This is a genomic window from Pseudomonas sp. ASL9, assembly GCF_056680335.1.
Genome location: NZ_CM155277.1, coordinates 5,501,322 through 5,558,992 on the forward strand (window position 1 = coordinate 5,501,322; position 57,671 = coordinate 5,558,992).

General features: G+C 57.4%; 36 protein-coding genes and 1 pseudogene (2 of these 37 cut by a window edge). 21 read left to right on the forward strand and 16 right to left on the reverse strand.

Translation table 11 applies throughout. The annotated features are described in order from the left end of the window. From AC1ME2_RS25350 to AC1ME2_RS25370, 5 genes are all read right to left on the reverse strand, one after another. Positions 1-1,511, reverse strand: partial view of an HAD family hydrolase gene (locus AC1ME2_RS25350; protein WP_480437812.1) — the 5' end (the start) only. It extends 1,927 nt beyond the left edge of the window; the window shows 1,511 of its 3,438 coding nt (coding positions 1-1,511); it begins with the start codon at positions 1,509-1,511; its stop codon lies off the left edge, out of view. 215 nt (positions 1,512-1,726) lie between these two features. Beyond that, positions 1,727-2,803: a polysaccharide biosynthesis/export family protein gene (locus AC1ME2_RS25355; RefSeq protein ID WP_480437815.1), complete on the reverse strand. Its 1,077-nt coding sequence runs from the start codon at positions 2,801-2,803 to the stop codon at positions 1,727-1,729. A 40-nt stretch (positions 2,804-2,843) separates the two neighbouring features. Next, positions 2,844-3,950, reverse strand: coding sequence for a KpsE/RkpR family capsule polysaccharide export protein (locus AC1ME2_RS25360; RefSeq protein ID WP_480437817.1), 1,107 nt, complete (start codon positions 3,948-3,950; stop codon positions 2,844-2,846). 48 nt (positions 3,951-3,998) lie between these two features. Then, positions 3,999-4,652 carry an ABC transporter ATP-binding protein gene (locus tag AC1ME2_RS25365; RefSeq protein ID WP_480437819.1) on the reverse strand — a complete coding sequence of 218 codons (654 nt, stop codon included), beginning with the start codon at positions 4,650-4,652 and terminating at the stop codon, positions 3,999-4,001. Between the two features lie 13 nt (positions 4,653-4,665). After that, positions 4,666-5,457, reverse strand: coding sequence for an ABC transporter permease (locus tag AC1ME2_RS25370; protein WP_480437821.1), 792 nt, complete (start codon positions 5,455-5,457; stop codon positions 4,666-4,668). Positions 5,458-5,754: 297 nt separating this feature from the next. Between AC1ME2_RS25370 and AC1ME2_RS25375 the strand changes: the two genes are divergently transcribed. Next, positions 5,755-6,645, forward strand: a complete 891-nt coding sequence (locus AC1ME2_RS25375) for a pseudouridine synthase (RefSeq protein ID WP_480437825.1) — start codon at positions 5,755-5,757, stop codon at positions 6,643-6,645. A gap of 89 nt (positions 6,646-6,734) precedes the next feature. Here AC1ME2_RS25375 and AC1ME2_RS25380 read toward each other — a convergent pair whose 3' ends face one another. Then, positions 6,735-6,959, reverse strand: coding sequence for a YgdI/YgdR family lipoprotein (locus tag AC1ME2_RS25380; protein WP_480437827.1), 225 nt, complete (start codon positions 6,957-6,959; stop codon positions 6,735-6,737). A 175-nt stretch (positions 6,960-7,134) separates the two neighbouring features. On the opposite strand from AC1ME2_RS25380, the gene moaB reads away from it, so the two are divergent. Continuing rightward, positions 7,135-7,674, forward strand: a complete 540-nt coding sequence (moaB, locus tag AC1ME2_RS25385) for a molybdenum cofactor biosynthesis protein B (RefSeq protein ID WP_480437828.1) — start codon at positions 7,135-7,137, stop codon at positions 7,672-7,674. Between the two features lie 6 nt (positions 7,675-7,680). Further along, positions 7,681-8,895, forward strand: a complete 1,215-nt coding sequence (locus AC1ME2_RS25390) for a molybdopterin molybdotransferase MoeA (RefSeq protein ID WP_480437830.1) — start codon at positions 7,681-7,683, stop codon at positions 8,893-8,895. 41 nt (positions 8,896-8,936) lie between these two features. On the opposite strand, the gene AC1ME2_RS25395 is transcribed toward AC1ME2_RS25390, so the two are convergent. Beyond that, positions 8,937-9,179, reverse strand: coding sequence for a cbb3-type cytochrome c oxidase subunit 3 (locus tag AC1ME2_RS25395; protein WP_480437832.1), 243 nt, complete (start codon positions 9,177-9,179; stop codon positions 8,937-8,939). A gap of 53 nt (positions 9,180-9,232) precedes the next feature. Then, on the reverse strand, positions 9,233-10,660 hold the full coding sequence (gene ccoN / locus AC1ME2_RS25400) for a cytochrome-c oxidase, cbb3-type subunit I (RefSeq protein WP_480437834.1): 1,428 nt from the start codon (positions 10,658-10,660) through the stop codon (positions 9,233-9,235). A gap of 267 nt (positions 10,661-10,927) precedes the next feature. Between ccoN and AC1ME2_RS25405 the strand changes: the two genes are divergently transcribed. Both AC1ME2_RS25405 and AC1ME2_RS25410 read left to right on the forward strand, forming a co-directional pair. Next, the gene (locus AC1ME2_RS25405) at positions 10,928-12,604 is read left to right on the forward strand and encodes a nitrite/sulfite reductase (protein ID WP_480437837.1); all 1,677 of its coding nucleotides are present in this window, start codon (positions 10,928-10,930) and stop codon (positions 12,602-12,604) included. Continuing rightward, positions 12,601-13,110, forward strand: a complete 510-nt coding sequence (locus AC1ME2_RS25410) for a DUF934 domain-containing protein (protein WP_480437839.1) — start codon at positions 12,601-12,603, stop codon at positions 13,108-13,110. Before AC1ME2_RS25405 ends, AC1ME2_RS25410 begins: the two co-directional genes overlap by 4 nt. 61 nt (positions 13,111-13,171) lie before the next feature. Here AC1ME2_RS25410 and AC1ME2_RS25415 read toward each other — a convergent pair whose 3' ends face one another. After that, positions 13,172-13,402 carry a hypothetical protein gene (locus AC1ME2_RS25415; RefSeq protein ID WP_480437841.1) on the reverse strand — a complete coding sequence of 77 codons (231 nt, stop codon included), beginning with the start codon at positions 13,400-13,402 and terminating at the stop codon, positions 13,172-13,174. 278 nt (positions 13,403-13,680) lie between these two features. Continuing rightward, the gene (locus tag AC1ME2_RS25420; protein ID WP_480437842.1) at positions 13,681-15,489 is read right to left on the reverse strand and encodes a monovalent cation:proton antiporter-2 (CPA2) family protein; all 1,809 of its coding nucleotides are present in this window, start codon (positions 15,487-15,489) and stop codon (positions 13,681-13,683) included. Between the two features lie 286 nt (positions 15,490-15,775). On the opposite strand from AC1ME2_RS25420, the gene AC1ME2_RS25425 reads away from it, so the two are divergent. From AC1ME2_RS25425 to AC1ME2_RS25445, 5 genes are all read left to right on the forward strand, one after another. Continuing rightward, positions 15,776-15,964 carry a hypothetical protein gene (locus AC1ME2_RS25425; RefSeq protein WP_480437845.1) on the forward strand — a complete coding sequence of 63 codons (189 nt, stop codon included), beginning with the start codon at positions 15,776-15,778 and terminating at the stop codon, positions 15,962-15,964. 99 nt (positions 15,965-16,063) lie between these two features. Beyond that, the gene (locus AC1ME2_RS25430) at positions 16,064-17,104 is read left to right on the forward strand and encodes an Ldh family oxidoreductase (RefSeq protein WP_480437848.1); all 1,041 of its coding nucleotides are present in this window, start codon (positions 16,064-16,066) and stop codon (positions 17,102-17,104) included. A 101-nt stretch (positions 17,105-17,205) separates the two neighbouring features. Further along, entirely contained in the window at positions 17,206-17,973 is a 768-nt protein-coding gene (locus AC1ME2_RS25435; RefSeq protein ID WP_480437850.1) for a SapC family protein, read from the forward strand. Between the two features lie 1,525 nt (positions 17,974-19,498). Next, positions 19,499-32,890, forward strand: coding sequence for a hypothetical protein (locus AC1ME2_RS25440; protein ID WP_480437852.1), 13,392 nt, complete (start codon positions 19,499-19,501; stop codon positions 32,888-32,890). A gap of 742 nt (positions 32,891-33,632) precedes the next feature. Then, positions 33,633-34,091, forward strand: a complete 459-nt coding sequence (locus AC1ME2_RS25445; RefSeq protein WP_480442330.1) for an REP-associated tyrosine transposase — start codon at positions 33,633-33,635, stop codon at positions 34,089-34,091. Positions 34,092-34,172: 81 nt separating this feature from the next. Here the strand turns inward: AC1ME2_RS25445 and AC1ME2_RS25450 are convergent, their stop codons facing one another. The 4 genes from AC1ME2_RS25450 to AC1ME2_RS25465 all read right to left on the reverse strand — a co-directional run bounded on the left by AC1ME2_RS25450 (position 34,173) and on the right by AC1ME2_RS25465 (position 39,290). Beyond that, positions 34,173-35,585 carry a TolC family outer membrane protein gene (locus AC1ME2_RS25450; RefSeq protein WP_480437854.1) on the reverse strand — a complete coding sequence of 471 codons (1,413 nt, stop codon included), beginning with the start codon at positions 35,583-35,585 and terminating at the stop codon, positions 34,173-34,175. Further along, complete coding sequence (locus tag AC1ME2_RS25455) at positions 35,582-36,907, reverse strand: HlyD family type I secretion periplasmic adaptor subunit (protein ID WP_480437857.1); 1,326 nt, start codon at positions 36,905-36,907, stop codon at positions 35,582-35,584. Before AC1ME2_RS25455 ends, AC1ME2_RS25450 begins: the two co-directional genes overlap by 4 nt. Positions 36,908-36,920: 13 nt before the next feature. Further along, positions 36,921-38,657, reverse strand: a complete 1,737-nt coding sequence (locus tag AC1ME2_RS25460; protein ID WP_480437859.1) for a type I secretion system permease/ATPase — start codon at positions 38,655-38,657, stop codon at positions 36,921-36,923. A gap of 312 nt (positions 38,658-38,969) precedes the next feature. After that, positions 38,970-39,290, reverse strand: a complete 321-nt coding sequence (locus tag AC1ME2_RS25465; RefSeq protein ID WP_480437861.1) for an ElaB/YgaM/YqjD family protein — start codon at positions 39,288-39,290, stop codon at positions 38,970-38,972. 165 nt (positions 39,291-39,455) lie between these two features. Here AC1ME2_RS25465 and AC1ME2_RS25470 point away from each other — a divergent pair, with 165 nt between their 5' ends. Next, positions 39,456-39,710 carry a hypothetical protein gene (locus tag AC1ME2_RS25470; RefSeq protein ID WP_480437863.1) on the forward strand — a complete coding sequence of 85 codons (255 nt, stop codon included), beginning with the start codon at positions 39,456-39,458 and terminating at the stop codon, positions 39,708-39,710. 68 nt (positions 39,711-39,778) lie between these two features. Here the strand turns inward: AC1ME2_RS25470 and AC1ME2_RS25475 are convergent. Both AC1ME2_RS25475 and AC1ME2_RS25480 read right to left on the reverse strand, forming a co-directional pair. Beyond that, positions 39,779-39,915, reverse strand: a pseudogene (locus tag AC1ME2_RS25475) (LysR family transcriptional regulator); the annotation flags it as partial. 61 nt (positions 39,916-39,976) lie between these two features. Next, positions 39,977-41,095, reverse strand: coding sequence for a helix-turn-helix domain-containing protein (locus AC1ME2_RS25480; RefSeq protein ID WP_480437865.1), 1,119 nt, complete (start codon positions 41,093-41,095; stop codon positions 39,977-39,979). Positions 41,096-41,648: 553 nt separating this feature from the next. Here AC1ME2_RS25480 and tssA point away from each other — a divergent pair. From tssA to AC1ME2_RS25530, 10 genes are all read left to right on the forward strand, one after another. Further along, on the forward strand, positions 41,649-43,202 hold the full coding sequence (gene tssA, locus AC1ME2_RS25485; RefSeq protein ID WP_480437867.1) for a type VI secretion system protein TssA: 1,554 nt from the start codon (positions 41,649-41,651) through the stop codon (positions 43,200-43,202). Between the two features lie 101 nt (positions 43,203-43,303). After that, positions 43,304-43,801, forward strand: coding sequence for a type VI secretion system contractile sheath small subunit (gene tssB / locus AC1ME2_RS25490; protein ID WP_219060056.1), 498 nt, complete (start codon positions 43,304-43,306; stop codon positions 43,799-43,801). A gap of 3 nt (positions 43,802-43,804) precedes the next feature. Beyond that, complete coding sequence (gene tssC, locus AC1ME2_RS25495; RefSeq protein WP_480437869.1) at positions 43,805-45,289, forward strand: type VI secretion system contractile sheath large subunit; 1,485 nt, start codon at positions 43,805-43,807, stop codon at positions 45,287-45,289. A 160-nt stretch (positions 45,290-45,449) separates the two neighbouring features. After that, entirely contained in the window at positions 45,450-45,938 is a 489-nt protein-coding gene (locus tag AC1ME2_RS25500) for an Hcp family type VI secretion system effector (protein WP_480437873.1), read from the forward strand. A gap of 71 nt (positions 45,939-46,009) precedes the next feature. Then, the gene (gene tssE / locus AC1ME2_RS25505) at positions 46,010-46,429 is read left to right on the forward strand and encodes a type VI secretion system baseplate subunit TssE (RefSeq protein WP_480437875.1); all 420 of its coding nucleotides are present in this window, start codon (positions 46,010-46,012) and stop codon (positions 46,427-46,429) included. A 3-nt stretch (positions 46,430-46,432) separates the two neighbouring features. Beyond that, positions 46,433-48,148, forward strand: a complete 1,716-nt coding sequence (tssF, locus tag AC1ME2_RS25510; RefSeq protein ID WP_480437878.1) for a type VI secretion system baseplate subunit TssF — start codon at positions 46,433-46,435, stop codon at positions 48,146-48,148. Then, the gene (gene tssG / locus AC1ME2_RS25515) at positions 48,112-49,119 is read left to right on the forward strand and encodes a type VI secretion system baseplate subunit TssG (RefSeq protein ID WP_480437880.1); all 1,008 of its coding nucleotides are present in this window, start codon (positions 48,112-48,114) and stop codon (positions 49,117-49,119) included. The genes tssF and tssG overlap by 37 nt, the downstream gene beginning before the upstream one ends. Then, positions 49,120-51,852: a type VI secretion system ATPase TssH gene (gene tssH / locus AC1ME2_RS25520; RefSeq protein ID WP_480437883.1), complete on the forward strand. Its 2,733-nt coding sequence runs from the start codon at positions 49,120-49,122 to the stop codon at positions 51,850-51,852. It begins immediately after the preceding gene. A gap of 91 nt (positions 51,853-51,943) precedes the next feature. Continuing rightward, on the forward strand, positions 51,944-54,805 hold the full coding sequence (locus AC1ME2_RS25525; RefSeq protein ID WP_480437886.1) for a DUF2169 family type VI secretion system accessory protein: 2,862 nt from the start codon (positions 51,944-51,946) through the stop codon (positions 54,803-54,805). Positions 54,806-54,871: 66 nt separating this feature from the next. Then, positions 54,872-57,671: the 5' portion of a type VI secretion system Vgr family protein gene (locus AC1ME2_RS25530; RefSeq protein ID WP_480437889.1), read on the forward strand. The gene runs 299 nt beyond the window's last position; only the first 2,800 of its 3,099 coding nucleotides appear in the window; it begins with the start codon at positions 54,872-54,874; the stop codon falls past the right edge of the window.

Consider the following 57,671-nt stretch of genomic DNA (forward strand, 5'->3'; position numbering starts at 1 on the left):
CCATCACCGCGTGCAATAGCGTCCTCGAAGGCGGCTTTCTCCGCTGCGCGTCTGGCAGCGCGGAAATCCAGGGAGGGAATACTACAAATATGACGCACCTCTTCGGACATGAATTCAAACATGTCTGAAGGGGATTTGAACGGGCGATACAGCAGCGTATCGAACACATCGAACGAAATGATGGGGTACCGCAGAATCTGCTGTGAAAGTTCCCGGCAGTGGTCCATTGAAGACTCTTCGCGTATCTGGTTGAAGTAGCCCAGTTGTTTCAGGTACTCAGGTTCGCGTCGAAGCGCCATGAGCGCTTCGGCGACCGGTTCGTCGTCGGTCCAGCTCGGGAAGTCGCCAGCGGGCCGGGTTGCGACTTTCTGAAGCCAGCCTGCATAGCCTTTACCATCCTCTGCAAGCATCTTCGCGGGCAGGTGTCGGGAACTGATGGTTGAAATGATCAGATCATCGCGCACGATCGGACTGCCAGCAGTGACCTGTTCGAAGAATTCGTTCCAGTCGTTGGCTGTGGCGAACGGAGTGATGTGGCTGGCGCCAAGCGTCAGTAAAGGCTTTTGCCAGAAAGCTGCCTGATAGCCAAGGGAGGAGGAGATAGTAATTACCCCGTCCATCTCCGGGACCAGCAACTGCGACACCGACGGTATTTTGTTGAAGTTTTCGAAGTAAGCAAAGTTCGGAAAGCGCGAGCGCAGGTAGCTGATGTTGTGTTCAGTCAATACCGCACTGCGGGTCTGCCCGGACCAGTAGTTGGTCACCACCAACGCCTGGTTTTCCGGCATGTGATTCATGATGTCTATCAACACATCGAACTGGCTGCGACGCCCCAATACAGAGTCGATCATGAAGTAGCCGTCGATCTGCAGTGGCAACAGGATCACGCTACGAAAGCGTTGTTTCAGGTCGCTGATCGGTATCTGTGTCGGGGCCACAGAACTCAGGAACCGAGCTTCATGGTCTCTCAATCTGTCGAGGGCTTCTATTTCTGCTTGGTCGACTGATTGATTGGCGGGAAAAGTACTGTCGCCTAGCAGGCCAGTATCAAAGGCTACAAGAGACGCGAATGGGGAACGGGAGAAAAAGCCAGGCATCTGATAGATGATGCGTGCCTTGGGAAAAATGTCCCCAAGGCACGCCATTGGGGATTCCCAGACAATAATGATGTCGGGTTCGAAGCCTGTCGGGATACCTGCTTTGAGCAGGTCGCCAAGGCGTGTGTGTTCGCCTTCTTTGTAGTTTTTGGCTTGATGCCTGAGCGAGCGCTCCAGGGTGTTTTCGCCCTCGGTCCAGGTTAAGGGATCTATTGTCGATAACGATCCGAGCGCTGTGACGTGCCCGTCGCGTAGAGCCCGTTCGGCAATGACCTGGCTTACTATGCTGTGGATCTTGACGCCAGCGCCGCGTAGCGCGGTGATTTGGGGAACGATGGAACTGCGAAACGTGGCATAGCGAAACTCAGGATTACCCAGCTCGATGGCGGGCTCCAGATAGAAAAGGATGTTCATTTAAATTCCTTGGCATCTACTGGAGTGTTTCTTATAGGGGCAATCCTTGAGCCAGCTTATAGAAAGACCTGGATGTGACATCCCTGTCTTTTAATGTATTAGAGCTGTACCAAAATCACGGGCCCAACAAACACTCCACTCAGATAAAAATGGGTTTTCCTGTTGCCTCGATATTCTTCAAGGCGACAGTCACGCAGGCGTTGGGCGTCGCCTGATTAGTTCTGGCTCATACCCACAGCGCGGCCAAGTACGAGGGTTTGCACGATAGGGCCGATGATTTTTTGCCACTCATACACCGCAGCGTTAGTCACATAGATAGTGTCGTCTGGTTTGAGCACGACTTGCCTGGCATAAAAGATCGCAGCAGGGTCACGCATATCAATGCGCATTACGATTGGCTTGGCCGGTTGTGACGAACTGGCGTCACCCATGCGAAATACGAAAACCCCTTTTGGGTTCGCATTGGCCTCTTTCAAACCACCGACGGAGCCCAAAGCATCCAGCAAGCTGGTGTTTTGAGCGGGCAGATCATGCAAGCCAGGGTCACCCACGGCGCCCATTGCCACGAAGCGCTGGCGGGAACGGTCCAGAATCACTTCTGAATTGGGTTTCAGAACGAAGTTGTTGCCGGCCAGCACCTCTTCATAATTGAGGGTGGTGACCTGGCTACCATTACGCACGGTCACGTTGACCAGATGCGGTTCCATGACCGGTCCACCGGCCTGGTTGATGGCGTCCAGGAGTGTCAGCGGACCTTGCAGGGTAGAGAAACGCCCCGGTGCTTTTACTGCGCCCGCGACCAGCACGGAACCGGAGAGATCGCCAACGAGATCGACATGAGCCTGCACGTCCGAGGTTACCCCTTTCAGTTTTTGACGAATCATGTCTTCGACCTCGATCAGGGTCATGCCCGCGACCAACTGATGGCCGACGTAGGGCAGGGAGATCATCCCCTGCGCGTCGATGCGCACTTTAAGTTGAGTGCCGCCGGTAGACAGGGGTGCGAACAATGCAGAGCCTGCCGGCGCGTTGTCGGTGATCAGTACGTTGATCACGTCACCGCCCATCAGGCGTACGGTCGACGCAACCGGACGGGTGATGGTTGCGGTGGGCGGCTTGGCGGCTGGGCGCATGAAGGGGGCGATGGTGCTCGCGTTGATGTCCACCAGGTCATACGTGGTGTTCTTGCTTTCAATATCGCCCTTGTACGGACCCGCACCCGACAGCGTGTTGCTGCAGCCGGACAGGGTAAGGGTCACCAGTAATAAACCCGCGACAGCACTGTTTCGCATGCTTGAGTTCAGGGGGCGAAGTGGCAGGCCAGCAATGGATTTAATCACGATGATCCTCGATCGATGCAATCAGGAAGCGAGTGATGCCGTACAGCATCAGCAGGACAAGGAGAATGGTCGCCAGGTTGTACCAACGCTCTGGGTAAATGGCGATGTCTGGGGAGTTGGGGCTGACCACGGTGACCAGCGTACGGATCTTCTTGCTGGCCTCAATGCGTGCATTGTCGAGTGCCGCGACGGCGGTCTTATAGGTTTCTTCGGTGATGCTGGCATCCAGGGTCAACTGCTGGAAACGCGAGGCCACCACGTTGAGCTGCGCGCCATCGGGGGCCGATACCAGCAAGCGCTTCTCTGCAGCCAGTTGTTCGCGAATGGCATTTACCCGTTGTTTCTGTTGCTTGACCTGAGGTGAGTCCGGGCGAAGCTTGTAGAGCATTTCAGTGGCAACGGCCTGCTCTTTGGAGTATTCGCCCTCCAGCGTGTCGATAATGGTGGCGCGCCCCTGGGCAGAGCTTTTACCGTCCAGCACCTTATTTACGTTCTGGAAGCGCAATAGCTCTTCCTTGCGTTGGGTGTAGTTCTTTTTTGCGCCTTCCAGTTCGCCCTGGGCAAAGCGCATCTGTTCACGGGCGATGCCGTGGGACACTTCGTTAACGAAATGCTCGCTGGCCTCGAGGATGGTTTTGACCATTTGCTCGGCCAGCTCAGGGCTGAACGCCTGCACTTCGACCTTGAGCAAACCGGTGGTTTCGTCATAGTGCGCAGAAACCATGCGCTGGTAGTACTTGAGCAAGTCTTCGCGAGGTGTGTCTTTGCTTAGCCAGAAGAAAATATCGCGGCGTTGCTGGGTGTATTGCTCAACCCAGTGCAGGCGCTCTTCGAGCAGCTGCATCATGTCCATGGAAACGATGTATTCGCGCAGGTAGAGGGTTTCTTCCCTGGACGCAGGGTTGCTGCCAGTCAGCAACATACTTAGCCCCGGCAGTTGTGCGCCGGGATTGCTGCCTTCCTGTCGGACCACCACTTGCGCGGAGCTGACAAAGCGGTCCACGGCAAAAAAAGCGTAATAGGCGATGGCAAGCGCCAGCGGCACCGTGATCAGTCCTAGAGTCAGGCGCCAGCCCTTGAATTTACCCGTACTACTCATATGCACACGCATCCTTGAAATGAAACAGTCACGCCACAATCAGGGCGATCAGGTGTTGTAGGCCTTGATGCCCTCGGCGACATCGTCATAGATCTGAACCCCGCCATCTCGCACCAACAGCACGACATCACAGAGCTTTTGAATTTCACCCATGTTGTGGGAAACCAGTACGACGTTGGATGTTTGCAATTTTTGCTCGAAAACTTCGGCGCACTTGCGCTTGAAGTGCGCGTCACCCACTGACATCACTTCGTCGATCAGGTAATAGTCGAACTCGAAGGCCATGCTCAGGCCAAAGGCCAGTCGCGCACGCATGCCCGAGGAGTAGGTCTTGACCGGTTCGTCGATCCAGTCGCCTATTTCGGCGAAGTCCAGCACGTAGTTGACCTTCGCGTGCATGGCGCTACCCACGGCGCCATGCACGCGGCTGACGAATTTGATGTTCTCGCGACCCGTCATGCTGCCTTGAAAGCCTCCGGACAAACCCACGGGCCAGGAAATGCTTTTGTTGGTGGCGATGCTTCCTGAGTCAGGTATGTCCGAGCCGCCCAACAGGCGCATCAGGGTTGACTTGCCGGCGCCGTTACGACCGATCAGTCCGATATTTTTCTCGGCAGGAATCTTTAGTGACAGGTCACGAAAAATATGACGGCGACCTTTGGGGGTCAGGTACGACTTAGTGATATTTCTGAGCTCGAACACGGGAAGCCTGTGGTTAGCCGTTCTTGGTGGAAATCAAATGCAATCGGCGAACTCGGTAGGTACCCAGCGAGACGAATAACAGAATTAAAGTGGTTGCTATCACGTAATGGATCGACACGCCGTCCACCGGTACGTAATACGGGAATATTTCCGCGCGGATCAGCTCTACCAGGTGCAAGAACGGATTTAGCAGCAGCAACGGCAGCATGGCGTGGGGCAGGTAGGCGGCAGGAACGAGCACCCCGGAAATAAAATAAAGAGGAAAGAACATCATCCTGATCAGGCTTTTGCTGCTTGGGATTGCATGAACAATCAATGCCAGCAACATGCCCAGACCAAATGCAAACAGCAGGCCCAGGCTGAGGATGAGTATCCATTCGATAGGCGCCTTGATCGACATGTCGAAGCCGTACCAGGCAAAGCCAAAGACAATGATGAGATAAACCGTACTGGCAATACTGGCTTCCACCAATACCCTGGCAATAAACGTATCGAGCGGTTTGATTTGTTTATATGCAAACAGCGGGCGGTTATCTCTTGGACTGTCCATCAACCGAAGTGCTGTGTTACGGAACAACAAGAAGGGCGCCATTCCCACGAGCACGAACACAGGGAAGTCGATTCCTGCGACAGTTTGGCCTCGTATTAGAGAGAACAGGACACTAAAAATAAGTAAATGGCAGATGGGTTCAAACAGTATCCAAACAGCGCCCATACGCCGCTCGCCAAATCGCGCGCGCGCTTCACGAAGAACCAGGGCAAAGATGACTGATTTGTTGATTTTAAGGGGAGAGCGAAGTTTCACGATTATCTACCGCACTGCACAACCGCGCGATAGAACGCGACGCTTGAAGTCAATTTAACAGAACTGTCTGAAGTTGATGTCAGACTGCTTCCATTCATGCGGCGGCAGGTTAAACGCTACGCCGGAAAGGAGTCAAGCTGGGTAGCCCCTATCGGTAAGTGTAGGTGTTACGTAGTGTTGCACGGATTGGCTGCGCCGCTTTATGCGCTGTATTAATTGCACCATTAGGTTCTGCCCGTTACTTAGGCGATAATACGCCGCCAGCCAATCAAAGCTTTCCGAGATTTGAGCCTACCCATGTCCGAGTCCACCTTTTCCCCGGCGCAAAGCCAAGCCAGCACCCTGTACTTGCCAGCAGGGCCATGGACAACGGTTCTTGATTGTCTGTGCACGCATTTTGCGGCCATCAGCCGGGAGCAATGGCTGGATCGAATCGCCAGGGGACGGGTTCTGGATGCACAGGGCATGGCTATTGCTCCCGAGTTGCTTTACCGGGAAGGGCTGCGCATCCACTACTTTCGTGAAGTGCCGAACGAAACCCCGATACCGGTGCTAGAGACGATCCTGTACGCGGATGAGCATCTGGTGGTGGCGGATAAACCGCATTTTTTGCCGGTCACTCCAGCAGGTGAATACGTCGAGCAAACGTTGCTCAGGCGTTTGATCCGTCGCCTGGACAACCCTGATCTGGTGCCACTGCACCGAATTGACCGGCACACGGCAGGCCTCGTGTTGTTCTCGGCAAACAAGGGGAGCCGTTCGGCGTATCAGTCGCTGTTTCCTACGCGACAGATCGACAAACGCTATGAGGCCATTGCGCGAGCGCTGCCCGAAGTGCAATTCCCTCGGGTGCATAAAAGCCGGTTGGTCGCGGGTGAGCCATTTTTTCGGATGCAGGAAGGGCCGGGCGTCAGCAACACCGAAACGCGGATCGAAGTCAGCGAGCGCAATGGCGAATATTGGCGTTACGGCTTGTATCCCGTGACCGGCAAAAAGCACCAACTGAGGGTGCACATGGCTGCTCTGGGCGCGGCGATCTGCAATGACCCGTTTTATCCCGACGTATTGAAAGGCACGGTAGACGACTACACTCAGCCGCTGAAGCTGTTAGCTCAGGGCCTGCGTTTCATTGACCCGTTGTCCGGGGAGCACAAGCAATTCGAAACGCAACTGACGCTAGGTTGGTAGGGTGTTTTTGCGATGCATTAGCTTCGGATACAGAAAAACCCGCACAGGGCGGGTTTTTTGAGCAAGGGCGCAAGCGATGTTGTAAAGGATCAGAGATCCTTAACGGTGCGAACCTGATCTTTGTTGACGCGAGTTTCTTTGCCATCAAGCTGTTTGAATTCGTAGAAGCCCGACTCTTCGTCATATTTGGGCGTATCAACAGCCTGGATTTCGCGACCGTCATTGAGGGTGATCACAGTGGGCGAAGCACAGCCAGCAAGGCTTGCGAGGCTCAGTGCAAGCAGGAACATTGCAGGTAAAGTCCGTTGAGTCATGGTGTGTCTCCGTCAGGGAATTCTTTTATTACTGAACGTGAGACGTATACATCACCTGCAAGTTCCATGACCAGCGATGACGTGTCGCGAGCGCTGACTCAGGTCAACGACGGGGCGGCCAAAAGAGGCGCTGTGATATAACAGCAGGCTGTTTCCCTCCCTTTGGATTGAGCCTATGAAAGCGAAGGCTGATACACCGTTCGTGCCATTGAACATTGCTGTATTGACCGTCAGTGACACCCGCACCCGTGAAACCGATACGTCCGGCCAGGTCTTCGTTGATCGATTGACCGCCGCAGGGCACAGCCTGATCGAGCGCGTACTGCTCAAAGACGATTTGTACAAGATTCGCGCTCAGGTTGCGACCTGGATTGCCGACGATGACGTGCAGGTGGTGCTGATTACCGGCGGTACCGGCTTTACAGGTCGCGACAGTACACCTGAAGCTGTGACGTGCTTGTTGGACAAGCAGGTCGATGGGTTTGGTGAGCTGTTCCGGCAGATTTCCGTGGCGGATATCGGCACCTCGACCGTGCAGTCCCGCGCGCTGGCGGGGATGGCCAACGGTACGCTGGTCTGCTGCCTGCCGGGTTCGACCAATGCCTGCCGCACCGGTTGGGACGGGATTCTTGCCGAACAGCTGGACTCACGTCACCGCCCCTGCAACTTCGTTGCCCACCTCAAGCAGGCCGAGCCCTGCGAAACTCGCGGATGAACTGATATGAGCCACACTGAAGCGCGACCGCTAATGCCGGTCGAGGTGGCGCTGGCGCGTTTGCTGGAGATGGCCGACGCGACCCCAATCATCGAGCGTGAACGGGTGCCGCTGGCTGCTGCACAAGGCCGGGTTCTGGCCGAGGCGTTAATTTCAACCCTGGATCTGCCACCCTGGCCTAACAGCGCCATGGACGGTTACGCCTTGCGCCTGGCGGACTGGAGTGGTGAGCCATTAACGGTCAGCCAACGGATTTTTGCCGGGCAAGCGCCCGAGCCGTTGACACCCGGCACCTGCGCCCGAATCTTCACCGGCGCGCCCGTACCGGCTGGCGCCGATTGCGTTGAAATGCAGGAAAACGCTGAAGTACTCGCTGACCAGCGGGTGCGCTTCATTGAGCCGATGCGAGTTGGGCAAAATATTCGCCCACAGGGCCAGGAAACCACCGTCGGCGAGGAAGTATTGGCTGCGGGTACGCGTATGGGGCCTATTGAATTGGGCCTTGCAGCGTCTTTAGGCCTGGCCGAGCTGAATGTCGTGCGGCGTGTGCGGGTTGCGGTGCTGTCCACTGGCGACGAGTTGATTGAGCCGGGTCAACCGCTGGGGCCAGGGCAGATTTACAACAGCAATCGAGTACTGCTGTGCAGTTGGTTACAGCGTTTGGGCTGCGAGGTGCACGATGCCGGAATCTTGCCGGACGATCTGGAAAAAACCCGCAACACGCTGGGGGCGCTGGGCCACGTCGATTTGATTCTTTCCACCGGTGGCGTATCGGTGGGCGAGGCGGATTTTCTCGGGCATGCCTTGCGTGAGGACGGCGAGTTGTCATTGTGGAAGCTGGCCATCAAACCGGGAAAACCGCTGACCTTTGGCCATTTTCGTGGCGTGCCGGTGATTGGTTTGCCGGGCAATCCAGCCTCGACCCTGGTCACGTTCGCATTGCTCGCTCGCCCTTATCTGTTGCGCCGCCAAGGAGTCGTTGATGTCGCGCCGTTGCAGTTTCCTGTGCCCGCAGGTTTCACCTGGAGCAAGCCCGGAAATCGCCGCGAATATTTGCGCGGGCGATTCGAGCAGGGCCGCGCGGTGTTCTACAGCAATCAGAGTTCGGGCGTATTGCGCAGCGCAGCCTGGGCTGAAGGCTTGATTGAAGTGCGCGAAGGCACCACGGTCGCCGAGGGTGATTGGCTGAATTTTATTCCTTTGAGCGAGGTGTTGGGCTAGCGACCGAACTCATGCGGTGGGTGCAGTAATCAACCCAGCGCTTACATTTCGACGTCGACCCAATCGTTTTTTGTGGTTGTTACGTGTTCGGCGATGTCCACGCAGTGGATGGCTTTACCCGTGGCCTGTTCGACGCGTCGGGCCACTTCCGGGTCATCGGCGAAAGGGATCATGCTGGCTTCGTCGAGGCTCCGGGTGTCGCTGTTCTTCAGACACAGCTGGGTGACCACGAAAAAAAACACCACGGCGGCGATCCCTAGCCACTCGTAACCTGGATCAATCATGACAGCGGGCCTCATCAGGAAGGCGGGAGTTGGGTTGTACTCCCGCAGAAAGGTCAGGCGAATTGCGCTTGCTGGTCGATCAGTGCCGGGTCGGCCACGCGCACGGTGCGCCACGTGTTATAGGCCATCAGCAACATGCCGCTCAGGAAAAAGACGCCACCGGTGAAGCGTACTATGTAACCGGGGTGGCTGGCTTGCAACGCCTCAACGAACGAGTAGGTGAGGGTGCCATCGTTGTTCACTGCCCGCCACATCAGGCCCTGGGTGATGCCGTTGACCCACATCGAGGCGATGTACAGCACGGTGCCGATGGTCGCCAACCAGAAGTGCGCGTTGATCAGACCGACACTGTGCATCTGCTCACGGCCGAAGACTTTCGGGATCATGTGGTACATCGAACCGAAGGTGATCATTGCCACCCAGCCCAGCGCTCCGGCATGCACGTGACCGATGGTCCAGTCGGTGTAGTGGGACAGGGCGTTGACGGTCTTGATGGCCATCATTGGACCTTCAAAGGTCGACATGCCGTAGAAGGCCAGCGAAACCACCAGGAAGCGCAGGATCGGGTCGCTGCGTAACTTATGCCAGGAACCCGAGAGGGTCATCATGCCGTTGATCATGCCGCCCCAGCTTGGCGCGAGCAGGATGATCGACATGGCCATGCCCAGCGACTGTGCCCAGTCCGGCAACGCGGTGTAGTGCAAATGGTGCGGGCCTGCCCAGATGTACAGGGTGATCAGTGCCCAGAAGTGCACGATCGACAGCCGATAGGAATACACCGGACGCCCGACTTGTTTGGGCACGAAGTAATACATCATCCCGAGAAAACCGGTGGTCAGGAAAAAGCCTACCGCGTTGTGCCCATACCACCACTGCACCATGGCATCGGTAGCGCCGCCATACACAGGATAGGACTTGAACCAGCTCACCGGAATCGACAGATGGTTGACCACGTGCAGGATGGCAATGACGACGATAAACGCCCCAAAAAACCAGTTGCCGACATAAATATGCGAGGTCTTGCGTTTGATCACGCTGCCGAAGAAGACGATGGCATAGGCGATCCAGACGACGGTCATCCACACCGCGCCACTGAACTCGATTTCGGCGTATTCCTTCGTTGTGGTATAGCCCAGCGGCAGGCTGATCAGCATGATCACGATCACCGACTGCCAGCCCCAGAAGGTAAATGCGGCCAGCTTGTCGGAAAACAACCGCACCTGGCATGTACGCTGTACTGCGTAATAGCTGGCAGCGAACTGCGCGCTGCCAGCGAAACCGAAAATCACCAGGCTGGTGTGCAAGGGGCGAAGCCGGCCGAACGTGGTCCAGGGCAAGTCCAGATTCATCTGCGGCCAGACCAGTTGGGAGGCGATCCAGACCCCAACGGCCATGCCAATAACGCCCCACACCACGGTCGCCACTGCGAATTGCCGGACAACCTTGTAGTTATAGGCCTGGCCGATTTGTTCTGTGCTCATGGCAGTGTTTCCACCCATCCATTGCTTGCCAGGCCCCTGCGGTCCGGCACGAGGCTGCACTGTAGAAACTCTGAGGTAAACAAAACAGACTCAGAAAAGGCAAAGAAAGGCGGTGCAGACGAGCAGTTTCATGAGCCTCTGATACGGTTTTATTTGCCTGGCCTGATGCTGTTTTGTTGGGTTGCCCTTCGCCATAGTCTCAAGCCTCGACAGCTGCCTCGACGCTCGAAGAAGGCAGCCAGCACTGATGAGCTTGAGGTGGGAACGATGTATCAATATGACGAGTACGACCGTGCGTTGGTGTTTGAGCGGGTCGGGCAATTTCGCGATCAGGTACAGCGCTTCCAGAGTGGCGACCTGAGCGAAGAGGAGTTTCTGCCGCTGCGTCTGCAGAACGGCCTGTACATGCAAAAGCACGCGTACATGCTGCGTGTGGCCATTCCGTACGGCACCTTGAGCGCAGAACAGATGCGCACGTTGGCCAGCATTGCGCGTGACTATGACCGTGGGTACGGGCACTTCACGACTCGGCAGAACATGCAGTTCAACTGGATCGAGCTGGCGCAGGTGCCGGACATTCTCGAGCGGTTGGCCGGCGTTGAGATGCACGCCATCCAGACGTCTGGCAACTGCGTGCGCAACATCACCACCGAAGCCTTCGCCGGGGTCGCTGCCGATGAGTTGCTCGACCCGCGCCCGCTGGCCGAGATCCTGCGGCAATGGTCGACGATCAATCCGGAATTCTTGTTCTTGCCGCGCAAATTCAAAATTGCCATCTGTTCGGCGGAGCAAGATCGGGCGGCGATCCAGATGCACGACATTGGGCTGTATCTGTACCGCGACGACGCCGGGCAGAATGTGTTGCGGGTCTTGGTCGGGGGCGGGTTGGGGCGTACGCCGATTCTCGGTCTGCAGATTCGTGAAGGTTTGCCCTGGAAGGATTTGCTGTCGTATGTCGAGGCGGTGTTGCGCGTTTATAACCGACATGGGCGGCGGGACAACAAGTACAAAGCGCGAATCAAGATTCTGGTCAAAGCCTTAGGCATCGAAGCCTTTTCCCACGAAGTTGAGCAAGAGTGGCAACACATCAAAGAGGGCCCGGCGCAGCTGACGGAGGAAGAATTTCAACGCGTTGCTTCAGCCTTTGTGCCCCCAGCCTATGCAAAGCTCTCGGACACGGATCTGGACTTTGGTTCTCATTTGGCGCAGAGCCCTGCTTTTGCCCGCTGGGTTTCGCGCAATGTGCAGCAGCATAAAATCCCCGGTTACGTCAGTGCAGTGCTCTCGACCAAACCCGGGATCAGCGCACCACCGGGGGACGTGACGGCCGAACAAATGGGCGCAGTGGCCGACTGGTCGCAGCTGTTTGGGTTTGGTGAAATCCGCATCGCTCACGAACAAAATATCGTTTTACCGGACATCCGCAAAGCCGACTTATATGCGCTGTGGTGCCTGGCGTGTGAAAGCGGGCTAGGTACCGCCAACATCGGGCTGTTGACCGACATCATCGCCTGTCCGGGTGGCGATTTTTGTGCATTGGCTAACGCTAAGTCGATTCCGATTGCACAGGCCATTCAACAGCGTTTCGACGACCTGGATTACCTGCACGATTTGGGCGAGATCAGCCTGAATATCTCCGGCTGCATGAATGCCTGTGGTCATCATCACATTGGCAACATCGGCATATTGGGCGTCGATAAAAACGGCAGCGAGTGGTACCAGATCACGCTCGGTGGTTCGCAAGGCAAGGCGGCTGCGCTGGGGAAAGTAATCGGGCCGTCCTTTAGCGCCACGCAGGTGCCGGACGTGATTGAAATGATTGTCTCGACATTCACCGACTACCGGGAAAGCGACGAGAGTTTTGTGCAGACCATCAATCGTATCGGTCTGGAGCCTTTCAAGGAACGCGTTTATCAAAAAGAGCCGTCAGAGGTGACGCTGTGAACAATGTGCTGAGACTCGAAGCAGGGCGGGCGCAGATTGTTGCCCACGATTCATGGACATTGATTCGTGAAGGGCAAGGGGATCTGCCGAGCGGGCCAGTGTTGCTGCCGTTGTCGCGTTGGTTGCCGCGTCAGGATCGGGCAGTGCTGGCCGGTGAGCGCTTGAGTCTGGATGGCGTTTGGCTCGGCCCGGATGACGAGGTCGAAACGTTGAAGCCGTTCCTGGCGGTATTGCCATTGATTGCCGTGGATTTTCCCAGCTTTCGTGATGGTCGAGGGTACAGTCAGGCATATCTGCTGCGCACGCGTCTTCATTGGACGGGCGAACTACGGGCCATTGGCGATGTACTGCGCGATCAGCTCAGCCATATGCGCCAGTGCGGCTTTGATTGTTTTGCCGTGCGCGAAGATAAATCGATCGAAGATGCACTCAAGGGCCTGGCTGGCGTCAGCGTTGTTTATGGTCGTTCAGCGATCGAGCCGAGACCGTTATTCAGGCGTCGCTGATTCGGACATTCATTAATATAGGCAGTTATTAACGCTCAAGTTGCCTGGGATAATGCGTTCGTTACCTCGGAAGACGGTCTCGTGCGACTTGATTCAATAGCCTGTTCTGAATGGTTGTGCGTAAAGCCGGAATATTGCCCAAAGGGCCCTTCAAGACAAACAGCGCGTCCCGTAGGGCCATGAGATTCTCCAGGCCGAACGGAATGGTGGTGATGGCCTCGGAAGCCTTGATGTTGTGGGTGTCAGCGACAGGTATCAGGGTTTCAATGACGGTCGCAGTGTTCCGGTTCATATAGGTCAGCTCTTGTAGTTATTAAGTGAAGGTAATATTTGTTAGTTACCCAGCGCGATACTGCAGTCGAATTCTACAGTTTCAGGTGTGAGGGTAAATAGCTCAGGGGGGTAAATTTTTCGGAATATCGTGTAGGGTGTTTCTACAGGTTTAAATTTTATGTGGGAAGTGTAACTATAATCGCAAGATTTATTCTAAATATAGATGGGTTTGTCCAACAATCGAACAGACCCGAAAAAGTATTCCAGCGGGCTTGTTCGATGGGGTTCGGTTTCTTGTCAGTCTTTGGCCGACTCTTCTTCCAGCCGGTCGGCTTCAAACAATTGTTCCAGTTCAGTTCTGGCTTCACGGGCGGTTTGCAGAACCTTGGCATCATCGTCGTACACCAAATGTTGCGCATTCAGCACTTGTTCATCGTGACGCTTGAAACGGCTGATCCGTGCGTCGGCCTGAGCCTGACTCAGGCCCAGCCCCACCAACGTACGTCGGCTCATCTCCAAGCTGGAGTAGAACGTTTCACGCACGGCCTGAGCCCCTACGTCCATCAGTCGGTGCACGTGTTGACGGTTGCGCGCCCGTGCGATGATTTTTATGTGCGGATAGAGCTTGCGCACCAACTCGGCAGTCTTGATGTTGGTGTCCGGATCATCCGTAGCAATGATGAAAAACTCGGCCTGATCGACCTTGGCAGCACGCAGGATTTCGGGGCGTAGCGGGTTGCCATAGAACACTGGCAGATGACCGATGCTACGGGAAAACTCGATGGATTCCACGGCATTGTCCAAGGCCACAAAGGATATTTTTTGCGCGCGCAGAATCCGCGCGACGATTTGGCCCATGCGTCCCATGCCCGCGATCACTACCCGTGGCGCATCACTGGCTATCTCGCGGTACTCGTCTGGAACTACCTGCGAGATGACTTTGGGTTTGAGCAGTCGTGAAATCAGGAGTAACAGCAGCGGCGTAAGGGCCATGGACAGGGTGATGGTCAGCACCAGGATGTCATACAGCCGTGCCTCGAACAGCCCTTCATCGCGGCCGATCTTGAACACGACGAAGGCAAACTCACCACCCGCTGCCAGCACCACGCCCAGGCGCAAGGCGCTCTGCTGGCCGAGGCCACCGGCCAGGCGGCCGATGCCAAACAACAAGGGCAGCTTGATGAGAATAAGCAGCAGTGTCAGCCCCAGGACTGTCGCCGGTGCGCTGATCAGCAGGCCGATATTGGCGCCCATGCCGACGCTGATGAAAAACAGCCCGAGCAGCAATCCTTTGAAGGGCTCGATCTGCGACTCCAGTTCGTGACGGTATTCCGAGTCGGCCAAGAGCAGGCCCGCCAGAAATGTACCCAGTGCCATCGATACCCCCGCCAGGTCCATCAGCCAGGCAGTACCGATCACCACCAACAATGCCGTGGCAGTCGAGACCTCCTGTAAGCCGGTCTTGGCGACGATCCGAAAGACTGGGCGCAACAGATAGCGCCCGCCGATGACCACAATGGCAATGCTGCCCACCACGCGTAGACCATGGGCCAGGTGATCGGAGGTGCTGGCGTTGTGGTCCGCGCCCGCAAGAAACGGCACCATGGCAATCAACGGAATCGCGGCGATGTCTTGAAACAGCAAAATGGCAAAGGCCAGTCGCCCATGAGGGCTGTTCAATTCCTTACGCTCGGCCAGGCTTTGCAGGCCGAAGGCAGTGGACGACAGTGCCAGCCCCAGCCCCAATACCACCGCGCTGTTCAACGACTGATCGAAGGCAAACAGGGCGGCGCTGCCGATCACCAACCCGGTCAGCAGTACTTGGGCCAGGCCGATGCCGAACACGGCTTTGCGCATCACCCATAAGCGTCGTGGTGACAGCTCAAGGCCAATGATGAACAACAGTAGCACCACGCCCAATTCGGAAATATGGCTGACGCTTTGTGGGTTACTGATCAGGCTCAGCACTGAAGGGCCAATGATGACACCGGCAAACAGATACCCCAGCACCGCGCCTAATTGCAGGCGCTTGGCCAGGGGTACGGTCAATACTGCGGCCAGCAGGAATACAACGGCGGCCTGCAGCAGATTGCCTTCGTTGGGCATGTTGAGCTCCTTGATGTGTTGCTGTTCAATCAACGCTAAACGCAAGTGCGGCAGGTTGGCAAAAATCGTCTTGAATAAGGCAGCATTAAATCATGTGGGTTTTATCTCATTCGCGTCCTTTTCGTTCTGATCAGGGTCACGGGATCGGTGTCGACGTCTCCATTGAGGTGCGCGCGGCCTGTATAGCAGGTTTGCATGCTGGGCTGCCGTCTGCTTGCCATCAGCGGTACCATGGGTACGCATGTGGGCAGAACACATGATTTCTACGAACATTCAGGAAGCCGCTATGACCAACAAACAACGTTTGATGTATTCGATTCTGATCGCCCTTGTGGTGCTGGGGATCATGCTGGGCTTGTCGCACTTGCAGACCACCGGCGTGATCACCGAGAAGACCTTTCAGTACATTGCCATCGCGGTCGCGGTGTTGGTGGTGGTCATCAACGGGATCATACGGCGCAAGGTCAAGCCCTGATTACAGGGTGACGCTCAGGCTGGCGATGCCTGCTTGAGCGTGCGCGGGATCAATGAATAACGTCATTACCTCCCTCTAAAAACAATACCGGAGCTTAAAATGTCTGCATCCAGCGATACCGTGGTCCACGTCGAGACGCAAAAAATCTCTTTTCTTCAGTTGGTAGAGCTGCTGCGCCAGGTGTTCCAGCGCAACGGCACCTCGCCGGAAGTGGCAAGTGTGTTGGCCGAAAACTGCGCTAGCGCTCAACGTGACGGTTCCCATAGTCACGGTATTTTTCGGGTTCCCGGCTACCTGTCCTCCCTGGCCAGCGGTTGGGTCGACGGCAAGGCCGTGCCCAAGGTCGAGGATGTCGGCGCGGCGTTCATTCGGGTTGATGCGGCTAATGGCTTCGCTCAACCGGCATTGGCCGCAGCCAGACCGTTGCTGGTGGAGAAGGCCAGGAGTGCGGGGATTGCCATATTGGCCATTCGCAGTTCCCACCATTTTGCTGCGCTTTGGCCCGATGTCGAGCCATTCGCAAGAGAAGGACTGGTGGCGTTGAGCGTCGTCAACAGCATGACTTGCGTAGTACCGCATGGTGCGCAACGGCCGCTGTTCGGCACCAACCCCATTGCGTTTGCCGCACCCAGGGCTGGTGGCGATCCGATTGTGTTCGATCTGGCCACCAGCGCTATTGCTAACGGCGACGTACAGATTGCCGCTCGCAACGGCACGATGCTCCCGGCAGGCATGGGCGTGGACCGAGCCGGGCAACCGACTGAGGATCCGAAGGCGATCCTCGACGGCGGGGCGTTGCTGCCGTTTGGTGGTTATAAGGGCTCAGCCCTGTCGATGATGGTCGAACTCCTCGCCGCAGCGCTCACGGGGGGTAACTTCTCGTTCGAGTTCGACTGGTCCAAACATCCCGGCGCGCAAACGCCCTGGACGGGCCAGTTGTTTATCGTCATCGATCCGAACAAGGGAGCGGGGCAGAACTTTGCCGAGCGCAGCGAGGAGTTGGTCCGGCGGATGCACGATGTCGGCCAGGAACGCATGCCGGGCGACCGCCGCTACCTGCAGCGGGCGAAGGCGCTGGCCGATGGCATCGATATCCCCGTGGCTGAACTGGCGCGGTTGCGGGAATTGGCGGGGGTTTAGCGCTAAAACCTAACATCACTCATGTTGCCAGGCGCCGGGGGGTTGCCAATGCCGGTCATGCCCCTTAGTCGCTTGGCAACGTCTTACCTACGAGTTTGCAGATGCCTACTTACGCAGCCATTAGTCATGAATTACACCGTAACAAGCGCTGGTTGCGCCGCACATCGTTAGCTTTTTCCAGGACGGATACCGTCGCACCCCTGTTCGTGAATGAATTGGCTGCCGCCGTCCAAGCCATGCCGATAGCCTTCGTCAAGCAAGCGCAAGGCTTTGTACTGGTTGTTGTGATGGGCCTGAAGCCTGGTGAGAACGTGTGGGTCTCGGCAGAGGGAAAATGGCTGGCAGATTACATGCCCGTCACTTACCGCAGCAGTCCTTTCGAGTTGCTCGCGGTCACAGGCCAGGAAGGCCAACAGGTTTTGTGTATTGATCAGGACTGTGTAACCGACAGCGCAGAGGGTGAGCCGTTTTTTTATGAAAATGGTGAAATCACCGCAGCCATCAGTGAAGTTTTCAACCTGGTGAAACAGTTCAATGCAAGCCGCCAGCTGACCCAAAATATGTGTGCCGTGTTGGCGGAACATAGCTTGATCAGCCCATGGAAAATAGGCCTGAATAACGGCGTCGAGGAGCAGTCTGTTGCAGGGCTTTATAAGATCGATGAAGCGGTATTGAACACCTTGTCTGATGAGGCGTTTCTGGCATTACGCCAGGCAGGCGCCTTACCGTTGGTGTATTGCCAGCTTTTGTCCATGCAGAAAATTGATGCCTTGGCCCAACGGATTCAACCGCCTAAAGCAGAGCCTTCAGCCAAGGCAGAGACGCCAAGCGTTGCTAGCGAAACCTTCGATTTTTCGGGTTTGTATTAATCGCAACGATGGTCACCAAGCAACAGATAGCCCATTGAAAAAAAGCATAAATATTATTAGATTTTCAGCCAAACGCAGAGCCCTGTAGGAGCTGCCGAAGGCTGCGATGGATCGCGAAGCGGTCCCAAAAATGCTGAGCACCGTTCTACTGTCAGAATCGAACTCGCTAATTTTGCAACTGCTACGGTCGGGCGCGACCCCGGACCGATCGCGGGACGCGTAGTCTTGTCTGCGAAGACCATTCAACGCGGTCCACCGGTCTTACCTTGCTCTAACATCGGCCAGCCGGTGATCATGGCTTCATGGTCAAGACCGAGCCCGCCGGAAGCCCGTGCCGGGCTTATTCGCAGCCTTCGGCAGCTCCTACAGAACCCCGTTTGCGGCGCGACAGCGCGGCGTCTTCTATAAAAAAAGCATAAATATTATTAGAATTTCAGCCAGCCGCAGAGCTCTTGTAGGAGCGACCGGGACGCGTAGTCTTGTCTGCGAAGACCATTCAACACGGTCCACTCGTTGTACCTTATTCCTCTGTGGGAGCAGGCTTGCCTGCGAAGAGGCCGTCATGTGTCGTGTAAAGCAGAACGTCATGACTTGCGGGATATTTGAGCCTGATCCAGCGCGTTCGCATTGGGACGCGTAGTTGCAAGCCTGCTCCCACGGGAATTCAGAGTGAACCAAATACCCCGTTTGCAGCGCGACAGCGCGGCGTCGAAGGCCAGCCCGAGCCTTCTATTACCACCCCCCTGGATTCGACAGAAAAAACAAGGTGCTTAGTTGCCCGGTATTTGTGAACCAGTCGTGGTTTCGTACTTGAGGGTGCGGCGCATGTGACCACTAAGGTTTTTTATAGGCCACTTATCTAGGTGCTGCATTACATTGCGATGTTCATCCTCTGGGCGCTTGCCTACATAGGCGTAACTCGCGGTACTACAGACGTAGCGGGGGCTTTTAATCCCTGGATTCAGGCTGAGAAAGGCGCTACAGCCGTACGATTGATGCGACAACCACCTTGAAAAAACTGCGTTGGGAAAAATTTTTTGGCGTCTGGATCCATTCTGTATTTACTTATGCTAGATTCGCTCCCAATAAGTAGTGCGCTTTGCATTTGATGTTAATTTCATAAAAATCTTCTGAATTTTCAGAGAGACGTATTGAAATAATCGATCCGCCGTGTGCGTCAAGTACCTCAAAATCAGGCCGTGCCGTAACTCTCGCAAAAAATGGTTGCCCGTATTTTTGGTTCGCGTTCTAGGGTATCTCTCCCGGAAACGTGCTCAAAAACAGGGCTAAATATTCGATTTTTCACAGATAATGGCACCAATAATGGCGTGGATATGGCACCAATAATGGCTTAAATATGGCCCCGATAATGGCGCAAATATGGCACCAATAATGGCATCCAGGTCGCGCCCGCATTACGTTTCACCCAATTATGAAGCAGGTAACCGGCCCCTGATGGCCTGGTGTACGAAAGCATCCGGCTGCTAAAGCCGCTCAAATCTGAATTTGTGCTCAGGAAAATTTAATGCCTACTATTACTCCTATTACTGTTGCGGCGGCGCTACTCTCCAGTGCCACTGGGTTGACGATCTCGGATACAAAAGCAAACGTCTTCTTGATTAGCAATCTAGCCGGCCTCCAAGCGAAAAATAGCCAGATTGCAAGCATTGTGCTGAGTGACGCTACACCTGGTACGGCCACCGTCACGGCAGCGCAGCTGGTCGCCGACGCAGCCGTTTTGGGCAAGATCACCACCACCTACACCCTGGCCGTTACCGGCACTATCACTGCGGCTCAGGCGACAACGCTGCAAGGTACGGCCAACGCGGTCGCCCAAGTGCTCCCGCGCATCGCGGCTAACGGGCTGACGATAGCCGACACCGCTGCCAGCTTGGTAACACTGGGTGGCTTGAGCGGCACGACATTCCTGACCAATCAAAACGCCACCGTTACCAGCGCAGCGACTATTGCGCAGCTTAATGCCGTTCAGTCAGCTGTCGGATCGACAGGCGTGATTACCGCGAACACCATCAGCGACACGGCCGCCAACCTGATCAGCGGCACGACGGTCAATAGTTTCGTGAAGGCCGGCGTCGCCGTAACGGTGACAACCGCCGCCACAATCGCCCAATTAACGGCAATCGATGCTGCCAACACGACTGGAGCGGTAACCTATACCAGCATCAGCGATACCGCAGCCGGTCTGTTCAGTGGCACTAACGGTGCGCTCAGCACACTCGTGAAGGCCGGCGTCGCCGTAACGGTGACAACCGCCGCCACGATCGCCCAGTTGACGGCGATTCATGCTGCCGACACGACCGGAGCGCTCACCGCTAACAGCATCAGCGACACGGTCGCAAACCTGATCACTGGCACGACGGTCAACAGTTTCGTGAAGGCCGGCGTCGCCGTGACACTGACAAGCGCCGCCACAATTGCCCAATTGACGGCGATCGATGCTGCCAACACAACTGGAGCGGTCACCTACACCAGCATCAGCGACACGGCCGCCGGTCTGTTCAGCGGTACTAACGGTGCGCTCAGCACACTCGTGAAGGCTGGCGTCGCCGTGACGGTGACAACCGCCGCCACGATCGCCCAGTTGACGGCGATCCATGCTGCCGACCTGACTGGAGCGCTAACCGCTACCAGCATCAGCGACACGGCTGCCCACCTGACAAGTGTCACGACGGTCAACCTGATCATTGTCACGACGGCCAATAGTTTCGTGACCGCCGGAGTCGCCGTAACGGTGACAGGCGCCGCCACGATCGCCCAGTTGACGGCGATCGATGCTGCTAACACGACTGGAGCGGTCACCTACACCAGCATCAGCGACACGGCCGCCAACCTGGTCACTGGCACGACGGCCAATAGTTTCGTGAAGGCTGGCATCACTGTGACGCTGACAAGCGCCGCCACAGTTGTCCAATTGCTGGCGATCGATGCTGCCAACACGACGGGGACGGTCACCTATACGACCATCAACGACACGGCGGCCAACATTCTGGCAAACGCCGCCCTTACGGGTTCTGTCGTCACCAACAGCAAAACAACGGCTTTGGTTGTCAATGACACCATCGGCGATGTTGCAGGTAGCCTGACCGCACTGTTGGCGTTGAAAACCTCCGCGCGCACTGTCACGGCGAACATCACCGGGACGACGGCGGACCTGCTGAATGCCAGCAACGCGGCCGCCCTGGCTCTGGAAAGCAGCGTTACGCTGATCGCTAACACCCCTAGCGACAACGTGGTGACCGTCTTACAAGCGACCAAACTCGAAGGCCTGAAGGGCTTCAACAGCGCTGGCTTACTGACCATCTCCGACAAAGTGACCAATCTGACTCCCAGCGCCGCGCAGGTGATGATTCAGAAGGCCATTCTTACTGGTGGCGGTGTTACTGTCGTCGTGTCCGACAGCGCGAAGGTCAGCGTCGCAACCGCTAAGATTCTGTCGGCGATTCACGCCCAGTTGGCGGTCACAGATGCAAACGGACTGGGCGTGACACTGACGGTCTCGGATACGGCGGCCAATATTCATTCCGGCCTGTCTGCCCTGGGTCTGGCAACCACAGTCGCCATCACTGGCAATTTGCTGGCGGCCGATGTTGCCACCCTTACCTCCGATCTAAACAACATCGCCAACGCAGCTTATGCAGGCAAGCTGAACCTGAGTGGGGCGACGATTACCGCTGGTAATGAGACGGTCGCCCAAATCACCACGCTGTTGAATGCTCACTATGCTGGGCCGTATACGCTGTCGGACACGGCCGCTAATCTGCTGGCATCCAGCACGACTACCGCTGTGACAGGCGCGGCCCATATTTATGTCAGCGGTAACAATCTGTCGGCGGGCGATGTCGCCAACCTGCAGGTGTCGATTGCCACCGCAAACCTGAGCCTGGTGACGAATACCCCGACGGGCCTTACTATCGGGCAAGCCGTATGGGCCAGCAGCCACAAACTGGCGCACTACGGTGTGTCGGCAACCGCAGCTGACCTGCTCAACCCTGCAAACGTAGCCGCCTTGAGCGGCGCCACCTCTGTCGCCTTGTTGGGCAGCGATGGCACTGCCGACACGGTTAACGTGGCCCAGGCGCTGAAACTGGAGACGCTGGCGAGTTTCACCGCCGCCTCAGGCACCCTCACTATTTCAGACACGGTAGCCAACCTGACTTCGGCGTCGATGACCAAGGCGATCGCTTTCGCCGGCGTGCATTCCGCCAACGTTCAAATTAACACTGATGCATCGGTCACTGTCGCCACCCTCACCAAGCTGAGCGCGATCCACGCCACAGCAGGTACTGATGTAACACTGGTCCTGCAAGACACTACGGCTAATGTGCTCGCTGCTGGGGTTATCGTTGCCGTCGAGGCTCGCATCAACGCGATGCATGTGTCCAGCCTGACGCTGACCGGCTCCCTGACCGGGGCCAACCTGAACGCCCTGGGCGTCCTGGTGGCTGCCGTGAATGTTGACGGCTTTACCGTCGACCTCACGCATGCCGCGATTACCGGCACGCTGACCGGGGCACAAGCGGCCCTGGCGGTGACGGGTGGTTACACAGGTGGCTACTCAATCACCGACTCGGCTACCAACGTACTGAGCGTACTGGACGCTACTCCGGCTGTTATTTCCGGCGCCTCGACCATTTTTGTCTCCGGCGTGGCTTCGGCAACGCAATTTGAGGCATTACTGGTAAGCACTTCTGCTACCAAGTTCAACCTTGCCAGCTTGACCATCAATACCGCCACGGCGGCCCAGTTGCTCGATCCGTCCATCGCCTCGCACCTTGCGACCACGGTGACCATCGACACGAGCGCGCCGGACGACAACGTTGTAACGGTGGCTGAAGCCGCTCAGCTGGAACACATCCATGGCTTTACTGCTGGCGGTAATCTGACCATCAGCGACACCGTTAGCAACCTGACCTCGCATGCAGGCGTGGCAGCGATCAACGCCGCTGGCGTGCATGCCAACGGTATCGTTATCAGCGACAGCGCCGTCATCAGCGCGTCCACCGCCACCGTGCTGGCAGCGCTGGGCGCCAGCACCACAATGGCTGACGGCGAGACCCTGACCGTCGTCGACACCACTGCGAATGTCGCTGCTCTCGGCCTGGCTGCCCTGGCCTTGGCGACGTCGATACAGGTGAATGCAGCGTCGGCTGGCTTGGCCGATTACAACACCGCAGTGTTGGCGCTGCATGGCCATGCTAATGGTTCCGTCGTACTGCCAGCTTCGTTGCAGTCGATCACGCTGGATTTGTCGATCGTTACCGATATCGCGAACGCGAGCTACATAGCGGCACTTGAGGCAGCGGGCGACACGTTTCAGATCACCACAACGCAGGCGGGTTACGCCGATGCGATGACAGCGCTGCATGGCTACGTGCATGGCAGCGTCGTGCTGACCTCCGGCGAAACCGTGACATTGGCCTTTGCTGATTTCATCGGCACGAACAATGCGGGCTATGTGCAGTCGCTGGAAGCAGCGAGGGATTTCCTCCATCTGACAGCGGCTTCGACCTCGTTGGCCGACTACAACGCCGCAGTGTCGGCGCTGCACGGCTACGCCAATGGTTCCGTCGTGATGCCAGCGGCAGCGCCAGTAACGCTGACGTACAGCGACTTCACCAGTACCGCCAACACGGCCTATATCGGGTTGCTGAAAGCAACGAATAGCCCGATCACCCTTATCGCCACCTCGATGTCGCTGACCGATTACAACGCGGCCTTTAGCGCTCTTGGCGATAACGGGGTCGTTGTTGTCCCTGGGTTCTCGACGCCGATTACCCTCAGCTATGGCGACTTTGTCAATAACCCTGGCTATGTGACAGCGCTAGAGAGTGCCTGGAAAGGGCACGGTACGATCATTGATGTAACCGCTGCGTCGGATTCGTTGGCGGACTACACCGCGCTGACCACTTACATTGCGAATAATCACTACCAGAATGTTTCGGTCGTCGTGCCGTCCTCGGCGACACCGGTCACGTTGACCTATAGCGTTTTCGCAGGCAACACCGCCTATGTGGCTGCTATGGGCGCCGCAGGCAATAACATGATCGTCACAGCGGTTTTGGCCGCAGATGCCGCGATTGTGCAACATACTGCCGGGGTGGTTTCGTACTCGATCAGCGATACGGCGGCGGCTTTGCTGAACCATGCGAGCGATGCTGCTGTGCTCGCGGCTTCGTCGATTAGTCTGACGGCCAATGTGACCGGGTTGTCGGTGGCGGATGCACTGACACTCTTTGGTACCGGCGTTGGCGATCTGCATGTAGCGCTTAATGGATACACCTACACAGTTAGCGACAATGCCACGGCTCTTGCTGGCGCCGCTGCTTTGCTGTTGGGCAATGCTGCTGCGGTGACGGCATTGGGTGTGGCGACTGCTGCACAGGCGACGATCATCTACACTGGCAACCATGCGGCGACGTTTGCGACGATCTCCGACACGGCCGCTGCCCTTGCAGCAGTGAACGCTGTGGCGCTGGGCCATGCGACAACAGTGCTGGCGACGGGCACAACCAATGCCGCCGATGCGACGACCTTGTACGGCGTCTTGAGCACGGCGACGTTTGCAACGATCTCTGACACGGCCGCTGCCCTTGCGGCAGTGAACGTTGTGGCGCTGGGCCATGCGACGACAGTAACGGCGACGGGTACGGCGACTGCTCTAGAGGCGACGACGATCTACACCGGCAACGTTGCTGCGACGTTTGCGATGATCTCCGACACGGCCGCAGCCCTTGCGGCAGTGAACGCTGTGGCGCTGGGCCATGCGACGACAGTGCTGGCGACGGGCACAACCAATGCCGCCGATGCGACGACCTTGTACGGCGTCTTGAGCACGGCGACGTTTGCAGCGATCTCCGACACGGCCGTTGCCCTTGCAGCAGTGAACGCTGTGGCGCTGGGCCATGCGACGACAGTGCTGGCGACGGGCACAACCAATGCCGCCGATGCGACGACCTTGTACGGCGTCTTGAACACGGCGACGTTTGCAACGATCTCCGACACGGCCGCTGCCCTTGCAGCAGTGAACGCTGTGGCGCTGGGCCATGCGACGACAGTGCTGGCGACGGGCACAACCAATGCCGCCGATGCGACGACCTTGTACGGCGTCTTGAGCACGGCGACGTTTGCAACGATCTCTGACACGGCCGCTGCCCTTGCGGCAGTGAACGTTGTGGCGCTGGGCCATGCGACGACAGTAACGGCGACGGGTACGGCGACTGCTCTAGAGGCGACGACGATCTACACCGGCAACGTTGCTGCGACGTTTGCGACGATCTCCGACACGGCCGCAGCCCTTGCAGCAGTGAACGCTGTAGCGCTGGGCCATGCGACGACAGTGCTGGCGACGGGCACAACCAATGCCGCCGATGCGACGACTTTGTACGGCGTCTTGAACACGGCGACGTTTGTGGCGATCTCCGACACGGCCGCTGCCCTTGCGGCAGTGAACGCTGTGGCGCTGGGCCATGCGACGACAGTGCTGGCGACGGGCACAACCAATGCCGCCGATGCGACGACCTTGTACGGCGTCTTGAACACGGCGACGTTTGTGGCGATCTCCGACACGGCCGCTGCCCTTGCGGCAGTGAACGCTGTAGCGCTGGGCCATGCGACGACAGTGCTGGCGACGGGCACAACCAATGCCGCCGATGCGACGACCTTGTACGGCGTCTTGAACACGGCGACGTTTGTGGCGATCTCCGACACGGCCGCTGCCCTTGCGGCAGTGAACGCTGTAGCGCTGGGCCATGCGACGACAGTGCTGGCGACGGGCACAACCAATGCCGCTGATGCGACGACCTTGTACGGCGTCTTGAACACGGCGACGTTTGTGGCGATCTCCGACACGGCCGCAGCCCTTGCAGCAGTGAACGCTGTGGCGTTGGGCCATGCGACAACAGTGCTGGCGACGGGCACGACCAATGCCGCCGATGCGACGACCTTGTACGGCGTCTTGAGCACGGCGACGTTTGCAGCGATCTCCGACACGGCCGTTGCCCTTGCGGCAGTGAACGCTGTGGCGCTGGGCCATGCGACGACAGTGCTGGCGACGGGCACAACCAATGCCGCCGATGCGACGACCTTGTACGGCGTCTTGAACACGGCGACGTTTGCAACGATCTCCGACACGGCCGCTGCCCTTGCAGCAGTGAACGCTGTGGCGCTGGGCCATGCGACGACAGTGCTGGCGACGGGCACAACCAATGCCGCCGATGCGACGACCTTGTACGGCGTCTTGAGCACGGCGACGTTTGCAACGATCTCTGACACGGCCGCTGCCCTTGCGGCAGTGAACGTTGTGGCGCTGGGCCATGCGACGACAGTAACGGCGACGGGTACGGCGACTGCTCTAGAGGCGACGACGATCTACACCGGCAACGTTGCTGCGACGTTTGCGACGATCTCCGACACGGCCGCAGCCCTTGCAGCAGTGAACGCTGTAGCGCTGGGCCATGCGACGACAGTGCTGGCGACGGGCACAACCAATGCCGCCGATGCGACGACTTTGTACGGCGTCTTGAACACGGCGACGTTTGTGGCGATCTCCGACACGGCCGCTGCCCTTGCGGCAGTGAACGCTGTGGCGCTGGGCCATGCGACGACAGTGCTGGCGACGGGCACAACCAATGCCGCCGATGCGACGACCTTGTACGGCGTCTTGAACACGGCGACGTTTGTGGCGATCTCCGACACGGCCGCTGCCCTTGCGGCAGTGAACGCTGTAGCGCTGGGCCATGCGACGACAGTGCTGGCGACGGGCACAACCAATGCCGCCGATGCGACGACCTTGTACGGCGTCTTGAACACGGCGACGTTTGTGGCGATCTCCGACACGGCCGCTGCCCTTGCGGCAGTGAACGCTGTGGCGCTGGGCCATGCGACGACAGTGCTGGCGACGGGCACAACCAATGCCGCTGATGCGACGACCTTGTACGGCGTCTTGAACACGGCGACGTTTGTGGCGATCTCCGACACGGCCGCAGCCCTTGCAGCAGTGAACGCTGTGGCGTTGGGCCATGCGACAACAGTGCTGGCGACGGGCACGACCAATGCCGCCGATGCGACGACCTTGTACGGCGTCTTGAGCACGGCGACGTTTGCAGCGATCTCCGACACGGCCGTTGCCCTTGCGGCAGTGAACGCTGTGGCGCTGGGCCATGCGACGACAGTGCTGGCGACGGGCACAACCAATGCCGCTGATGCGACGACCTTGTACGGCGTCTTGAACACGGCGACGTTTGCAACGATCTCCGACACGGCCGCTGCCCTTGCGGCAGTGAACGCTGTGGCGCTGGGCCATGCGACGACAGTGCTGGCGACGGGCACAACCAATGCCGCCGATGCGACGACCTTGTACGGCGTCTTGAGCACGGCGACGTTTGCAACGATCTCTGACACGGCCGCTGCCCTTGCGGCAGTGAACGTTGTGGCGCTGGGCCATGCGACGACAGTAACGGCGACGGGTACGGCGACTGCTCTAGAGGCGACGACGATCTACACCGGCAACGTTGCTGCGACGTTTGCGACGATCTCCGACACGGCCGCAGCCCTTGCAGCAGTGAACGCTGTAGCGCTGGGCCATGCGACGACAGTGCTGGCGACGGGCACAACCAATGCCGCCGATGCGACGACTTTGTACGGCGTCTTGAACACGGCGACGTTTGTGGCGATCTCCGACACGGCCGCTGCCCTTGCGGCAGTGAACGCTGTGGCGCTGGGCCATGCGACGACAGTGCTGGCGACGGGCACAACCAATGCCGCCGATGCGACGACCTTGTACGGCGTCTTGAACACGGCGACGTTTGTGGCAATCTCCGACACGGCCGCTGCCCTTGCGGCAGTGAACGCTGTAGCGCTGGGCCATGCGACGACAGTGCTGGCGACGGGCACAACCAATGCCGCCGATGCGACGACTTTGTACGGCGTCTTGAACACGGCGACGTTTGTGGCGATCTCCGACACGGCCGCTGCCCTTGCGGCAGTGAACGCTGTGGCGCTGGGCCATGCGACAACAGTGCTGGCGACGGGCACAACCAATGCCGCTGATGCGACGACCTTGTACGGCGTCTTGAGCACGGCGACGTTTGCAACGATCTCTGACACGGCCGCTGCCCTTGCGGCAGTGAACGCTGTGGCGCTGGGCCATGCGACGACAGTAACGGCGACGGGTACGGCGACTGCTCTAGAGGCGACGACGATCTACACCGGCAACGTTGCTGCGACGTTTGCGACGATCTCCGACACGGCCGCAGCCCTTGCAGCAGTGAACGCTGTAGCGCTGGGCCATGCGACGACAGTGCTGGCGACGGGCACAACCAATGCCGCCGATGCGACGACTTTGTACGGCGTCTTGAACACGGCGACGTTTGCGACGATCTCCGACACGGCCGCAGCCCTTGCAGCAGTGAGCGCTGTAGCGCTGGGCCATGCGACGACAGTGCTGGCGACGGGCACAACCAATGCCGCCGATGCGACGACCTTGTACGGCGTCTTGAGCACGGCGACGTTTGCAACGATCTCCGACACGGCCGCTGCCCTTGCGGCAGTGAACGCTGTGGCGCTGGGCCATGCGACGACAGTAACGGCGACGGGTACGGCGACTGCTCTAGAGGCGACGACGATCTACACCGGCAACGTTGCTGCGACGTTTGCGACGATCTCCGACACGGCCGCAGCCCTTGCAGCAGTGAACGCTGTAGCGCTGGGCCATGCGACGACAGTGCTGGCGACGGGCACAACCAATGCCGCCGATGCGACGACTTTGTACGGCGTCTTGAACACGGCGACGTTTGTGGCGATCTCCGACACGGCCGCTGCCCTTGCGGCAGTGAACGCTGTGGCGCTGAGCCATGCGACGACAGTGCTGGCGACGGGCACGACCAATGCCGCCGATGCGACGACCTTGTACGGCGTCTTGAGCACGGCGACGTTTGCAGCGATCTCCGACACGGCCGTTGCCCTTGCAGCAGTGAACGCTGTGGCGCTGGGCCATGCGACGACAGTGCTGGCGACGGGCACAACCAATGCCGCCGATGCGACGACCTTGTACGGCGTCTTGAACACGGCGACGTTTGCAACGATCTCCGACACGGCCGCTGCCCTTGCAGCAGTGAACGCTGTGGCGCTGGGCCATGCGACGACAGTGCTGGCGACGGGCACAACCAATGCCGCCGATGCGACGACCTTGTACGGCGTCTTGAGCACGGCGACGTTTGCAACGATCTCTGACACGGCCGCTGCCCTTGCGGCAGTGAACGTTGTGGCGCTGGGCCATGCGACGACAGTAACGGCGACGGGTACGGCGACTGCTCTAGAGGCGACGACGATCTACACCGGCAACGTTGCTGCGACGTTTGCGACGATCTCCGACACGGCCGCAGCCCTTGCAGCAGTGAACGCTGTAGCGCTGGGCCATGCGACGACAGTGCTGGCGACGGGCACAACCAATGCCGCCGATGCGACGACTTTGTACGGCGTCTTGAACACGGCGACGTTTGTGGCGATCTCCGACACGGCCGCTGCCCTTGCGGCAGTGAACGCTGTGGCGCTGGGCCATGCGACGACAGTGCTGGCGACGGGCACAACCAATGCCGCCGATGCGACGACCTTGTACGGCGTCTTGAACACGGCGACGTTTGTGGCGATCTCCGACACGGCCGCTGCCCTTGCGGCAGTGAACGCTGTAGCGCTGGGCCATGCGACGACAGTGCTGGCGACGGGCACAACCAATGCCGCCGATGCGACGACCTTGTACGGCGTCTTGAACACGGCGACGTTTGTGGCGATCTCCGACACGGCCGCTGCCCTTGCGGCAGTGAACGCTGTGGCGCTGGGCCATGCGACGACAGTGCTGGCGACGGGCACAACCAATGCCGCTGATGCGACGACCTTGTACGGCGTCTTGAACACGGCGACGTTTGTGGCGATCTCCGACACGGCCGCAGCCCTTGCAGCAGTGAACGCTGTGGCGTTGGGCCATGCGACAACAGTGCTGGCGACGGGCACGACCAATGCCGCCGATGCGACGACCTTGTACGGCGTCTTGAGCACGGCGACGTTTGCAGCGATCTCCGACACGGCCGTTGCCCTTGCGGCAGTGAACGCTGTGGCGCTGGGCCATGCGACGACAGTGCTGGCGACGGGCACAACCAATGCCGCTGATGCGACGACCTTGTACGGCGTCTTGAACACGGCGACGTTTGCAACGATCTCCGACACGGCCGCTGCCCTTGCGGCAGTGAACGCTGTGGCGCTGGGCCATGCGACGACAGTGCTGGCGACGGGCACAACCAATGCCGCCGATGCGACGACCTTGTACGGCGTCTTGAGCACGGCGACGTTTGCAACGATCTCTGACACGGCCGCTGCCCTTGCGGCAGTGAACGTTGTGGCGCTGGGCCATGCGACGACAGTAACGGCGACGGGTACGGCGACTGCTCTAGAGGCGACGACGATCTACACCGGCAACGTTGCTGCGACGTTTGCGACGATCTCCGACACGGCCGCAGCCCTTGCAGCAGTGAACGCTGTAGCGCTGGGCCATGCGACGACAGTGCTGGCGACGGGCACAACCAATGCCGCCGATGCGACGACTTTGTACGGCGTCTTGAACACGGCGACGTTTGTGGCGATCTCCGACACGGCCGCTGCCCTTGCGGCAGTGAACGCTGTGGCGCTGGGCCATGCGACGACAGTGCTGGCGACGGGCACAACCAATGCCGCCGATGCGACGACCTTGTACGGCGTCTTGAACACGGCGACGTTTGTGGCGATCTCCGACACGGCCGCTGCCCTTGCGGCAGTGAACGCTGTAGCGCTGGGCCATGCGACGACAGTGCTGGCGACGGGCACAACCAGTGCCGTTGACGCGACGACCTTATACAACGCCTTGCACTCGGCGACGTTTACGACAATCTCCGACACAGCTAGCGCACTGGCGGCAGCAGATGCCGTGGCCCTGAGCCATGCGACGACAGTAACGGCGACGGACACAGCGACCGCTGCGCAAGCGACGTCCATCTACAACGGGAACCATGCTGCGACCTACAGCATAAGCGACACATCCTCGAATATTTTTGCTGGCAGTGCAGAGTCGGTGAGTCATGCGACGACAGTGACGGTTAGCGACACGATTAGTGTCGCGACGGCCAACTCGATCCATGCCTTGAAGGCCGCGGCGAGCTACAGCATCAGCGACACAGCGGCAAATTACGCTTCGGCCAGCGGCACACTGACGACCAACTCGGCAGCCTTGACCTCCGGCACGAACGTAACGGTTACCACCTCTGCCGACATGGCGCAGTTGCACGCCATCAAGACGGCGATTGGCGGCGGTACGCTGACGGCGTCTGGCGGTGTGATCGACACTGCGGCGGATTACGCATCGGCTAATGGCACGCTGACTAATGATGCTTCGGCTCTGGCCAGCGGCATGAATGTGACAGTCACCGGCCTCGCCGATCTGGCGCAATTGGTGGCTATCCAGGCCAGGATCGGTAGCGGCACCCTGACCAATAACGGCATAAGCGACACAGCGGCGGACTTGTTCTCGGGTGACAGCCTTACTACCGGCGCTGCCAGCGCCTCAACTTATCTGGTGCATGGGGAGAATGTGACGCTGACCGGCAACGGCGTTAATGCCCCTGACCTGGCGCAGTTGCAAGCGGTCAAGCAAGCGATCGGCAGCGGCACGCTGACTTACACAGCCGTAAGCGACACCTATGCCAATCTGCACGCGAATGCCAACGCCTTTTTGACTGGCGCGCTCAATATCACTGTGACGGATCAGCAGACCATCGCCAACCTGGTAACCATCCAGTCGGAGACAACCGGTACAGTCACGGCCCTGAGCATCAACGACACGGCGGCGAATGTGCAGGCGACTCCGGGGTTTGTGAAGGGTGGTGTTACCACCGTTACGCTTCACGATACGGCAGCGCATTTGCTTAACCCTGCTTATACAACAGCGGTCGGCTCGGCTAGCTTCATGAATATCGACGCGGGTGTAGGTGATACCGTTAGCGCGAGCAATCTTCAGACGTTGGAGTCGGAAGCGACGCTCAACGCGGTCAATGGCGGCGTTAACGCACTGACCATCGCGGATACGGTCAGCAACTTGAACTCTGCGATAGCCAACATCAATATCATCTCGGGAGTGGCCGCCCCGGTTGTGCATGTATCCCAGGCGTCGACGGTATCGGCATCGGTTGCGCAAACGTTCTACACCAACTACGCAAGCGGGGAGTTAGTGCTAGGTACCAATACTGTTGCAGGCGGCGCTAACCACAGTTACAGCGCAAGTGGATCAAGTTCCATCATCATCAGTGACTCGGTGGGGAATGTCCTCAACGCGGCCAACTTCGGGGGTGAAGAGCTTGCACATGCCATCGATATCACCGGATCGGTCGCCAGCGGATACATCACGTCGCTGATGACACTCAACGCTAATCTGGTCACTGCTGTTGGTGGGAATGCCCCTAGCTTTGACTTGAGTGCGGCGAACTTGTCCATGTCGACACTGACGGGCGCGCAGGTAGGGTTCTTGACCAGCACCGGCGGGGCAACCAGTTCGGCTGCAATGACCGTAAACAGTGTCATCGGGTCGGTTGATCTGGCGTCGGTATCCAACGCGAGCACGATCAACCTGAACATGGGCGCAGCTACCGGGACGGTTAACATAAGCAATGCCAATACCTCGACCAGCTTTGTTCTTAATCTGACCGGCATGACAGGGGAAACCAACAACGGATTTACGGGTGCAGCATTGGTAACTTCTGGGCATGGCTATACAGCTTCCGATGTTGGCGGGAATCTGGATATCCATGTGGGCTCGGTTGATGTTGTGCTTGTGGGTATGTCCGTTGCGTCTCACGCTGGCCTGACTATCACGAGCTAAGTCGTGTTGTCAGTGGGTTGTGGCCTTCTGGCTGCAACCCTTGCAGCAGGTGTGCTTACTCTGGCATCGTCATGAAGGTTTGATAGCAGGCGTAACCCGGACGAAGCCGCAAGGCGGTATCCGGGTGAAGCCCGAAACGTCAACGCCACACCCCTCACAAGGGGGCTGGCTGTTACGTTTAAAGATTGAATATAAAGTCGTAAATCATTCAGAACCCGCGTGGCCCTTGGCTTTCGCGGGTTTTTTTATGCGCGCAAGATAGGCGTAGTTCTGGGGGGAAGGGCGGCAGGCGGTGCCCTTATGGACAAGGAGTGCTGTCGCGCAGCAAACGGGGTCTCGATTCTGCCCGGAGGGCGTAGGAGCGTGCTTGCCCGCGATAGGCCGGGGTCGCGTCCGACACGAAGGGCCTTCGGGGTTCTGTAGGAGCTGCCGAAGGCTGCGATAGGCCGGGGTCGCGGGCGACCGGCACGATCTTCAGCGGTATAAGGAAAGCGACCGGTTCCGTCGGACGCGACCCCGGGGCGATTCGCAGCCTTCGGCAGCTCCTACAGGGGATCAGCGTTTTGCTGAAAACTTAATAACATTTATATTTTATTTTTCAATCACTTACAGGTTGTTGATAGGAGCTGCCGAAGGCTGCGATGCGGTACACCTGACACACTCCGCCAATCAATTATTTTGAAAAATAGCGCTTCTGCACATAGCCTCGGAAACTTGATCTATGGTCGAGGAGGCAAAGGGATTGTCGACTTCATTTAACGGACACCGCTTACGTACAGGACGATTTTCCGTCCCAGGTAACGTGTATGTACTCACCGTGGTGGTTGAGCAGCGCAAGCAAGTATTCTCTGACTGGCGATTGGGACGTCTTGTGGTGCAGCAGTTCAGGTCAGCAGAAGAATGCGGCATGGTTCACTCCTTGGCCTGGGTGGTCATGCCAGACCACTTCCACTGGATGATTGAGCTGCAAAAAGGCTCGTTGCCCGATCTCATGTGCCGAGTGAAGTCTCGCAGTAGCCAGACGCTAAAGCGCAGGACGCACCATAACGGTCGTCTTTGGCAAAGAGGCTATTACGACCGAGCGCTTCGAAGTGAGGACGACTTTAAAAAGGCAGCCCGTTACATTGTCGCCAACCCTCTGCGAGCCAGATTGGTAACGCGGATTGGAGACTATCCTCTTTGGGATGCCATATGGTTTTAGCGCTTGTGCGCCTTATCGCAGCCTTCGGCGCGGAGTACCCAGCTCCTTGCAGGAGCAATAACGGCTAACCGTGAGCTGCAATCATTGTTTTGGGTTCTGGTCGAGGGCGGGGTTTGTTTTACTGCTGCTGCCCAACCAAACGTTGACACTTTCGACGCTTTCACTGGACTGCTTGCCGGCCCAACGGTTGAGGATGAACAGGTTGGTGATGAAGTCATACTGGGCTTTGAGCAAATCGCGACGTGCCTTGAATTCATTCTGTACGCTGGTCAGGACGTCCACGGCGTTCACCACTCCATAGGTAAATGCTTTTTGCGAGGCGATGCTCGATTGTTCGGCCGACGCCAGGGCGTTGCGGTCGGCACGTATTTTTTCGACGCTTGAATCAGCGGTCAAATACGCATTGGTTATCTCTTTTACGATCTGCCGACGCGTTGCTTCTAGTTGCTGTTCAGCAGAGACCTGATCCTGATAAAGCCCGCTGACTCTCGCCGACGTTGACCCGCCACTGTAGATGGGCACTGACAACTGTAGGCCGGCGACATAACTGTCCGTTTTTGGGGCCAGGCTGTTGTTATAGCCTTCGGTCGTGTTTTGCGCGCTCAGGTTCACGCCGAGTGTTGGATAGTGCCCGGCCTTACCTCCGCGCACGGCTGCCTCCGCAGCCTCGACCGCGCTTTGATTGGCTTTGAGCGTGGGGTTTTCAGCCATGCCCAAGGTGACCCAACGCTCAAGACTTTCAGTGGATACCTGCAATTCCACGTCACTGCGGATGCGGCTGAGTTTTTCCGTGACCGGACGACCGACAATTTCCGACAGTGCCGCCCGGCTTAAGCTGACCTGATTACGGGCACCTACTTCCTGGGCGGCCAGGGAATCAACACGCGCCTTGAGGTCGAGCACGTCAGTGATCATCGCGAGTTGTTTCTGGTACAGGGCGTTGACCCGATCGAGGTTTTTTTGAGTCGCACGGCGCTCGGCCTGGACCAACTCAAGCTCATCATCGTCTGCCAGGGAGGTGAAGTAGCGCTGCGCCAGATCGACGGCCGCTTCAGTCTGAGCTTCTTCTGATTCAGAGACGGATTGTTTCGCCAGGCTTTTGTATCTCTGGAAGTTCTCCCACACGGCCTTGTTGTAGATGACCTGGCTCAAACTCACGCTGTAGTTTTCGCTATTGTAAATCTGGTCAATCTGCGCACTGGTTTGCTTGATACGGTTGGCACCCGCGTTCGCGGTCACTTGTGGCAATAAAGAACCGAACGCTTCGCGTTGATGCTCTTTGCCCGCCTCAGTCCGGGCGTAGGCCGCCAGCACACGAGGGTCCTCCAGGCGCGACTCACGATAAAGCTGCATCAAGTCAGTTGAGTAATCTTTCGCGCTGACACTTGAGGTCGGCAGTTTCAGGGTGGAGGGTTCAGCGGTTTTCGGCTCGGCGGCATGCACCTGCAGCGCCAGCACCCCCAACATCACACATGGAAGCAGGCGCACGGTCATTCCTCAATCATCGATTCTGAAATAGCATTACGTGCCGGTTGCATCAGGTATTGCAGCATCGTGCGTTTACCTGTGTTGATCAGCGCGTCCGCTGGCATACCCGGGACCAGTTTGTGATCCCCCAGTTTCTTCTCACCCGCTTCGGTCAAACGAAGCCGAGCCAAGTAATACGGCTGCCCGGTTCGCTCATCGGTCAGGCGGTCGGCAGACACTTTGGTGACGATACCTTCGATATCCGGAGTCGTTGCACTGTTAAAGGCGCTAAAGCGAATTTGAGCCAATTTGCCAACGCCGATGCGATCAATGTCGACAGGCGCCACATGGGCCTCCACGATCAGATCAGAGACGGACGGCACTATATCGAGAAGCGCCGTAGCGGCCCGTACAACGCCACCTATGGTGTGGACAGTCATGCCGATGACCATGCCATTATCCGGTGCCCTGATGACAATACGACTCAGCCGATCCTCAAGTGCGGCATCCCGTTCTTGCAGGTCATAGGCCTTGGTCTGGACTTCAGCCAATTGCTTGACCACGTCCGAATTGAAGTCCTTGCTGATTTGCACAAGTTGTAGCTGTGTTTCATTGATCTGCAGGCGCGTCTTTATGATTGAAGAGCGGTGGTCCGCCACTTCTGATTTAAGCATGTCGAGTTTGCGTTCTTGTTCGAGCAGACGCTGTTTATCGATGAACCCTTGAGACAACAGTTCGTTCAACTCACCGATTTCGCCGCTGTAGGATTTCCCCAGATTGTCCTTGGTACCGATCATGTCGTCGGTGCCCTTGATTTGCTGGTTTAGCTGGCCAATTCGTTCTTGCAGTACTGCAATCTGACCCAGGCGAGCGCCACGGCGCGCATTGAACACTTGGGTTTCCCCATTGCGTGCTTCAGTGCCCCGAACGTTGTTGAGTTCGGCAACTTTGTCAAAGTTGATCGACGCAAGATTGTCGCGCTCAGCGATCAAGCGCGCTTCCATTGCTTTGGCAGCAATAAGCTGGCTGCGGGTCATCTCGTATTCCGCGCGCAATTGGCTGTCATCAAGAATGATGACCGGATCGCCTTTTTTGACGATGTCGCCGTCATGGACCAGCACGTCTTTGACGATGCCACCCTCCAGGTGTTGAACCGTCTTGCGATAGGTTTGTACGGTCACGACCCCTGGCGCATAGGCTGCACTGTCCAGCGGCGCGAAAGCCGCCCAGGTTCCGAATACACCGAAAACCACAAAAATAATGCTGAACCCAAGGCGGCGCGTCTTACGGTCCGAGGTCGGTACATCACTGAAAGTGTCGGGGGCTGTAATGAGAGTATTTCGATTCATCGACATCTTCCTGTCAGACGCTGAGTGGCGCTGCGCCTGAGGCGACCTGGGTTGCGTTTTGTTGGGCTTTTGCTTTCGCGGCAAGCTCGGCCATGACCTGTCCGGTCGGCCCATACATGCTGAGCAGGCCATCATTCATCACCATCAGGCGATCGAGTTGGGACAAGATGTTGGTGCGGTGGGTGATGACAAAAATGGTCGACCCCGTCGCCTTCAGGTAGGTGAGGGCGTAAGACAATGCCCGCTCACCAACCTCATCAAGGTTGGAGTTGGGTTCATCAAGGATGATCAAGCGTGGCGTGCCGTAGATCGCCCGGGCCAGACCAATGCGCTGGCGTTGACCGCCGGACAGGTTGACGCCATCGCTGCCGATGACCGTGTCGTAGCCTCTAGGCAGCAGCAGGATCATTTCATGAACGCCCGCCACTTTCGCCGCCTGAATAACCTTCTCAGCGTCAACGTCGGCGAAGCGAGCGATGTTTTCACTGACGGAGCCTTCGAACAGCTCAATGTCCTGTGGCAGGTAGCCGACGTGCGGCCCCAACTCTGCCTTGTCCCAATTACTGATGTCGGCACCATCAAGGCGCACGACCCCGTGCTGGACTTGCCAGATCCCCAATAACGCACGTGCTAGCGTGGATTTGCCCGATGCGCTAGGGCCAATGACGCCGACGACCGTCCCGGCCTGAACGGTGAAACTGACACCTTTAAGGATGGGCGCTCGGGAACCCGGTGCGCTGACGATAATGTTCTCGACTTGCACATTACCTTCAGGCGGGGGCAAGGACATACGCGCTGGCTCGGAATGCAATTTTTCCAGGATTTCGTTGAGGCGGTTGTACTGCCCACGCGCAGCAATAAAACCTTTCCAACTGCCGATAATCAGGTCGATAGGGGCCAATGCGCGCCCCAGCAGGACTGAACCGGCCATGACCAACCCTTGGCTGATTTCGTGGTTAACCGCCAGATAGGCGCCCAGCCCTAGAACCAATGACTGCACCAGCACGCGGAAAGTCTTGGAAATTGCCGTGATCGCACCGCCATTGTCGCTGGCCGTCGATTGCAGAAGCAGTACTTTTTTCTGACGCATCGACCAGCGATTGATCAGGGTATTGAGCATGCCCATGGATTCAATGACTTCGGCATTGCGCAAGTTTTTGGTGGTGTAGAGGCTGGCAGCGGTATTTTCTTTATTGGCGTTCGACAGAGGCTTGACGGTCGCCTTCTCATTGGCGAAGGCCAGACAGATCAGAACAATCGCGCAACCCACGGCCATCCACCCATACCACGGGTGGAACATGAACATGACCGCGACATAAATAGGCAACCAGGGCGCATCAAAGAATGCGAATACGCCGTTGCCCGTCATAAATTGACGCAGGTTGGTCAGGTCACTCAGAGGCTGCGCCGAAGCGTTCATGCCGCCAGTGGCCAGTGCCTGTTGAAAACTGGCCCTGTAGACATGGCGACTCAGGGTCACGTCCAGTTTGTTGCTGACACGGACCATGATGCGTGAACGGATCCACTCCAGCAGTCCCGTAGTGACCATCAGTATGACCATGATAATGGTCAGCATGGTCAACGTGGATAGACTGCCGCTGGTGACTACTCGACCGTAAACCTGAAGCATATAAAAGGTAGGGACCAGCATCAGGGCGTTAACAAACAAACTGAAAACACCGACTGATATGAAACTGCTTTTACAAGCTTTTAGTGCAGCCTGCAAGCTGTTTTCATGTGCGTTGCGCATAATTTCCGAGCTGCCACAGGTATATAAAAAAAGTGCAAAAGTGTATCACTCGATTAACGCACAAGACATGGGGAGAGCTTTTAATAGTGGCAGATCGACGTCTTTTTTACGTGGGGGATTTTCCCCCGTTTTTACATGGTTTTTCGGTAAGCCACAGACCTGCTTCTGGCCGCCAGGCCGTAGGAGTGAATTTATTCGCGATCGGCCGCGCAGCGGTCGCGGTGCTTGTCCTTGCCAAAACAAGTCCTTAGTTCAAAAAAGATTGAACGAAATACCCTGCCACGCGCACCGAACCGCTTTTTTATTCAATGCTTACGAGCGGCGCCCCAGCAGCAAGCCCACGACCAGGCCCAGTCCCGCGGAGAGGGCGACGGTTTGCCATGGGTGACCACCAATATAGTGTTCGGTGGCGTCGACCACGGGTTGGGTGCGTTCACGCACGTTGGAGACCGAATTCAGGGCCTGTTTAAGCTTCAGGCTCAGTTGCGCACGCAAGGTTTCAGCATCGTCGCCCACCAGCGCAGCGCTGTCTCTGAGCAACTTGTCCGATTCCTCGATCAGCGCCTGCAACTCACTGAATGCCTGATCCTTGATTTGCTCGGCAGCGTTTTGGACAGGGGTTTTACGAGCCATGATGTCTTCCTTTCAATTGACAACGAGAGTGAGCAATGGAGTCTCCGTCGAGCGGAAAAGTTGCAGTCTTTTTTGCTTTCATCGGCTAAGTCGGCAAACATTACCGGGTAAGAAACCTCCTACGGCAGTGTAAGATACAGTCGATTTTAGCCACAGGTGACCCTCATGAGTTTCAACCTGGCCAACCGGCCCGTTGCTGAGCGCTCAGCGCTTGAAGATGAAAAATCCAGACTGTTCGATCTCTGGCAGAGCAACCTGGGCAAGGCCAAGAGCGATGCTGCCCGGCTGGTGGGTGAAAAAGCCAAGCGCAAAGGTAAATGGGCCGAATGGGTTCGTTCGGAGCTCGACGTCATGTCCCCGCCCGAATACGCCAACATGGTGCGTAGCGAAGTGAATCGGTTGATGGCGGCCTTCAAGTAAGTCCCCGACGGTCAGCTCTCAAAACAGTTCGGCGATTGCATCCTTGACCTTTGTCACTGCCGGGTGGGCAGACCGACCGCTACCGAGCGGCCCTCGAAATTGTTCCGTGTGGGGTCGACCATCGCCAGGCTCTTTGTCGGCATTTGTTCAGCGCATCGGTGACCACTGGCATCAATTGATTGGCGCGCAATGTCGGTGCCAGCCCCACACGGCCATAAATACTGGAGTTTTGTCTCTCGGATTTTCTGTAAACAAGGCCCCTGAAATCAGCAAGCGAACTCGTTGGTAGGCTCACACTTTCGCTGTGCAGCCTTGATGCGATGGTCCTGCGGGGACATGCCATAACTGCGGCTGAACGAGCGGGTAAAGTCCGAGGCGCTTTTGAAACCCAGGCTGTAAGCGATTTCAATAACCTGCCGATCGGGATATCGCACCAACTCGTCTGCGGCTTCACGCAGTCGGCAATTACGGATGTAGCGGCCCAATCCGCCCTCATGCTGGAAAAGCCGATACAGCGTATGGCGCTGCAATTGTACCGCCGCCAGAACGCTCTCCGGTGTCAACCAGGGTTGATACAGGTTGTTTTGCACATAGCGTCTGGCTTTGTCGAACATTGCGCTACGCGCCGCCGCCCGGACGTTACCCCCCAGTTTGGCCTGTTTGGCAAATGCGCCGAGCATTAACTGAATGCTGGTATCGAACGCTGTCGTTGCTTGATTCGGACTCATGTTTGGCAGACTTTTCGAGAGTGCCGCGACATGCTCGATCATCAGTTGGGTAAGCGGGGTCGTGTTGGCGAAGACGCGACCGTGGATCGACTCTGCGTGTGGTAGCGCGGCGTCTACTATCGATCGCGGTACAAAGAATGCCAGTACCCGACAATGACTTCGGTGCATTCTTATCGGTTGGTTCATGTCCATGGCGACGATACTGGCCTGCGCGGGGTTGCGGCTTTCAATACCCCTGCCCTGAATGGAATCAATGCCGCCCTCGGTGAACACTTGAAAAACGTAATCCCGGACGCTGTCCGTCGAGATGCGTGCGACCGAGCGATCAAGCAGCAAGGCGTCGCTCGAGCAATCGGTGAACAGTCGAGCTCCTAACGTATAACGGTCGATAGAGCCGTAAAAAGGTGATTCGACTGCCTTGGATGAGGGCAATACGTCAATGATGTGCCCGACTCGACGGCGCCAGGCCAAAAACTGATTGGGGACTGGCTCCGTGCTTACATCGAAGCGATCGGGAGCCTGGCTGGCACCCAATGGGGGTTGAGGCGATTGAGTTGGCGCGGGACTGTTCATAACTTCACTGCTGACCATTAGATCAAGGTTGACATCGATAACCGGACCGCAATGGCGTCCACTGAATGTAGGCCGACGTTTCATGCAGGCAGCCATTATCGCTGTACGGCCCTGTGCGTATCTGCTTTTTTCAGCGTAATGAAGATTTTTTCGCTTTCGCTACAAGAACCCAGCGCTGCTTATACGGCATAGGGGATACCGCGGAGGCTTAAAATAGTTCAAAAACTGCAACGCACGGTCAAGTCGTACAAAAAAAAACTGATAGATTTCCAACAGGTTCACGTTTTAAAACGTGATCCTCTTATATGGGGTTGTCAGGTGCTTTTTGCACTAAATAAGGGTGAAAATCTTTTTTTGCTCAGCAGTGGCGTCTTTTGTTAAAGGCTCGGTGCAGATCAATTCAGGTGTTCACCTGATGTTGTCAGCGGTGGTGTCAGCGCATTCTTGTCCAGGGTTTAGTCGACGGCCATAGCACGCTCTTAATGGGGTGCTGGGTCGAGTGGGTTGAAATTTAGTTGATTAACGAGTCATTGGAAATTACGCCTTAAGTACAGTAATGATCGGAGCATCGACAGCAAAATCTTTTTGCGGGCATGACGGTGTATTAAGCGGCATATCGATGTAGCAGGAATGACGGATGAGTTGTCTCGATCAGGAGTTGGGTTCGTTTGCGATCAGCGTGGCCAGTCCGGCTGGCGCCAATCCTCGAGAAGGCGCTGCCTTTTCGCTAGCGCAAATTGAAGTTGAAAAGCTGACCAATATTTATGCCGAATCCGGAGTGGACTGGCAGAAAGTGGCTGGCACCTGCGCAAAAGTTCTTCGCGAGGAAGGCAAGGATTTCAATGCCGCGGTCTGGTTGTTGTGCGCCTGGACCACGCTCAACGGTATATCTGGCCTTGCGACCGGGGTTCACGTATTGCGCGAAATGATCGAGCAGTACTGGGACACGTTGACGCCACCACCAGCTCGATTGCGTGCTCGGCGTAACCAGGCCGAATGGATGCTCGAATGGCTCACGGCGAAGGTCGAAGAAAGTTTCGAACCGGTGCCTGGCGATCAGTTGGCTGTCTTGCTCGAAGACTGGGACGCCATCGATAGTTTTTGGCGCGACAAGGACGCTGACGGTCCGAGTTTCTTTGCGTTGCGTCGACGCTTGTCACAACTGCCCGTGCAGGCCAGTGCCGAGCCAGCATTTGCTGCGCCTGAGCCGGTTCAGCCTGTCGAGTCTGTCGCAGCAGCAGTACCGGTTTCGCAGTCCCCCTCGGTACCCGGCAAGGCACCGCCAATGCTTGCTCCGGTCCATGTATTGGACAGCTTTGAAAGCGATGAGGCGATTGAGAATGCAGTAAACGGTGCGTTTGCGTCGTTATCGCCGCTGGTTGCGTTTTGTCTCGACTCTCGTCCGACGTTGCCATTGTTGTTTCGCCTGAACCGACAGTTGGCCTGGACTACCCTGCAGCAAGCTCCCCCTGCGCAAGGCAATACCACGCGTCTTCCGCCACCTTCGGAAGCCGAACTCCAAAGCTTCAGCCGTTTGCAGAGCGCTGGCGAGCCGCTGGACATTGTGCGGTTTTGCGAAGGCCGGCTGAACACGTATCCATTTTGGCTGGACCTTAATCGAGCCAGCCATGCAGCGCTTTCACGACTCGGCTCAGGCTCCTTGGCCGGGCTTGCGAGCCTTTCTCTGGAGACTCGCCATTTTCTGGCACGCCTGCCGTCGCTGGTCGAACTCACTTTCGCCGACGGCCAGCCGTTCGCCGATGGCGCAACGCGTAGCTGGCTCGAAGGGTTGGCCCCGGTGGTCAGCGCTGGGGCCGGGGATGCTGTGCAAACGCTGATTGATGATGCAGGGCGAGAAGCCGCTGACGGACGCCTGAGCGATGCGCTGGCCAGCCTGCAAGCGAGCCTGCGCGAGGCAGGCAGTGGTCGCGACCGGTTCCGTTTGCGCCGTGCGCAATGCGAATTGCTGCACCGTTTCGAGCCCCGCGCCCAGTTGCGAGTGGCCCTGGATGTATTGCTGCAAGAAGCAACGGAGCAGGGGTTGGATCGTTGGGAGCCGGATCTGGTTCGGCCTTTATTGGAACTGGCTTTGGTTCATGAGGATGGCGGTTCAAAAACGGCATGGGCGCAGCAGTTGGCCGCCATGGATTTGCCCGCTTTCTGGCGTCTGGCCAGTCCACAGGCAAATTGAGTTCAGCAATACGCAATACCTGACAGACACACACATATATCAATGCCATGGGTTTTATAACGGCTGCGTTGAGCGAGCCCGCTAAACAGGAGTGAGATTAAATGGCTAGTGAAGGTTCAGTCGCGCCTAAAGAACGCGTCAACATTGTTTACAGCTCCGACACCGGTGGCGCCCAAGAGCAGGTCGAGCTGCCTCTGAAGCAACTGGTCATCGGTGACTTCACCTTGCGTGAAGACGACACGCCAGTTGAAGACCTCAAGCCGATCCGCGTCGACAAAGACAACTTCACCGATGTGCTCAAGGGGCAAAATCTGAGCCTGCAGTTGGCGGTGCCCAATCGTCTGGCGGAGAACGCGCCGGAAGACGAGCAGATTCCTGTGTCGCTGACCTTCCAGTCTATTCGCGACTTCGAACCCGATGCCATCGTTGCCCAGGTTCCTGAGCTGCAGCAGCTGATTGCCCTGCGTGACTCGCTCAAGGCGCTCAAAGGCCCAATGGGCAACCTGCCGGAATTTCGCAAGCAACTTCAGGCTCTGATGAACGATGACGGTGCCCGCGAGCGCCTGCTCTCGGAACTCGGCGTAAAGGACAAGGAATAACCCATGAGTGAAGAAAAAAGTCAGGCCGCGAGCAGCACTGGTCAAGCGGTCGAGTCTGTTTCGTTGCTGGATCAACTGGTAGAAGCCGCCCGTGTCAAACCGGGCGATGAAGCCTATGCCGTTACCCGTCAGGGGCTCGAAGCTTTCGTCACCGAGTTGCTCGAACCTGCAAGGCAGACCGAGAAAGTCAGCGCCGGTCTGATCGACGACATGATTGCCACACTGGACGCCAAGCTTTGCCGTCAGGTCGATGCCATCATTCACAACGAAAAGTTTCAGAAGCTTGAGTCTTCATGGCGCTCGCTGAAGTTCCTGGTCGACCGTACGGATTTCCGTGAGAACAACAAGCTGGAGATTCTCAGCGTCTCCAAGGAAAAGTTGCTCGAAGATTTCGAAGACGCTCCTGAAATCACCCGCTCGGGTCTGTATAAGGCGGTGTACACCGCTGAGTTTGGCCAGTTCGGTGGTCAGCCGTTCGGCTCCATCATTGGTAACTACGAGTTCAATCCCGGCGCGCAGGACATGAAGCTCCTGCAATCGGTTGCCTCCATTTCGGCCATGTCCCACACGCCTTTCATTGCCTCGGCTGGCCCACAGTTCTTTGGCATCGACAGCTTTGCGGATTTGCCCAATCTGAAGGATCTGCAAGCGGTCTTTGAAGGCCCGCAGTTCACCAAGTGGAACGCGTTCCGCGAAAGCGATGATGCCCGTTTTGTCGGTCTGACCTTGCCGCACTTTTTGCTGCGCACGCCTTACGGCGAGGACACTGTTCCGGCCAAGACCTTCCGCTACAACGAAAGCGTAAGCGGCGGTAACAAGGATTTCCTGTGGGGCAACGCCGCGTTTGCGTTTGCCAGCCGCTTGTCTGACAGCTTTGCCCAGTACCGTTGGTGCGCCAACGTGATCGGTCCGCAGGGCGGGGGTACGGTCGGCGACTTGCCGATCTACAACTACGAAGCCATGGGTGAAACCCAGACCAAGATTCCGACTGAAGTGCTTATCTCCGAGCGCCGCGAGTTCGAGCTGGCCGAGCAAGGTTTCATCGCGCTGACCATGCGCAAGAACACGGATAACGCGGCGTTCTTTTCCGCCAACTCGTGCCAGAAGCCCAAGTATTTCGGCAACGACAAAGAGGGTAAGGAAGCAGAACTCAACTACAAGCTCGGCACCCAGCTGCCATACATCTTTGTGGTCAGTCGCCTGGCGCACTACATCAAGGTCATTCAGCGCGAAAACATCGGCACATGGAAAGAGCGTGGCGACCTGGAGTCTGAACTCAACACCTGGATTCGCCAGTACGTGGCCGACATGGATAACCCGGCAGCCGGTGTGCGCAGCCGCCGTCCATTGCGTCAGGCCGACATTACCGTCAGTGACGTTGACGGCGATCCAGGCTGGTACCGCGTAGGTTTGAAGGTTCGCCCGCACTTCAAGTACATGGGCGCTTCTTTCACGCTGTCGCTGGTTGGCAAGCTCGACAAGAGCTGATTTGGCAGAGCGAACGAATAACTTAAATGTCGTTCGTTCAGGTGTTCACCCGAGGGTCATCGCCTCGGGGGTTCCATAAGATGGATTCAACGCAACGACACAGGGCTACACGTTCTGATCGGTGCCTGAAAACTAACTGATTAAACCCGGAGTACACGTTATGCCAATGCCATGCTACCTGAGTATCGAAGGACAGAACCAAGGCAAGATCGAAGGTTCAAGCAGTGTTACCGGCCACGTAGGGATGATCCTCGTACAAGCCGTTGAACACCTGATCGATATTCCCAAGAACCCGCAGACCGGCTTGCCAGCAGGCAAGCGTGTTCACCAAGGCATGACCCTGACCAAGGAGATCGATAAGGCTTCGCCAAAGTTGCTGCAAGCCTTGACCTCCGGTGAACAACTCAAGTCCGTTGTGCTTGAGTTCTATCGCATCTCGCCCAAAGGCACTGAAGAAAAGTACTACACCATCACCCTGAGCAACGCGGTGCTTGTTTCGGCCCGTACCTGGGTGCCAAACGTATTGAGCCCTGAGTTCAAGCAAATGGGTCATATGGAAGACATTGGCATCACCTACGAAAAAATTGTCTGGACCTGGGTGCCGGACGGCATCGAAGCCGAAGACTCATGGTTGGCGCCAAAAGCGTAAGCAACGCTTGAGTCATTCTTCACCGCCCTGATTCAGGGCGGTGTTCTTTCAATTTCAGAAGGTACACGGCGTTGAGAGAAAAACGATTGCTGGAACGCATCACAGGCTTGCAGGTCGAGTCCGGCCGCACACACCTGACCCAGGCGGAAGTGCTTACGCAGTCAATCGTTCAGCACCTGCAACGCATCTTGAATACCCGGCGCGGCAGCGTGCCAATCGACGCCGATTTTGGCGTACCCGATTTCACCAATCTGGCCGGTTCGTTTGCGACCGGCGAGACCACGCAAATAATTGAGAACATGACTCGCATGATCGCCCGCTATGAGCCTCGGTTGAAGTCCCCGCGCATTCTGGTCGCTGAAGGCGCTCAGGAAGTGCTGTCGCTGAGCTTTAGTCTTGAAGGCCTGGTGGCCATCGATGACCGGGACATTCCCATCCATCTGGCAACGCGCGTGTCTTCAGACGGCCGCGTTTCCCTGGCGATGCACTAAGTCATGCTCAACAGCCATTATCAAAGTGAACTCAACCACCTGCGCCGCCTGGCCGATGAGTTTGCCCGTAGCAACCCGGCCCTGGCACCGCTGCTGGGTGTGGACTCGGCAAATGACCCCGATGTCGAGCGCTTGCTCGAAGGCGTGGCATTTCTCACCGGGATGGTTCGCCAACGGCTGGATGACGAGTTTCCCGAGTTCATCCAAGAGTTGGCGCAGCTGCTGTACCCACATTATCTGCAGCCATTGCCTTGCCTGACACTGCTTCAATTCCAGCCTCGCGGGGCGTTGCAACAAGCCACGCGTATCGATGCCGGGTGCGAAGTCGCCTCGGTACCTGTCGATGGGCAGCGGGTGCGCTTTCGCAGCACTGCGGCGGTAGACCTCGAACCGCTGCAACTGATCGGTACACGCTGGGATGGCGGTGCGGGTGAAGAACGCAGTCTGGTCCTGGATTTTTCTTTTACCACCGCAGATCCAGATGATTGGCAAGCTGACAGCCTGCGCTTCTATCTAGGCGATGGCCTGGTGGATGGCTGCAAGTTGCTACGTCTGCTGCAGCTCAACCTGCGTGAGATCCGTATCTGTGCGCAAGGGCAGCCCATGACGTTGCTGCCAGCCAGGCATTTGCGTGGCCTGGGGTTCGATGCGAGCAATACTTTGCTGCCTTTTCCCGACACCGCTCACCCTGCTTATCGCTGCCTGCAGGAGTACTTCGCGCTGCCCGAGAAGTTTCTTTTTGTCGAGCTTTCCGGCTTCAAACAGTGGCGTGTCAGGGGCAAGAATGGTCGATTCAGTGTGCGTCTGATGTTCGAGAACTTGCCGGACTGGGCGCCAAATCTGTCCGCCAACAGTTTCATGATGGGGGTCACCCCGGCGATCAACCTGTTCGCTCAGGAAGCGCACCCGTTGCGCATCGACCACAAGCAAGTCGACTACCGCATCCAGCCCGCCGATCATGGCCAGCGCATGAGCATGCGAATTCATTCGGTCCTCAAGGTCAGTGCTTACTCTGCCGCAGGGGGCGAGCGGCAGTTGGAGCCGTTCAATACGTTCTCGCAGCGCGACACCTACAACTTGCGAATCCGACAGTCGACTATCGACGCTCACGGCTATGACCATTATTTGAGCCTGCCCTACCGCGAAGGCAAAGTGCCTGGCGAGATGACGCTGTCCATCGGCTTGTTGTGCACCAATGGCAAGTTGCCGGAAAGCCTGCGTCTGGGTGATTTGAATCAGCCCACCGACAACACGCCACCCAGGGTCGAATTCAAGAGCATTCGCGGTATTACTCCGTGCCAGCCTCCAAAGTTCGACGACAAACTGCTGTGGCGCATGCTCTCGCAGCTCAATGCCAATCACTTTCGCCTGGCTGATCGCGACTACCTGCGAGGTTTGCTGTCGCTCTACCTGCCCAGCGTCGGCGAAGGCGCCCAGGACGCCAACGAGCGGCGAATCGATGCCATCGAAAACGTCACGGTCACCCATGAGCGACGTTTCATTCGCGGGCTGCCGATCGAAGGCAGCGCGGTCCGGGTCGAGTGTCGGGGTGACCATTTCCTGAGTCCCGGCAATTTCTACATGTTCGGTTGCGTGCTCGATGAATTTTTCGCCGGCTGTACAGCTATTAACAGCTTTACCGCTTTCACGCTGTTCGACAGCGTCAACCATGAGACCTTGAAATGGCCAGCGAAGATCGGGCACCAACGCCTGCTGTGATCGATCCGCTGCTCGATGACGGCGGCGATTATGGTTTTTTTCAGGCCTTGCGCCTGTTGCGATTACGTTTCCCGAACGAAAAAGACTTCGTCGAGAACGTGCGGGTCCGGCCACGGCTAGGGCTTGGATTTCCCCAACGGGATATCGAGCGGATCGAGCAAGGTGAAGACGGCCGCTATCGGATCGAGGCCAACTTTTTTGGTCTGTACGGCGTCACTTCGCCGTTGCCGACGTTTTACACCGAAGACCTGATCGACGAGCAACTGCTGGGCCATTCAGCGGGGCGAGACTTTCTCGACATCCTGCATGCCGCGCTCTACCCACTGCTGTTTCGGGCCTGGGAAAAGCACCGGATCTGGATCGATATTACCGAGCGACGGGACGTCAAGAGCCTGCGCCAGCTACAGGCATTGATCGGCATTGCGGATGCGCGTCCCGAGCAAAGGGATCAATCCGTCGATTTGCTGCGTTATGCCGGTTTATTCAACCAGCACCCGCGCTCGGCCCTTGGTCTGCAGCAGTTGGTCAAGGCGGTGCTCAATGATGTGCCGGTGGAAGTGGTGCCCTGTGTCGAGACACGTCTGCGGATCGACCGTCCAGCGCGCACTTACCTGGGAATGCAGTGCGGTGTGTTAGGCGAAAACAGCCTGCTCGGTCGAGAGGTCATGGACCGCAGTGGCACGCTGGATATCCGCCTGGATTCACTGAGTGCCGAGCGTTTTCACGGGTTGTTGCCAGGGCAAGCGCTCTATCAAAAGCTCGAACGGTTGGTGGCGTTGTACCTGCAGACGCCGCTACGCAGCCGATTGGTCATGCGCCTTGCGGCAGATGAGCAGCAATGCGCTTCGCTGGGGGGCGGCTGGCAGCGGCTGGGCCTCGATACCTGGCTCGGCGACGGTGACACACAGGACGACGTTGTATTCATGCTTACGGCCGAACACGGACCAATGCTCGAAGAGAGGGCTCGATAGATGATTCAGGTAGAACTTAAACCACTGTTCGCACGGCTTAACGTTTATAGCACCAAGGCCCTGGAGAACGCTGCCGGTGTCACCTTGGCTCGCACTCATTACGAGATTTCTCTGGAGCATTGGTTGCGCCAGTTGCTGGAAGACCCCAACGGCGACGTGACGCGCATCCTCACTCGCTTCGATATCGATCCCCTGCTCCTGCGAGCGCAACTGGACGACGGTCTGGCGCAACTGAAGAACGGTAATCCGGGCCGTCCTGTGTTCGCCAGCCTGCTCACCGAATGGATTCAGGAAGCCTGGCTGATCGCCTCACTGGTACTCGGTACCGGTCGCATCCGAGGCGGCTCGCTGTTGTTGGCACTGGTTTCCCGCCTGGGTTACTACACCGCGGGCACCCGTTACGGCGAAATGCTCAAGCCAATCTCCAGGGATGCGCTGACCGCCGAGTTCGCCCACCTGCTGGGCGGATCCAGCGAAGGTCCGCTGGACAGCCTGCAAACCGGCCTGGGGTCTTCTTCGGTCGCCAGTGCGGGCGGTATCGCGCCCGCCGCTGAAGACAATATCGGTCGCTTTTGCGAAGACCTTACCGCCAAGGCAGCGGCGGGGCGCATCGACCCGATTTTCGGCCGCGATGATGAGATTCGTCAGATGATCGACATCCTCGCTCGACGCCGTAAAAACAACCCCATCGCCGTGGGCGAACCCGGTGTGGGCAAGTCCGCCGTGGTGGAAGGCCTGGCGTTATTGATCAGCCAGAGCGAAGTACCGGACTTTCTTAAAAACACCCGCCTGCTGAGCCTCGATCTGGGTGCGCTGGAGGCGGGCGCCAGCGTCAAGGGCGAGTTCGAAAACCGCCTGCGTGGCGTCATCGAAGAGATTAAGGCATCTACCACGCCGGTGATCCTGTTCATCGACGAAGCACACATGCTGATCGGTGCTGGCGGCGCGGCAGGTGGCTCCGATGCGGCCAACCTGCTCAAACCTGCTCTGGCCCGCGGAGAGCTGCGGACCATCGCCGCCACGACTTGGTCGGAATACAAGAAGTACTTCGAGAAAGACCCGGCGCTGGCTCGCCGCTTCCAACTGGTCAAACTGGACGAGCCAAGTGTCAAAACCGCTGTGCTGATCTTGCGTGGTCTCAAGGGTCATTACGAAAAAGTCCACGGTGTTAGCGTGCGTGATGACGCTATCGTTGCCGCCGCCGAATTGTCGGATCGCTACATCACCGGGCGCTTGCTGCCGGACAAGGCCGTGGACTTGCTCGACACCGCCAGTGCCCGGGTACGGATCGGCCTGGGCATCAAGCCTGCGGAGTTGGAGCGGATGGAGCGGCAGTTGTCCGGTCTGGCTCGCGAGCTGAGCGCACTGGAGCGCGACCGCGCTAACGGTTTTCCTGTGGAAGACCAGCGTTTGGCAGATATCGCCGACGAGCAGGCTGACATTGACGACAGTCGTGCTGTGCTGGAAGCCCGCTGGCTGGCCGAGCGTGATGCCGCAGTACGCGTCCTTGAAGCCCGCAAGCAACTGACGCTGAAAGAAGAGGATCTACCGACACCGGCTGAGGGCGAAGTTGCTCAGGTACTGGCATCGCTGGACAAACGCCAAGCCGAGCTGGATCAGGCCCGCGAGGCGCTGGCTGCGCTGCAAGGTGACGAGCCGCTGCTGTTCACCGAAGTCAATCCGGATGCGATTGCCAAGGTCGTCTCCGACTGGACCGGCGTGCCGCTGGGCAAAGTGCTGCGCGACGCTGCAGGTGGTGTGCTGGCCTTGGCCGATAACATCAAGACGCGCATTCGCGGTCAGGACACGGCAGTCGAGCAAATCGCGGAAATCCTCAAGGCCGCGCAATCCGGCCTGCGCGATCCACAACAGCCGTTGGGTGTGTTCCTACTGGTCGGTCCATCGGGTGTCGGCAAGACCGAAACCGCCTTGGCCGTGGCCGAACACTTGTTCGGCGGCGAGCAGGCGATGATCTCGGTAAACATGAGCGAGTACCAAGAGAAGCACACCGTCAGCCGTCTGGTGGGCTCGCCTGCCGGTTATGTCGGTTTCGGCGAAGGCGGCATGTTGACCGAGGCGGTGCGCAAGCGCCCGTATTCGGTGGTGCTGCTCGATGAAGTGGAGAAAGCCCACCTGGACGTGGTAAACATTTTCTATCAGGTCTTCGACAAGGGCAGCCTGTCCGACGGTGAAGGTCGGCAGATCGACTTCTCCAACACGGTGGTGCTGCTGACCAGCAACCTGGCCACCGAAGAAATCCAGAACCTGTGCGTCGACGGTCGTCCCGATCCAGACACCCTGGCGGAAAAAATCCGTCCGACCCTGTCCCGCCATTTCAAACCTGCGTTGTTGGCGCGCATGACCATCGTGCCGTTCTTCACGTTGGGCAGCGAGCAACTGGCAGGCATCGTGCGCCTCAAGCTGGGCCGGCTCAGCGAGCGCCTGCTGGCCTCGTCGAAAGTACGCCTGACGTTTTCGGAGGAGGTCGCCGACGCCATCGCCGCACGCTGCACAGAAGTGGAGAGCGGGGCGCGCAACATCGACTTCATTCTGCGCAAAAGCCTGTCGCCGCGTTTGTCAGACGTGTTGCTAGGGGCGATTGCCGATCAACGTCCGCTGGCCGGGTTGCATGTGGCGGTGGATGGTGGCGGGGAGTGGGTGATCAGCAGCGTTGTGGTCAACGAAAGCGGGTCTTCGGATCTGGCCGCTGAACCGCTGGAAGAGTTGGTCTAAGCCATGAACTATCTAACGTCCCGACAGCCTTGTGTGCAGCCAACTGTGGACCCTGCAGTGACTGTGTCGAACCTTAGGGAGGCTCGTCGTCATGCGCCTTGATTACGGTGATGCCAGCCTGTTATTGGTCGCTCGGGATCGTCTGGAACATAGTCCCAGCATGGTGGTGACTGTGGGGCTGTTGTACGAAGCTGATCAAACTATTGTCACGGCTGATCAGGCACAGCCATGGCTGGCCGAGCGCTTCGCCAAACAGCCGTTCGATCGTGGCTTGAAAAAAAGCCATGGCACCTTTGCCGTTCACGGCAGCGCCTATCCTTTGAATACAGCGCAACAGGCAGGCATGGCGGTGCGGGTCAACGTAGGTTCGCTGAGCAAGACCCTGCACGTGCAGCCTCCCCGCCAGTGGCGTAAAGGTTTGCTGGGTTGGAGTCCCGTTGTCGGTGGTGCGCTGACAGTCGTTCCGCTGGACTTGCAGCATGCCTATGGAGGTGCCGACAGCCCGGATAACCCTCAAGGGATCGGCTACACGACTAATCCGGACGCCGCCGAAGGCCTTGCCTTGCCCCAGGTCGAAAGCCCGCACATGCCCTTGCGTGCGCCGGGTGAAACTGCGCATCTAGCCAGCTTGCTGCCGCTGTTGCCTCAGTCTCGGGAGCGCCGGGCTTTTTTCGGTACCTGCGATGATGCCTGGACACGTCAGCGTGCGCCTTTTGCTCCGCTGGACACAGACCCACGCTGGTTTGACGAAGTCGCCCAGGATCAGGCTCAGCCTGGCTATTGGGCAGGGAATGAGGCCTGGTCCGTTGCCGGTATGCATCCTGCGCAGTTGGAGATCACCGGGCGTTTGCCCGGTTTTCGCCCACGGCTGTTCGTCGAGCGCACTTCAGCCGATTCGCAAGCGAAGCCGGCATCGGCGGCCGAGCGAGCGATAGAAGAGGCAAAACTTGAGCTGGACACCGTATGGTTGTTCCCGGATGTCGAGCGGGTGCTGCTGGTCTATCGAACGCAGATCCCAGTGCGGGACATTGATGGTGACGATCTTGCTGCAGTGGCTTTGCGTTGCGAACGTGCAACGGACCCGGGTAAGAGCCGAGATGAGTGGCTTGCCGAGCTCTGGCCGCAGCGTTCCGGTCCTCAAGGCGATGAGCAAGTGCAGCCGGGCGACGCAGCCCTGGCAGATGAGCAGGAAGAAAAACTGTCCCGGTTGAGTGCCGATTTTGAGGCGGATGTTGCTTCGTTCATCGCTGAGCATGAAAAGAACCTGGCCTTGTCCATGGAATTGACGGGCGTCGCGGATCCAATGAGGAACCTGCAAACGGCGCAAGCGATGGAGCGCAGCCTGACGTCTTTAATGCCTAAGCTGCAGGCCACGCTCAACTCCGCGCATCAACTTTTTTCGGATGGGCAGGAGGAATCTGTGCCGTCAGCTCTACGGTCACTGGGGGGCATCCAGACACCCGCCGATGCTGAGGCTTACCGGGCGCAAGTCGAAATGCTTGCGGGGCCGGAACAGATTGAAATCATGCTTGCTGAAAGTGAGGCTGCCATTCAGCAACATGTAGAGGATGTCGCCCGATTGCTGGACCGGGACCCACAAGCCTTGCGTGCCGAGCTTCAAGCTTCGGTGATGCCACCCGATCCGACTATGGTGCAGGCGCAACTCGATACTTTGCTAGGAGAGGCGGATCTGGAGGCCATGGTCGTGGAGCTTGAGGCGACCTTGCAGCAACAGCTCGAGCAAATGGCCAGTGACCTGGGCATGTCTGCACAGGATTTGCTGGCCGAGGCCAAAGCCCATGATCCATTGATACGATTCGGCGGTTTGCTGACCGACGCCCCACTCGCCGAAGGCACTGCCGAGGCGCAGGAAAGAACAGTGCAAATCAGCGAACTTGAGTCGCTGATTGTTGCGATGAAAATCGTTTCACCCCAAGTGGTTTCAGCCGGCATCGCTCCTGACTGGACTCGAGAATTGTTGCAGGCCAGTCATGACAGTAAACAAGTACTCGATGGCGAGTACTTTCTGTCGCTGGATTTTTCCGGACTTGAATTTGGCGCCGCTGTGTTCAAGAACTGCCAATTCCATAAGTGCCAGTTCTTGCGTACATCCTTTATAGGTGCAGACCTGAGCCTTAGCCACTTTATCGACTGCGAGATCAGCGATGCCAACCTGACTGATGCGTGTTTGGACGGCGCTATTTTCGAGCGCTGCTCGATGGACCGGGTGCAGGCGCACGGTGCGGATTTCAATGCAACTTACGCTGAGCAATGCACGCTCGACGGTGCTGACTTTACCGGTGCCAAAGGTCAGGGGACGCAATGGGTCGAGTGCAGTTTTATCGGTGCCCGGTTGCAAGGCGTCAACTGGGCGGGTGGACGTTGGCAGCGCTGTAACCTGAACGGTGCAAATATGGCAGATGCACAACTGAGCAAGACCCAGCTTCGTGCCTGTGAGCTCAATGGTATGGCGTTCAGCAGGGCTGATCTGCAAGGTGCCTCCTGGTCCGAGAGTCAGGGCATCGATATTGATCTGAGTAACGCCCGGCTGCAGCAATGGCAACTCGATCAGGGCTGTCGCCTGCCGTCTGTACGTCTGGACGGTGCCAATCTCAGCAACGCCAGCCTGCAACACGCTTTCCTGAATCGCGCCAGCTTGCGCGGTGCCTGCCTGTCACACGCGTTGGTCCTGGATTGCGATTTGAGCGACAGCGATGGCTATCGCGTGGATGCCCGCCATGCGGACTTCACGGCCACTGATCTCAGTCGCGCCATTTGGACGGGTGCGAATTTGCTGGAGGCTGGATTGCGTAAGGTCAATCTGGCCCAAACCGACCTTCGCGGCAGCAATCTGCATGGAACCGTCACAGAAGGCGTCAAGGGCAAGGGAGCTCTTTTTCACGGAGCGCTGATAACCCGTTGCCGAGTGCTTGAGGACCTGTCTTGTGATTGATTATTTCCTTTTCTGCTTGAGGAACGCCTGATGGCTTATGAGTCGATGCTGTCCCTGGAGCCAACCATGCAAGCAATTGATACACCCCTGTGCAGCTTCGTCAGTACGGCATTTCCGAATGACGGAATTCGAGTATTCGATTGGAAAGGAGAGGAAGCACTTTCCCGGCCTTACCGCTTTGAGGTGCGGTTGGTATCACGCGACTCAACGCTGGATGACGAGGCCATGCTCGGTAAACCCGCGACCCTGGCCATTACTGATGCCCAAGGCCTGCCGCAGGTTTATCACGGCGTGGTCACTGACGTGGAGCAGCTTGATGACAATGGAGAGTATTTTTTCTTTCGCGTGGTTCTGGAGCCGAGAATGGTGCTGTTGCGTCAGTTTCGATTCTCCGAGATTTGGCTCGACAGCAGTCTGGGTAAGATTGTTACGGATGTACTGAGAGAGGTTGGGCTGGTCAACGCCGGACCTGGTCAGTATTCAAGTGACGTTGGCGATTTCGATTTTGATCTGCGTCTTCTCAAAAAAGATCTGGACTTTATGAACGCCAGCTTTACGTGTCAGTTCGAAGAAACCAGCTTCGACTTTCTTTCGCGGTTACTGGAGTACTACGGTGTCTACTACTACTTCGAACAAGGGCCGACTCAGGAAGCCCTGGTGTTATGCAGTGACCGCAGATTGCAAACACCTGCTTTGACCAGGCTTGGTTATCGCCCCTTGAACAGTGGGGTACAGGTCGAGACTACACTGGCAGTTGCCAGGACGTTCAGGCGCAGGATGATCAGCCAGGCCAGTCAAGTGGTGTTGAAGGATTTCTCTGCGACCAATGCACAACTGAAATTACAGGCCACGGCCTCGATCACTGAAGCGAGTGTGCCTGTCAATGACGAAAGGACTGCCGCTGCGGTGACCCGCACCAGCGTGTTCTTCGGTGACTATGGACTGCACGGAGAGCATTTCGGCTCAACGACAGAGGGTGCATGGCTGGCCACGCGTCGTGCTCAGGCGTTGGGTTGCAGAAGCCGTGAGTTCCACGGCAGCGGCCGTGCGACGGGGTTGCGGGCTGGCTATCTGATGGCGTTGAGCGACCATCCGCGAGCCGTGCTCAACACCCAGTATCTGGTTATCGAGGTCCAGCATGAGGGTAGCCAGCCACTACCCTCCCTCGAACACAGTGAGGTGGACAGTACTTTGCAATGCAGTACGCGTTTTGTCGCCTTGCCTGCGGATGTGCAATATAGGACTCCGTGCAGTACGCCGAAACCTAATATCACGGGTGTACTAAGTGCAATTGTCGACGGCGATGCCAGCGGCAAACCGCTACTAAATGAGCATGGTTGTTATAAGGTCATCTTCCCGTTTGTTCGCAGCCAAAAAGAGGTTGCCCGGGGGTCCGCGTGGCTACGCATGGTCACCTTGTCCAGCGGTGCCGGGCATGGCATGCACTTCCCGTTACTCAAAGGCGCCGAGGTATTGGTCTCGTTTCTGGATGGCGACCCGGATCGGCCGATTATTACCGGTACAGTGCCCAACTCGGAAAACCTCAATCGGGTCAATGAGAGCAATGTAACGCAAAGTGGGTTCTCCAGTCCTGGCGGAAGTTATCTGGTCATGGATGACAATAAAATCGGTGCTTTAATGGCATTGGGGTCTCCGGCGGGCAAGACAAATCTGGTGATGGGCGATGGAGCGATCAGCGGTGCCCATTTGACGACACAAGATCATATGGAATTGGCCTCTGACACCTATACGCACTACGTAGGTGATGTTTACCGCTCAAGTATTGGACACAGTACCGATTTCAATACCACCGATTTCCTCAAGGAGGATAAACACATCCGCGATGATGATTTTCAAGGTTTCGCCGGCTTGCCTACCCCAACGGCAGAGCAATTAATTGGTGGATGGGTAAGCTGGGGTGTTGGTGATGGAGCGCCTACAGCAGCGAAAGGCTCTTATACGGCTGACATCACCCGAGCTGATATCCAGTGTACGGTCAGTGTTGGCGGCGGTGATGACAGTAAAAAAAATCAATACACCGATTATGCTACTGTCCTGAATTACAACAAGCGCGGGGCCAAGGCCGACGTTAATGAAGGGAGTGGCTATCGTTACGATCACCATAAGAAAGAACAGTCCACTGCTCACCTAGTTAAAACGACGAGCTATGCCGTTGACACGGTTATTGCGTCAATTGATGCCTCGCAGTTCGGGGTTACGGCGGATATCGGCACTGTTCGAGGCATTAACTCGTTTAAGATAACGGGCAATGATCACACCATTACACTGGACAGTAGTGGCCTCGTCATAAAAACAAAAAACAATGCGCCCATCCTCCTGGACGGTAATGTGGTGGTAGGCGGTTGCCTGTTGGTCAAGGACTCCTTGCAGGTGGAGGGTGACGTCTGCACTCTAAAAAATATAATTGCCGATTTTCTGATAAGTAACGAAGTGCATTGTGAGTCGGCGTATTCCAATACCGGAACACTGGGTTTAATTGCGATGCCGATTCCGGTGCCGACACAATTTGCAAAGTTCAAGAGTGATTACGAAGCTCTGTATGCGGATAAGCGTGGTTTTGTTCAAAAAAATCTCAATACGCTGGCGGCCATCAATAATATAGCCCTGAGTTTGGAAAATATTCTTTTGCAATCCAGCGCGGCTGCGCTGACGAGTCCGGTTAAGCTGCCGTCCGGTGGGATGCAGTTGGTATATACCGCCCAAGATGTAATGAAGAAAGTTCTTCATACGGCCCAGTTGGTAAGAGACGTTGCTAATTTGATGGAAACGAGGACTAAGCGAGCGCTTAGCAAGCTTACCGACAAAACTATTAGCACCCCTATCATCAATCGAGTCGAAGAAGGAT

Coding starts and splice junctions, on each gene's coding strand:
- AC1ME2_RS25355 (WP_480437815.1), bottom strand. CDS start 2,803: ATGCGAAACAGTGCTGTCGCGGGTTTATTACTGGTGACCCTTACCCTG.
- AC1ME2_RS25360 (WP_480437817.1), bottom strand. CDS start 3,950: ATGAGTAGTACGGGTAAATTCAAGGGCTGGCGCCTGACTCTAGGACTG.
- AC1ME2_RS25375 (WP_480437825.1), top strand. CDS start 5,755: ATGTCCGAGTCCACCTTTTCCCCGGCGCAAAGCCAAGCCAGCACCCTG.
- AC1ME2_RS25380 (WP_480437827.1), bottom strand. CDS start 6,959: ATGACTCAACGGACTTTACCTGCAATGTTCCTGCTTGCACTGAGCCTC.
- moaB (WP_480437828.1), top strand. CDS start 7,135: ATGAAAGCGAAGGCTGATACACCGTTCGTGCCATTGAACATTGCTGTA.
- AC1ME2_RS25390 (WP_480437830.1), top strand. CDS start 7,681: ATGAGCCACACTGAAGCGCGACCGCTAATGCCGGTCGAGGTGGCGCTG.
- AC1ME2_RS25395 (WP_480437832.1), bottom strand. CDS start 9,179: ATGATTGATCCAGGTTACGAGTGGCTAGGGATCGCCGCCGTGGTGTTT.
- ccoN (WP_480437834.1), bottom strand. CDS start 10,660: ATGAGCACAGAACAAATCGGCCAGGCCTATAACTACAAGGTTGTCCGG.
- AC1ME2_RS25405 (WP_480437837.1), top strand. CDS start 10,928: ATGTATCAATATGACGAGTACGACCGTGCGTTGGTGTTTGAGCGGGTC.
- AC1ME2_RS25415 (WP_480437841.1), bottom strand. CDS start 13,402: ATGAACCGGAACACTGCGACCGTCATTGAAACCCTGATACCTGTCGCT.
- AC1ME2_RS25420 (WP_480437842.1), bottom strand. CDS start 15,489: ATGCCCAACGAAGGCAATCTGCTGCAGGCCGCCGTTGTATTCCTGCTG.
- AC1ME2_RS25425 (WP_480437845.1), top strand. CDS start 15,776: ATGACCAACAAACAACGTTTGATGTATTCGATTCTGATCGCCCTTGTG.
- AC1ME2_RS25430 (WP_480437848.1), top strand. CDS start 16,064: ATGTCTGCATCCAGCGATACCGTGGTCCACGTCGAGACGCAAAAAATC.
- AC1ME2_RS25435 (WP_480437850.1), top strand. CDS start 17,206: ATGCCTACTTACGCAGCCATTAGTCATGAATTACACCGTAACAAGCGC.
- AC1ME2_RS25440 (WP_480437852.1), top strand. CDS start 19,499: ATGCCTACTATTACTCCTATTACTGTTGCGGCGGCGCTACTCTCCAGT.
- AC1ME2_RS25450 (WP_480437854.1), bottom strand. CDS start 35,585: ATGACCGTGCGCCTGCTTCCATGTGTGATGTTGGGGGTGCTGGCGCTG.
- AC1ME2_RS25455 (WP_480437857.1), bottom strand. CDS start 36,907: ATGAATCGAAATACTCTCATTACAGCCCCCGACACTTTCAGTGATGTA.
- AC1ME2_RS25460 (WP_480437859.1), bottom strand. CDS start 38,657: ATGCGCAACGCACATGAAAACAGCTTGCAGGCTGCACTAAAAGCTTGT.
- AC1ME2_RS25465 (WP_480437861.1), bottom strand. CDS start 39,290: ATGGCTCGTAAAACCCCTGTCCAAAACGCTGCCGAGCAAATCAAGGAT.
- AC1ME2_RS25470 (WP_480437863.1), top strand. CDS start 39,456: ATGAGTTTCAACCTGGCCAACCGGCCCGTTGCTGAGCGCTCAGCGCTT.
- AC1ME2_RS25480 (WP_480437865.1), bottom strand. CDS start 41,095: ATGAAACGTCGGCCTACATTCAGTGGACGCCATTGCGGTCCGGTTATC.
- tssA (WP_480437867.1), top strand. CDS start 41,649: ATGAGTTGTCTCGATCAGGAGTTGGGTTCGTTTGCGATCAGCGTGGCC.
- tssB (WP_219060056.1), top strand. CDS start 43,304: ATGGCTAGTGAAGGTTCAGTCGCGCCTAAAGAACGCGTCAACATTGTT.
- tssC (WP_480437869.1), top strand. CDS start 43,805: ATGAGTGAAGAAAAAAGTCAGGCCGCGAGCAGCACTGGTCAAGCGGTC.
- AC1ME2_RS25500 (WP_480437873.1), top strand. CDS start 45,450: ATGCCAATGCCATGCTACCTGAGTATCGAAGGACAGAACCAAGGCAAG.
- tssF (WP_480437878.1), top strand. CDS start 46,433: ATGCTCAACAGCCATTATCAAAGTGAACTCAACCACCTGCGCCGCCTG.
- tssG (WP_480437880.1), top strand. CDS start 48,112: ATGGCCAGCGAAGATCGGGCACCAACGCCTGCTGTGATCGATCCGCTG.
- tssH (WP_480437883.1), top strand. CDS start 49,120: ATGATTCAGGTAGAACTTAAACCACTGTTCGCACGGCTTAACGTTTAT.
- AC1ME2_RS25525 (WP_480437886.1), top strand. CDS start 51,944: ATGCGCCTTGATTACGGTGATGCCAGCCTGTTATTGGTCGCTCGGGAT.